General features: G+C 34.1%; 49 protein-coding genes (2 of these 49 only partly in view). 24 read left to right on the top strand and 25 right to left on the bottom strand.

Translation table 11 applies throughout. The annotated features are described in order from the left end of the window. The 8 genes from ASD98_RS15565 to ASD98_RS15530 all read left to right on the top strand — a co-directional run. Positions 1-302 carry the end of a RagB/SusD family nutrient uptake outer membrane protein gene (locus ASD98_RS15565; RefSeq protein ID WP_056205993.1) on the top strand. It extends 1,153 nt beyond the left edge of the window, so the window shows 302 of its 1,455 coding nt (coding positions 1,154-1,455); the start codon falls outside the window, past its left edge; its stop codon occupies positions 300-302. A gap of 18 nt (positions 303-320) precedes the next feature. After that, positions 321-1,220 (top strand): LamG domain-containing protein, encoded by a 900-nt coding sequence (locus ASD98_RS15560; RefSeq protein WP_056205992.1) that lies wholly within the window; start codon positions 321-323, stop codon positions 1,218-1,220. 71 nt (positions 1,221-1,291) lie between these two features. Then, positions 1,292-2,680, top strand: coding sequence for a glucoamylase family protein (locus ASD98_RS15555; RefSeq protein ID WP_056205991.1), 1,389 nt, complete (start codon positions 1,292-1,294; stop codon positions 2,678-2,680). 13 nt (positions 2,681-2,693) lie between these two features. After that, on the top strand, positions 2,694-3,407 hold the full coding sequence (locus ASD98_RS15550) for a prolyl oligopeptidase family serine peptidase (RefSeq protein ID WP_056205990.1): 714 nt from the start codon (positions 2,694-2,696) through the stop codon (positions 3,405-3,407). 10 nt (positions 3,408-3,417) lie between these two features. Then, positions 3,418-5,718: a beta-glucosidase BglX gene (gene bglX, locus ASD98_RS15545; RefSeq protein ID WP_056205989.1), complete on the top strand. Its 2,301-nt coding sequence runs from the start codon at positions 3,418-3,420 to the stop codon at positions 5,716-5,718. A gap of 210 nt (positions 5,719-5,928) precedes the next feature. After that, complete coding sequence (locus ASD98_RS15540) at positions 5,929-6,594, top strand: glycerophosphodiester phosphodiesterase family protein (RefSeq protein WP_255357691.1); 666 nt, start codon at positions 5,929-5,931, stop codon at positions 6,592-6,594. Positions 6,595-6,650: 56 nt separating this feature from the next. After that, positions 6,651-8,561, top strand: coding sequence for a discoidin domain-containing protein (locus ASD98_RS15535; protein ID WP_056205988.1), 1,911 nt, complete (start codon positions 6,651-6,653; stop codon positions 8,559-8,561). Positions 8,562-8,734: 173 nt separating this feature from the next. Continuing rightward, positions 8,735-10,129 (top strand): M20/M25/M40 family metallo-hydrolase, encoded by a 1,395-nt coding sequence (locus ASD98_RS15530; RefSeq protein ID WP_056205987.1) that lies wholly within the window; start codon positions 8,735-8,737, stop codon positions 10,127-10,129. 75 nt (positions 10,130-10,204) lie between these two features. Here the strand turns inward: ASD98_RS15530 and ASD98_RS15525 are convergent, their stop codons facing one another. The 17 genes from ASD98_RS15525 to ASD98_RS15440 form a co-directional block, all read right to left on the bottom strand. Continuing rightward, a complete protein-coding gene (locus tag ASD98_RS15525) occupies positions 10,205-10,510 on the bottom strand; it encodes a hypothetical protein (protein WP_056205986.1) in 306 nt (101 codons plus the stop codon). 5 nt (positions 10,511-10,515) lie between these two features. Continuing rightward, entirely contained in the window at positions 10,516-10,968 is a 453-nt protein-coding gene (locus tag ASD98_RS15520) for a hypothetical protein (protein ID WP_056205985.1), read from the bottom strand. A gap of 88 nt (positions 10,969-11,056) precedes the next feature. Beyond that, positions 11,057-11,737: a YiiX family permuted papain-like enzyme gene (locus ASD98_RS15515; RefSeq protein WP_056205984.1), complete on the bottom strand. Its 681-nt coding sequence runs from the start codon at positions 11,735-11,737 to the stop codon at positions 11,057-11,059. Positions 11,738-11,845: 108 nt separating this feature from the next. Continuing rightward, complete coding sequence (locus ASD98_RS15510; protein ID WP_056205983.1) at positions 11,846-12,751, bottom strand: hypothetical protein; 906 nt, start codon at positions 12,749-12,751, stop codon at positions 11,846-11,848. A gap of 20 nt (positions 12,752-12,771) precedes the next feature. Then, positions 12,772-13,590, bottom strand: coding sequence for a 3-deoxy-8-phosphooctulonate synthase (gene kdsA / locus ASD98_RS15505; RefSeq protein WP_053473490.1), 819 nt, complete (start codon positions 13,588-13,590; stop codon positions 12,772-12,774). 155 nt (positions 13,591-13,745) lie between these two features. Next, positions 13,746-14,534: an arylamine N-acetyltransferase gene (locus tag ASD98_RS15500; protein ID WP_082577871.1), complete on the bottom strand. Its 789-nt coding sequence runs from the start codon at positions 14,532-14,534 to the stop codon at positions 13,746-13,748. 364 nt (positions 14,535-14,898) lie between these two features. Beyond that, a complete protein-coding gene (locus tag ASD98_RS15490) occupies positions 14,899-15,351 on the bottom strand; it encodes a hypothetical protein (protein ID WP_056205981.1) in 453 nt (150 codons plus the stop codon). Positions 15,352-15,463: 112 nt separating this feature from the next. Then, complete coding sequence (locus ASD98_RS15485; RefSeq protein ID WP_056205980.1) at positions 15,464-16,141, bottom strand: lysoplasmalogenase; 678 nt, start codon at positions 16,139-16,141, stop codon at positions 15,464-15,466. Then, positions 16,141-17,421 carry a sterol desaturase family protein gene (locus ASD98_RS15480; RefSeq protein ID WP_056205979.1) on the bottom strand — a complete coding sequence of 427 codons (1,281 nt, stop codon included), beginning with the start codon at positions 17,419-17,421 and terminating at the stop codon, positions 16,141-16,143. Before ASD98_RS15480 ends, ASD98_RS15485 begins: the two co-directional genes overlap by 1 nt. 65 nt (positions 17,422-17,486) lie before the next feature. After that, the gene (locus tag ASD98_RS15475) at positions 17,487-17,762 is read right to left on the bottom strand and encodes an ATP-dependent Clp protease adaptor ClpS (protein WP_029269514.1); all 276 of its coding nucleotides are present in this window, start codon (positions 17,760-17,762) and stop codon (positions 17,487-17,489) included. Positions 17,763-17,797: 35 nt separating this feature from the next. After that, positions 17,798-18,631 (bottom strand): 50S ribosomal protein L11 methyltransferase, encoded by an 834-nt coding sequence (gene prmA, locus ASD98_RS15470; protein WP_056205978.1) that lies wholly within the window; start codon positions 18,629-18,631, stop codon positions 17,798-17,800. Positions 18,632-18,784: 153 nt separating this feature from the next. Continuing rightward, a complete protein-coding gene (gene tpiA / locus ASD98_RS15465) occupies positions 18,785-19,537 on the bottom strand; it encodes a triose-phosphate isomerase (protein ID WP_056205977.1) in 753 nt (250 codons plus the stop codon). A 58-nt stretch (positions 19,538-19,595) separates the two neighbouring features. Beyond that, positions 19,596-20,096 (bottom strand): TlpA disulfide reductase family protein, encoded by a 501-nt coding sequence (locus tag ASD98_RS15460; protein ID WP_056205976.1) that lies wholly within the window; start codon positions 20,094-20,096, stop codon positions 19,596-19,598. A 303-nt stretch (positions 20,097-20,399) separates the two neighbouring features. Further along, positions 20,400-21,068, bottom strand: coding sequence for a hypothetical protein (locus tag ASD98_RS15455; RefSeq protein ID WP_056205975.1), 669 nt, complete (start codon positions 21,066-21,068; stop codon positions 20,400-20,402). A gap of 79 nt (positions 21,069-21,147) precedes the next feature. Next, positions 21,148-22,611 carry a hypothetical protein gene (locus ASD98_RS15450; protein ID WP_056205974.1) on the bottom strand — a complete coding sequence of 488 codons (1,464 nt, stop codon included), beginning with the start codon at positions 22,609-22,611 and terminating at the stop codon, positions 21,148-21,150. A 114-nt stretch (positions 22,612-22,725) separates the two neighbouring features. Continuing rightward, a complete protein-coding gene (locus tag ASD98_RS15445; protein ID WP_056205973.1) occupies positions 22,726-23,847 on the bottom strand; it encodes a BT_3928 family protein in 1,122 nt (373 codons plus the stop codon). Between the two features lie 85 nt (positions 23,848-23,932). After that, positions 23,933-24,475 (bottom strand): DUF1599 domain-containing protein, encoded by a 543-nt coding sequence (locus ASD98_RS15440; protein ID WP_056205972.1) that lies wholly within the window; start codon positions 24,473-24,475, stop codon positions 23,933-23,935. 222 nt (positions 24,476-24,697) lie between these two features. Between ASD98_RS15440 and folP the strand changes: the two genes are divergently transcribed. Genes folP through ASD98_RS15425 form a run of 3 tightly spaced genes read left to right on the top strand, consistent with a single transcriptional unit; the run spans position 24,698 to position 26,554 of the window. Then, positions 24,698-25,522 (top strand): dihydropteroate synthase, encoded by an 825-nt coding sequence (folP, locus tag ASD98_RS15435; protein ID WP_056205971.1) that lies wholly within the window; start codon positions 24,698-24,700, stop codon positions 25,520-25,522. Positions 25,523-25,541: 19 nt separating this feature from the next. Next, a complete protein-coding gene (locus ASD98_RS15430; RefSeq protein WP_056205970.1) occupies positions 25,542-25,895 on the top strand; it encodes an SMI1/KNR4 family protein in 354 nt (117 codons plus the stop codon). A 26-nt stretch (positions 25,896-25,921) separates the two neighbouring features. After that, positions 25,922-26,554, top strand: a complete 633-nt coding sequence (locus ASD98_RS15425) for a hypothetical protein (RefSeq protein ID WP_056205969.1) — start codon at positions 25,922-25,924, stop codon at positions 26,552-26,554. A gap of 41 nt (positions 26,555-26,595) precedes the next feature. Here ASD98_RS15425 and rlmH read toward each other — a convergent pair whose 3' ends face one another. The 7 genes from rlmH to ASD98_RS15390 all read right to left on the bottom strand — a co-directional run bounded on the left by rlmH (position 26,596) and on the right by ASD98_RS15390 (position 32,112). After that, a complete protein-coding gene (rlmH, locus tag ASD98_RS15420) occupies positions 26,596-27,069 on the bottom strand; it encodes a 23S rRNA (pseudouridine(1915)-N(3))-methyltransferase RlmH (RefSeq protein WP_056206542.1) in 474 nt (157 codons plus the stop codon). Between the two features lie 96 nt (positions 27,070-27,165). Further along, positions 27,166-27,468, bottom strand: a complete 303-nt coding sequence (locus tag ASD98_RS15415; protein WP_056205968.1) for an antibiotic biosynthesis monooxygenase — start codon at positions 27,466-27,468, stop codon at positions 27,166-27,168. 148 nt (positions 27,469-27,616) lie between these two features. Beyond that, on the bottom strand, positions 27,617-29,032 hold the full coding sequence (locus ASD98_RS15410; protein ID WP_056205967.1) for an adenosine deaminase: 1,416 nt from the start codon (positions 29,030-29,032) through the stop codon (positions 27,617-27,619). A gap of 231 nt (positions 29,033-29,263) precedes the next feature. Continuing rightward, on the bottom strand, positions 29,264-29,548 hold the full coding sequence (locus ASD98_RS15405; protein ID WP_056205966.1) for a GNAT family N-acetyltransferase: 285 nt from the start codon (positions 29,546-29,548) through the stop codon (positions 29,264-29,266). Between the two features lie 2 nt (positions 29,549-29,550). Further along, positions 29,551-29,946, bottom strand: a complete 396-nt coding sequence (locus ASD98_RS15400) for an OsmC family protein (protein ID WP_056205965.1) — start codon at positions 29,944-29,946, stop codon at positions 29,551-29,553. A 2-nt stretch (positions 29,947-29,948) separates the two neighbouring features. Continuing rightward, positions 29,949-30,830 (bottom strand): pirin family protein, encoded by an 882-nt coding sequence (locus ASD98_RS15395; RefSeq protein ID WP_056205964.1) that lies wholly within the window; start codon positions 30,828-30,830, stop codon positions 29,949-29,951. 181 nt (positions 30,831-31,011) lie between these two features. Beyond that, entirely contained in the window at positions 31,012-32,112 is a 1,101-nt protein-coding gene (locus ASD98_RS15390; RefSeq protein ID WP_056205963.1) for a DNA alkylation repair protein, read from the bottom strand. A 261-nt stretch (positions 32,113-32,373) separates the two neighbouring features. On the opposite strand from ASD98_RS15390, the gene nadC reads away from it, so the two are divergent. From nadC to priA, 5 genes are all read left to right on the top strand, one after another. Continuing rightward, complete coding sequence (nadC, locus tag ASD98_RS15385; protein WP_056205962.1) at positions 32,374-33,231, top strand: carboxylating nicotinate-nucleotide diphosphorylase; 858 nt, start codon at positions 32,374-32,376, stop codon at positions 33,229-33,231. A gap of 77 nt (positions 33,232-33,308) precedes the next feature. Continuing rightward, a complete protein-coding gene (locus ASD98_RS15380; protein WP_056205961.1) occupies positions 33,309-34,232 on the top strand; it encodes a YihY/virulence factor BrkB family protein in 924 nt (307 codons plus the stop codon). A 1-nt stretch (position 34,233) separates the two neighbouring features. Beyond that, a complete protein-coding gene (locus ASD98_RS15375) occupies positions 34,234-34,662 on the top strand; it encodes a DUF2147 domain-containing protein (protein WP_056205960.1) in 429 nt (142 codons plus the stop codon). A gap of 6 nt (positions 34,663-34,668) precedes the next feature. Beyond that, positions 34,669-35,415, top strand: coding sequence for a subclass B1 metallo-beta-lactamase (gene bla-B1-FLAV / locus ASD98_RS15370; RefSeq protein WP_056205959.1), 747 nt, complete (start codon positions 34,669-34,671; stop codon positions 35,413-35,415). 23 nt (positions 35,416-35,438) lie between these two features. Continuing rightward, entirely contained in the window at positions 35,439-37,886 is a 2,448-nt protein-coding gene (gene priA, locus ASD98_RS15365) for a primosomal protein N' (RefSeq protein WP_056205958.1), read from the top strand. Here priA and ASD98_RS15360 read toward each other — a convergent pair. Continuing rightward, positions 37,883-38,581 carry a LytTR family DNA-binding domain-containing protein gene (locus ASD98_RS15360; protein ID WP_053473460.1) on the bottom strand — a complete coding sequence of 233 codons (699 nt, stop codon included), beginning with the start codon at positions 38,579-38,581 and terminating at the stop codon, positions 37,883-37,885. The genes priA and ASD98_RS15360 overlap by 4 nt on opposite strands. Positions 38,582-38,758: 177 nt before the next feature. Between ASD98_RS15360 and rpsF the strand changes: the two genes are divergently transcribed. From rpsF to ASD98_RS15315, 8 genes are all read left to right on the top strand, one after another. After that, a complete protein-coding gene (gene rpsF / locus ASD98_RS15355) occupies positions 38,759-39,100 on the top strand; it encodes a 30S ribosomal protein S6 (RefSeq protein WP_007810575.1) in 342 nt (113 codons plus the stop codon). 5 nt (positions 39,101-39,105) lie between these two features. Next, positions 39,106-39,402, top strand: a complete 297-nt coding sequence (rpsR, locus tag ASD98_RS15350; RefSeq protein WP_002987043.1) for a 30S ribosomal protein S18 — start codon at positions 39,106-39,108, stop codon at positions 39,400-39,402. 66 nt (positions 39,403-39,468) lie between these two features. Next, positions 39,469-39,909, top strand: coding sequence for a 50S ribosomal protein L9 (gene rplI / locus ASD98_RS15345; protein WP_056205957.1), 441 nt, complete (start codon positions 39,469-39,471; stop codon positions 39,907-39,909). A 100-nt stretch (positions 39,910-40,009) separates the two neighbouring features. Next, entirely contained in the window at positions 40,010-43,180 is a 3,171-nt protein-coding gene (locus ASD98_RS15340; RefSeq protein WP_056205956.1) for a TonB-dependent receptor, read from the top strand. 97 nt (positions 43,181-43,277) lie between these two features. Next, positions 43,278-43,751, top strand: coding sequence for a DUF6495 family protein (locus ASD98_RS15335; RefSeq protein WP_056205955.1), 474 nt, complete (start codon positions 43,278-43,280; stop codon positions 43,749-43,751). Between the two features lie 1,245 nt (positions 43,752-44,996). After that, on the top strand, positions 44,997-51,884 hold the full coding sequence (locus ASD98_RS24425) for a hypothetical protein (RefSeq protein WP_242412123.1): 6,888 nt from the start codon (positions 44,997-44,999) through the stop codon (positions 51,882-51,884). Between the two features lie 621 nt (positions 51,885-52,505). Then, positions 52,506-57,137, top strand: coding sequence for a gliding motility-associated C-terminal domain-containing protein (locus tag ASD98_RS24420; protein WP_242412130.1), 4,632 nt, complete (start codon positions 52,506-52,508; stop codon positions 57,135-57,137). Between the two features lie 44 nt (positions 57,138-57,181). After that, positions 57,182-57,671 carry the 5' portion of a type IX secretion system membrane protein PorP/SprF gene (locus ASD98_RS15315; protein WP_056205951.1) on the top strand. 443 nt of this gene lie beyond the right edge of the window, so 490 of the gene's 933 nt are visible here — the first part of the coding sequence; its start codon is at positions 57,182-57,184; the stop codon falls past the right edge of the window.

The following is a 57,671-nucleotide window of genomic DNA, read 5'->3' as shown; positions in this document are numbered from 1 at the left end:
ATGAACTAGGACAAACTTCGGACGCTATTCCATTATTAAACCAAATTAGAAACAGAGCAGGTTTAGGAAATACCCCAGCAGTTTCTCAAGCAGATGTTAGAACTGCAATTTGGAAAGAAAGAAGAGTAGAAATGGCTTTTGAGCACGACAGATTTTTTGATTTAGTGCGTACAGGTCAGGCTAAAGCTGCTTTTGCAGTAGATGGAAAAACTTTTACGGAAGGTAAAAACGAATTATTTCCTATTCCGGCCTCATTCATCAGACAAGCAGATGGTTTATCAGCTCAAAATCCTGGTTATTAATTCTTAAAGATATTAAAAATGAAAAAAAATAAATCTATTTTCATGCTTTCTTTTGTTTTAGCTTCAGCATTGTTTGCTGGCTGCGAGGATAGTATTGATAAAGTAAATAGTCCAATTCCGTATGAGTCAATTGGAGGATATGAGAATTCAGATGATGTTGCAGCTGCTCACTTAGTATCTAAATTTAGTTTTGATGGCAATATATCCGATTCAAAAAATAGCATAACAGACGGATCAGCTACAAATGTAACTTATGAAACAGGTATAAAAGGAGAGGCTTATAAAGGATCTCCAAGTTCTTTTATTTCTTACAATACAGTTGCAAATTCAGTAGTAAATTTAAAAAGTGTAACAGTTTCAATGTGGATTAAAACAGATCCACACACAGGTGGTGCACAGTCATTGTTCATGCTTCCTAAAAAAACAGATTTTTGGGGAAATATTTTTACCCTTATTGAAGGAACAGGACCAGCAACAACAATGCTTTTGAAAAATCACATTCAAAAAGATGTTACACCAAGTATTCCTTGGTCGGGACAATTTATTGAGCATGGAGGAACTAATGTTTTAGCCAATATGTTTGGGGCATGGAAACATGTAGTTTGGACTTACAATGGAACAAGTTCTACATATAGTATTTATATCGATGGACAAAAGTTAGATATACCAGCTTCTATCTCAAAAAGATATGCAAGCGATCCTACAACAGGAGGAGGTCCTTACGGAGAATTAGCTAATTCTGAAGTTTCTAAATTTATTATTGGTGGTTATCAACAGCATTTGGGTGCTCCATGGGGAGGTGCTGATAGTTGGATGCTTCACTATACTGGTTTAATGGACGAATTCAGAATTTATGATGCAGCTCTTACTGACAATGAAGTCGTGGCTCTTTATAAATTAGAAAAAGATAAAAGATAAATTTTCTTCAAGATACACCTGAAGTAAATTCAGGTGTATTTTTTTAGTTATTAATATTACAATTTTATAAAATGAAAATCGGTTTATATATTATTTTGTTTCTGAGCGCTTTTAGCTCTTGTTCTTCTTCCTCACCAGATGAAGGTAAAAGTGGAGGAACCCCATTACCAACAAACCCGACAACGCCAACTAAACCTTTGACGGATACAGAGGCTATGGATCAGGTTCAAAAAGACGCAATCAAATATTTTTGGGATTATGCTGATCCGAATTCAAAATTAGCAAGAGAAAGATATCTTACGGAAGATCCAAATTTTGAGTCAAATATTATAACAACAGGTGGTTCAGGTTTTGGGTTAATGACTATTGTTGTAGGCGTAGAAAGAGGTTTTTTGCCAAGAGCCGAAGCTGTTTCTAGACTTACGACCGCACTAACCTTTCTTGAAAAAGCAGACCGTTTTCACGGTGCATGGCCACACTGGATGGATAATAATTCAGGGAAAGTAATTCCGTTTGGAACAAAAGATAACGGAGGAGATTTAGTAGAAACTTCTTTCGTTTGTCAGGCTTTAATTACCATCAGAGAATATTTTAAAAACGGAAGTACGACGGAAAAAGCATTGGCATCAAAAGCCGATGAGCTTTGGAAAGGTGTTGAATGGGATTGGTATACCCAGGGACAAGATGCCTTATACTGGCATTGGTCACCAAATTATGGTTGGGATATGAACTTTAAGTTAGAAGGATATAATGAATGTTTGATTACTTATGTAATGGCGGCTTCTTCACCAACACATCCAATTTCTGCTGAAGCTTATCATAAAGCCTGGGCAAGAAATGGTGCTATAATAGATGGCAGATCTCAATATGGTATTCCGGTAGTTTTAAGCTACAATGGAGCTTCAGGAAATGTTGGACCAATGTTCTGGTCACATTATTCTTATTTAGGTTTAGATCCAAATAACTTAAAAGATAAATATGCTGATTATTGGCAATTGACACAAAATCATGCTAAAATCATGGTTCAATATAGCATTGCTAATCCAAAAGGATTTAAAGATTATTCAGATAAATGTTGGGGACTTACAGCAAGCTACACTCGAAATCCAGATGGAACAACGGGTTACACAGCACATCAGCCTAACAACGATAATAGTGTTATTTCGCCAACAGCTGCATTATCTTCTTTCCCATATACACCAATAGAATCCATGAAGTTTTTACACTATTTATATGATGAAAATAAAGCAAAATATGTTGGAATTGCAGGCCCATACGATGCTTTTTCACCTCAATATAATTGGGTAACTGCCCGTTATTTAGCAATCGATCAGGGAACTATTGCTCCTATGATTGAAAACTATAGAAGTGGCTTATTGTGGAAATTATTTATGAATGCATCTGATACAAAACAAGGATTAAAAAAACTTGGATTTACATCAGGAAAATACGGTATTTAAGATATAATCTATTATGAAATATAAACTAGGTTTATTACTGTTGTTTATCAATGCATTGAGTTTTGCACAAAATGAAACCAAAGGAAAAATAAAAACAGTTATTGTAACGAATAATGAATTAGGCTACATATTACACAAACCAGCCAATATAAAAGAAAAAAAGCCATTAATAGTTTTTATTTCAGGTGATGGAGAAAAAGGGACAGATATTGAAAAAGTAAAAAATCACGGTCCTTTTAAATATCTAAAAACACATCAGTTAGATGCTTATGTTTTAGCACCACAATGTAAAGAAGATGAAAAATGGAGCATTGAATCTATTTACGAGCTGATTTTAAAAGTTCAAAAAGAGAACAAAATTGATGCTGACAGAATATATGTTACAGGGCTAAGTTCCGGAGGCTGGGCAGCATGGAATTTGGCACTTTCATATCCGGATAAATTCGCAGCAGTTGTACCAATATCCGGTTTTGTGGATCTAATAGAACTTGAAAGCGTTTGTAAAATAGCCAATATTCCAACCAGAATTTTTCATGGATTATTAGATGATGTGGTAAAGGTAGATTATGCAGTCAGCGTTTACAAAGAATTAAAAAAATGTAATGCAAAAGACGTTCAGTTAACTATTTTTGATGATGCTGGACATGACAGCTGGACAAGAGTTTACGACAATCCCGAAATTTATGACTGGATGTTGAAACAGAAAAAATCGAATACGAACAAATAAATATTATAGAATGAAAAACAAATTAGTCTTACTTTTTTTAGGATGTGCTGTTTTGGGTTACGCTCAAAAAAAGAGCACAAAAAGCACAGTGAAAATTAAACCTAAGTCAGAGTTTGTAGCAGAATTAATGTCAAAAATGACATTAGAAGAGAAATTAGGACAGTTAAATTTACCAACATCTGGAGATATTACAACAGGACAGGCAAACAGCTCAAATGTTGCAAAAAATATTGCAGAAGGAAAAGTGGGCGGTTTGTTCAATATAAAATCAGTTCAAAAAATTAAAGAAGTTCAAAAAATAGCTGTCGAACAAAGCCGTTTAAAAATTCCGTTACTTTTTGGTATGGATGTTATTCACGGTTACGAAACAACATTCCCAATTCCGTTAGGATTATCTTGTACTTGGGATATGGCTTTAATTGAAAGAAGTGCGCAGATTGCTGCAAAAGAAGCAAGTGCAGACGGAATCAACTGGACATTTTCTCCAATGGTAGATATTTCACGCGACCCACGCTGGGGAAGAGTTTCTGAAGGTTCAGGAGAAGATCCGTACTTAGGAAGCCAAATTGCAAAAGCAATGGTTAACGGATATCAGCAGCACGATCTTTCAAAAAACAACTCAATTTTAGCTTGTGTAAAACACTTTGCATTATATGGTGCGCCAGAAGCAGGCCGTGATTACAACACAGTTGATATGAGCCACATCAGAATGTTCAATGACTATTTTCCACCTTACAAAGCAGCAGTTGACGCTGGTGTAGGTTCGGTTATGGCATCTTTCAATGAAATTGACGGAATTCCTGCAACAGGAAACAAATGGTTAATGACAGATGTTTTAAGAAAACAATGGGGTTTTAAAGGTTTTGTGGTGACAGATTTTACAGGAATTCCTGAAATGATCGAACACGGAATGGGGAATCTTCAAGACGTTTCGGCTTTAGCATTAAACGCTGGTGTAGAAATGGATATGGTTGGAGAAGGTTTCTTAGGAACTTTGAAAAAATCATTAGACGAGAAAAGAGTTTCTATTGAAACAATTGATAATGCCGTTAGACTTATTTTAGAAGCAAAATATGATTTAGGATTATTTCAGGATCCATATAAATATTGTGACGAAAAAAGAGCTAAAACTGAAATTTTCACAACAGACAGCAGAAAAGAGGCGCGTCAAATTGCTTCACAATCATTGGTTTTATTAAAAAACCAAAATCAATTACTACCGCTTAAAAAATCAGGAACTATTGCTTTAATCGGGCCTTTGGCAGATGCTAAAGAAAATATGCCGGGGACATGGAGTGTAGCTACAAGAATGGAAAATGCCGTTTCATTATTGGCAGGAATTAAAGAAGTTGCGGGACCATCAACAAAAGTTTTATATGCTAAAGGAAGTAATTTAGATTACGACGAAGAATTTGAAACTAAAGCTACAATGTTTGGAAAAACATTACACCGTGATGCACGTTCAAAAGAAGAATTATTAGAAGAAGCTTTAAAAGTTGCTGAACAATCTGATGTAATCATTGCTGCAATTGGAGAATCTGCAGAAATGAGCGGAGAATCAAGCAGTCGTACTAATTTAGAAATTCCACAAGCGCAAAAAGATTTATTAAATGCTTTATTAAAAACTGGAAAACCAGTAGTTGTAGTTTTGTTTGACGGACGTCCGCTAGTAATTACTGACGAAGAAAAAACAGTCCCGGCAATTTTAAATGCTTGGTTTGCAGGTACAGAAGCGGGTTACGCAATTGCTGATGTTTTATTTGGAGATGTAAACCCTTCTGGAAAATTGACAACAACTTTCCCAAGAAGCGTAGGGCAGTTACCTATTTACTATGCACACAAAAATACAGGAAGACCACTTTCTAATACAGAAGGTAAATTCGAAAAATTCAGATCAAATTATATTGACGAAAGAAACGAACCATTATTCCCATTCGGATTTGGTTTAAGCTACACCACTTTTGATTATTCAAACTTGAAAATTTCTTCTGATAAAATGAACTTCAGCGGAAAATTAAAAGTAACAGTTGATGTAGCCAATACTGGAAATTTTGACGGAAAAGAAACAGTTCAATTATATATTAGAGATTTAGTTGGTTCAGTAACAAGACCAGTTAGAGAATTGAAAGGTTTTCAAAAAATAGCACTTAAAAAAGGTGAAAAACAAACAGTAAGTTTTGACATTACTGTTGAAGATTTAAAATTTTATAATTCTGATTTACAATTCGCAGCAGAATCTGGACAGTTTGATATTTTCGTTGGAGGAAATTCAACTGCCGACAAGAAAGTTAGTTTTGAGTTAACTAAATAGTTGGTTTATTGATTAGTAAGGGCCCTTCGTTTGGTTGACGGAGGGCTTTTTTATAAAAGAACATTTTTTATAAATTATAATTTTAAAATAATGAAGACTATTAAAGCACTCAGAATATCTTTTTTTTTAGCAGTAGCAATTATCTTTCAATCGTGCTGCGTAAAAGATAATGCAATAGTAGCACATCGTGGTGCATGAAAAAAAAACAATCTGCCGGAAAATTCTATTGCGTCTTTAAGACATGCAATTGACTTAAAATTACCGGGTTCAGAATTTGATGTGTGGAGAACTGCTGATGATTCGCTTGTAATCAATCACGATGCACATTATAACAAATTACTTATCGAAGAAACCAATTATGCTGATTTAGTAAAGTTTAAGCTTTCTAATGGAGAAAAACTTCCAACCTTGTACGAATACATTTCAGAGGGAAAGAAGAACAACAAGCACACTCTTTTGGTTTGTGAAATAAAACCTTCGGAAATAAGTAAAGAAAGAGGACAAAAAACGGCGTTAATGTCTGTTGAAACGATAAAAAAACTAAAAGCAGATAAAATTACCTGTTACATAAGCTTTGATTATGAAGTTCTAAAACAAATCAGGCAAGTTGACCAGAAAACTATTTTGCAGTATTTAGAAGGAAATAAATCTCCAAAAGAAATAAAAGCAGATAATATTTCTGGTGTTGATTATCATTATTCAGTCTTTAAAAAACATCCTGAATGGATTAAAGAAGCAAAAGACAATAAAATAAATTTAAATGCCTGGACAGTTAATGAAGCTGCTGATATGGATTGGATAATAGCAAATAAATTCAATTACATTACTACAAACGAGCCTGAACTTTTAAGCGAAAGATTAAAGGAGAAAAAATAGATTTTCATCATCATTTTACTAAGAGATTGAATTCTATAAACTTAAAAAGAATACAAATGAAAAAGATATTAATATTGCTTTTAGCTGCCTGTACAACAAGTATCTGGCCACAAAAAGCTAATATTCCCGGAAAAACAGATTGGTTTGACCCAAATAAACCAGCTACAACTTATTGTAACCCAATCAATATTGGATACAATTTTACAACTCACAATCATAACGGAATTCCTGAATCGCGCCGATCAAGTGCCGATCCGGTAATTATTACATATAAGGGTGAATACTATTTATTTGCGACAAATCAGGCAGGTTTCTTTTGGAGCAAAGATATGTCAGACTGGAATTTCGTTTATGGAAGTTTTCAAAGAAAGCCTGGCGATGATGACCAATGCGCGCCAGCTGCGTGGGTTGTAAACGATACATTATTTTATGTTGGTTCAACATGGAAAAGAGATCATCCAATATGGAAAACAGCTGACCCAAAATCAGGGAGATGGACACGTCACGTAGACAAAGCTATGCTGCCAACCTGGGATCCGGCCATTTTTCAGGATGATGATAAAAAAGTATATATGTATTACGGTTCAAGCGGAAAATTACCGCTTGTGGGTACAGAAGTTGACTATAAAACATGGCTTCCAAAAGGAAATCAGACAGATTATGCACAATTATACAAAGCGACGGAAGTAGAAGATATTCAGCGTCCGTATGGTCAAATAAAAGAAGTTGCTATTTTAGATCCTGCATCGCACGGTTGGGAACGTTTTGGTCCAAATAATGATATGGAACCAGCTCCTTGGGGAAATTTTATTGAAGGAGCCTGGATGACAAAACACAATGGAAAATATTATATGCAGTATGGTGCTCCGGCAACCGAATTTAAAGGTTATGCAAACGGTGTTCATGTTGGAGATAATCCGTTAGGACCATTTACGTATCAAAAACACAATCCAATGTCTTATAAACCGGGCGGATTTGTAATTGGTGCTGGACACGGAAATACCTTTGCAGATAACTACGGAAATTATTGGAATACTGGAACGTGTAAAATCTCAATTAAAGACCGCTTTGAGCGCCGTATCGATATGTTTCCGGCAGGTTTTGATAAAGATGATGTAATGTATTCAATAACCTCTTATGGAGATTTTCCGATCGTTCTTCCAACAGGTAATCGTGATCAGACAAAAGGAGCTTCATCAGGATGGATGCTGCTTTCGTATAAAAAACCTGTAACGGTTTCTTCTTCTGAAGAATGTCTGGAAGTTGAAACGCACAGGATGGATAACGGCGGGAAAAAAGTCTATGAGAAATTTTGTTATGGCCCGGAAAATTTAACCGATGAAAATATTCAAACGTATTGGTCTGCCAAAACCAGCGATCCAGAAGAATGGCTTCAAATGGATTTAGGCCGTCAAATGGAAATTAAGGCATTGCAGATCAATTACGCAGATCATAAAGCAACGCAGTATAATAAAGCAATGGATATTTATTATCAATATAAAATATTCATGTCAGATGATGCACAAAACTGGACTTTGGTTGTTGATAAATCTAAGAATGATAAAGATGCACCACATGATTATGTTGAATTAACAAAATCAATCAAAGCGCGTTATATTAAAATGGTTAATATTCACAATGCATCTGGATTGTTTGCCATTTCAGATTTCAGGGTTTTTGGAAATGGATTATCAGAAAAACCAAAAGCCGTTGCATCATTTAAAATTGACAGAAATAAACTGGATTCAAGAAACGCTATGATTTCTTGGAAAAAACAAAATGATGCCGTTGGCTACAATATTTATTACGGAATTGCTCCGGATAAATTATACAATAGCATTATGGTTTATGGAGATAACTCGTATGATTTTAGAGGTTTAGACAAAGGAATAAAGTATTATTTTACAATTGAAGCTTTTAATGAAAATGGAATTGGTATAAAAAATAAGATCATTGAAGTAAAATAACATTATTTTAAAGAAAATAAGAAAAACTCTAATTATGAACAAAAAAGGTTTGTAATTAGAGTTTTTTTTTGAGAGAAGACTATAAAAAAACACTGACTGTTCTGTAGATTTTTCGTTTCTTTGTAAGAAGAGAAGCCAAAAAAGCAACATAACCCCAAAATGTTATTAAAATTATGAAAAAAACGATTCTTTTAACTGCTCTAGTTTTAAATGGATTGACCACATCTTTTGCTCAGTCAAATGATGAAAAAAACATTAAATTATTTTACAAAAAAGCTTTAACCGAAGCTAAATGTTATTCTTGGTTAGAATATCTTTCAAATGATATCGGAAGCCGTTTATCTGGATCAAAAGGTGCTGCAGAAGCTGTAGACTATACAAAAAGACAATTAGAAGGTCTGGGTCTTGATAAAGTTTATCTGCAGGAAGTTACGGTTCCTCACTGGGTTCGCGGTGAAAAAGAAACTGCTTTTATTTTAGACGGAAAAGTAAAAACTGCTGTTCCAATCTGTGCTCTTGGAGGTTCAGTTGCAACTCCAAAAACAGGAATTACAGCTGAGGTAATAGAAGTGCAAAGCCTTGATGAATTGAAAGGACTTGGAGATAAAGTAAAAGGTAAAATTGTATTTTTTAACAGACCAATGAATCCTGAAAATATTGGAACATTTGAATCTTATTCAGGTGCTGGAGACCAAAGAAGAAGTGGTGCAAAAGAAGCTGCTAAACTTGGTGCAGTAGGTGCAATTGTAAGGTCTTTAAATTTACGTTTAGATGATTTTCCTCATGCAGGAGCTCAAAGCTATGGCGATTTACCAAAAGAACAATATATCCCTGCAGCTGCAATTAGTACAAATGGAGCTGAATTGTTGAGTAAATTACTAAAAGCAAATCCAGCCATAAAATTTTATTTCAAACAATCTTGCGAAACATTGCCAGATGCATTATCCTATAATGTTATTGGAGAATTAAAAGGAACTGTAACTCCGGAGAACATTATTGTTGTTGGGGGACACTTAGATTCTTGGGATTTAGCCGATGGTTCTCACGACGATGGAGCAGGAGTAGTACAAAGTATGGAAGTTGTTCGTATTTTGAAAAACTTAAATTATAAGCCAAAAAATACAATTCGTGTTGTTCTGTTTATGAATGAAGAAAACGGAGGAAAAGGCGGCGCTAAATATGAAGAAGTTGCAAAACAAAAGAACGAGAATCATATTTTTGCTTTAGAAAGTGATTCAGGCGGATTTACACCAAGAGGTTTTTCTATCGAAGCTGATGATGCAAATTTTAAAAAGATTCAAGGATTTAAAGATTTCTTTGAGCCTTATTTCGTTAACAGTTTCGTTAAAGGACATGCAGGTTCAGATATTGAGCATTTAACATCAAAAGCAACAATTGTAAAAGCAGGTTTAATGCCAGATTCACAGCGCTATTTTGATTATCACCACGCAGCAAACGATAAATTTGATGCAATCAATAAAAGAGAATTAGAACTTGGTGCTGCAACAATGACTTCATTAATCTATTTGATAGACCAAACAGGAATTGTTCTTCCATCTGCAAATTAAGATTTTTAAAATCAAAAATATTTAAAAGCTGCGAGTTTATACTCGCAGCTTTTTTATTTGATGAAATTCTAAAATTTAGTTTTTCATTACTAATAAATAGTAAAAAAATGTGATTGGAATATTAGAAAGCAGAATTAAAATTTTAACTGCAATATCTCTTCTTTGTTCGGGAAGATGAATAAATCGGTCTGTTAAGTGAAAGAACATTATCGCATTTACGATTATTGCTGAAAAAGCAAATGGCCAAGCTATCACAAGAATATTTGGGCTTTGATTGGAGACAATATAAAGTATAAATAGTATTGTAATGATAATGAAAGATCCAATTGCTAATTCAGTAGATTGTTTTTCTTCAAATGATTTATGGTTGATTGTTTTCATAAGTTTTAAATTTTAAATGTTTGTTGAATAGATGCTAGAGGCATCAAAAGCATTTTTGAAAAATCCAGATAATAGAATGAATGTGCTTGTTTTCCTCTTAGAAATTGTTGGGTGAAGTATTTTATTTTCTTGGGATAAAATAATGTACCTGATAAAATAACCATAAACAAATACAAGCTTCTTTTTCCATTGCCAAGAAGATAATACTGCATTCCGATTTCTTCATAAACAGAAATTCCGGTATTCGTTAAAACATGAATAATATCATGATCTTCCAGTTTTTCCTGAATATCAAAATGATGTTTGTAGAGAAAATTTCCTAAGCCATAACCCAAACTATCTTTAGGGAAATTCATTAATTCGGTTTTATTGATTGCCCATGGTTCACTCTTCTTAAAATACTTTTGATAAGGTTTTTTTGTACATTCATATAATCTTTCAATTAAATAATCTCTCATGTTTTGTTTAGTTAAAAGTTCTTTGAATTTCAAAGTAAATGATTAAATAAAAAAGCTAATTGTTTTTAGAATTAGCTTTTATAGAATTTTAATAATTATCAATTATAGTTTTAAGCAAATTAGAATCATCCAGATCAGAAGGAGCAACGACTTTTTCTTCTAACGGAATTTCATTCCCATATCGCTCTTTTAATATCTTTTGAACTCTTGGATCTTCTAAATTAAAACTCTTCAATTCTCTTAGTTTTGAAAGTTCGATTCCGGCAGCATTTTTATAAATCTTCCAAACCAATTCAGAACAATAAATCCTTGTATCCGTCCATTCAAAATACGCGTCATATTCTTTTCCATCAAACTGTTGGCTGTAATCTTTCATTTTTTGAAGAACAGTCGGTGTCAAAACTTTATCAGCATTTTTTAATCGCTTTACCACATATTTATTGCCTTTTCCGTGCTGGATCCATTCATCAAAAGGCGTAAGTTTAACTGGCTGAACAGCCTCAAAAACAAACCAATTTCCGTTTATATCATAAATAATTCCACAGTGTGAAAATTTAGAATTGGTTGCAATTCGCACTGCTTCGCATTGAGGAGATTGTGAAGTTTGAAATATAATATCACCATCCTGAATTTTACTCAATTCAGTTTTCGTTTCCGTCTTTGTTTTTGAAAACGGATTATTTGGGAAAACTTTCATAGCCACAAATAACGCCAAGCCAAAACTTAGTGCGAATGTGATGATAAAGAAAATATATTTTTGTTTTTTCATGATGTGTTCAAATAGCAAATAAAGTACTTTGAGATACAAAGTAAATAATAAAAAAAATAGTTACCAAATAAATGATAACTATTTTTAAAATATATTTTCGAATAAGTATTAAATTCTAAAGATTCCTCCAACAGCAATAATTCTTTGAAAGTAATAAAAGTGCTGTGAGGCCTTATCATCGTTACTTACAGTAGTTTTAATATCGTGCATATCGATATAACCTCCTTTTAGTTCTCCCTGAAGGTAGAAATGTTTGAAGAAAGTAATATTTAGACCCGCTTTTGCAGAAATACCGTAACCAGAAACATGAAAATCATCATGACGTTCTTTTCCTAAAAGAGTAGTATTGGTTTTAGGATATAAAACACCAGCTCCTAATCCCTCAGTCAAGTTAATCTGTACTTTATCAATATTTGGAAGACTGAACAATTTCGAAATATCATCAAATCTTGAAACCTCTGTATTAATGTAATTTAAACCATCTGTATGTTCGTACATTAAAAAAGCAGGTCCATTTGGATTAGTAACCCCCATGTCATAACCACCTTCTATAGCACCATTTAAAGACATATCTACAGGTGTATTTTCATAATGACCATTGTAGATAGAAGCAGGATCATTTGCAGGTAAATTAATATCGCCATTAACTTTAGCCGTTTGATTCTGAGTCATTACATATTTCATATGATCAACACCAATTGTAACACTATAGTGATCACTAAAGAAATAACCCAATCTCAAATTCGTTTGAGGAATTGTCATATTAGCAGGGTTGATATAATCAACGTGCCATCCTTTTGGTTTATCATGAGCAGACATATCTTCTACTCTAAACTTATAATCTTTTCCAGTAAAAGTTACATCAGATTTTGAGTAACTTTCTCTGTTACCACCCCACATCACAAAGAATTTTCCTTTGTTGTGAGCAGTATATTTTTGTACAGGTATTTCTTCTTGAGCAAATGTGTTTAGTGAAACACAAGCCAATAGGAAAAATAAAATATTTGTTTTCAAAGAACTTAAGTATTATAAATTTAAAATGAGTTAACTGTTTTTCTGATAGCAACAAGCTTATTCATTAAACCTTCAAAATAGTCTAAATGAAGCATGTTAGCACCATCACTTTTTGCGTTTGCAGGGTCAAAATGTGTTTCGATAAAAATTCCGTCAACACCAACTGCAATACCAGCTTTAGCAACAGTTTCGATCATATCAGGTCTTCCGCCCGTAACTCCGGCAGTTTGGTTTGGCTGTTGTAAAGAATGCGTAACATCCAATACCGTTGTAGCATATTGCTGCATAGTAGGAATTCCTCTAAAGTCAACAATCATGTCCTGATAGCCAAACATAGTACCACGATCTGTAACAACAACATTTTCGTTATTACAGTCTAATACTTTTTGTACAGCATGTTTCATACTTTCAGGACTCATAAATTGTCCTTTTTTCAAGTTTACCACTTTTCCCGTATTTGCAGCCGCCACAACTAAATCAGTTTGGCGAACTAAAAATGCAGGAATTTGTAAAACATCAACGTATTGTGCTGCCATGTCAGCATCTTCGTTAGTATGAATATCTGTAACTGTTGGAATGTGAAAAGTTTCAGAAACTTTTCTTAAAATTTTTAAAGCTTTTTCGTCCCCAATCCCAGAAAAACTGTCAATTCTGGAACGGTTTGCTTTTTTAAATGATCCTTTAAAAACATAAGGAATCTTAAGATTGTCGGTAATACCAACTAATTTTTCAGCAATTCTAAGAGCCATTTCCTCTCCTTCAATAGCGCAAGGTCCCGCCAATAAAAAGAAATTCCCGCTATCAGTATGCTTAATTTGTGGAATATGTTGTAAGTTCATAAAATTATTTTTTTGCAATGCAAAGGTAGTTATGATTTATCAATAGCAGATGAAGATTTAAGATTATTTTAAGAGCAATAATTGTTAAATATGTAATACTTTTCTGTATGCAATCGGTTTCTTTGTTTTTAGTAAGAGTTTCTACACAAGACTTGTTACACAGTCAAATTAAATTCTGTTTTCAAAATAGTATCCAATTGATCATCTTCAAAAGGAATAATTTCCGTAACCCCGTTTGTTACTAATTTTATAGCATTTTTAAATAGTATTTTTTTACCCAAAGGATTCTGTAAAACAACAATTAAATTTTGTGTAAAAAAAGAATCCGGATGCGAGTAATTATAATGATTGGCAGGTTTAAAATCGATCCATCTTTGAGGAGCCAGATCAAACGAATATAAATTAGACCATTCTTTTCCAATCAGCATTTGCAGTAAATATTCATCATCTTCCGTTTTTACCAAAGTAAAAGTGTCAAAATCCTGCTGAATTTCAGTTCCAATTTGATTTAGTTTCAAAGGCTCTCTAATACTATTACCCCCAAACCCTAAATCAATCAGATATTCTTCATTTTCAATTGCAGCAATTATTGCCAGATGGGTTTTAGCATTTGGAATAGGATTAACCAATGGACGCACCGCAATATAATAATGAGGAAGACCAATTTCCTGAAGTAATAAAGAAAAGATTCCGTTAACTTGATAGCAGTATCCGCCGCGATTTTTAGTTACGATTTGGTTTACTATATCATCGCCAATAAGTGAGATCGTTTTACCGGCCTGTACATCAATATTTTCAAATGGTACACTAAATATCTGGTTTTGCATCAATTTTTTTATGCCCGCTAAATCTAGTTTGATTTCTTCTGAAAAATTGATTCTGTTTAAATATTGCTGTAAATCGAAACTTGAAGCTTCAATTTTATGATTTTTTGATTGTTCCATTTGATTAAAATTTATTTGTTTCGATAAGAAACAAGAGCGTTAGAAGCATATAGAAATGCTTACTTGTAAAGTTACAAATTCAGTAGGTTTTGAATTTGCTTTTTTGATTTTTTTCTTGTGAATAGCATGAGCGAATTCTTTGAAATCTATTATCCCGATTCTACCTTGTGGTTTTATTTCAATTCTATTTTCTTTTAGAATTCTATAATTAAAATCTAATTGCAAATGTATTTTTGAATAAGAAATAATACAATTGATAAGTTTGAAAATAAAAAGCTAATTTAAATTTATGAATGAAGATCATAAATTTAAATTAGCTTTTCTATCTATTTTACTAATAAATAAATAATTATGGTAATTAAATTTACTCCTTCTTCAAACTCAATCCCATCGGAACCATCAAAATCCCTTTTTCATAAATATTCAAATACAACATTATAGGCTTTTTTTGCCCTTCCCAAGTCAATTCGTAAACATTTAAAAATCCGGCTCCCATACTGCTTCTTTTAGTTGGAAAAGGGCAGCAGGTTTCTAAACGTTTATAAGTGATTTTTTCACCGTTTGGTCCGGCTAAAGCATTTAAAAAACGAACTTCATTTGTCGCTTCATCCTGTGTATTTCTAAAAAATATATTTACAGGATAATCAGGATCATAACCGTATTTTTTGTCTTTGCTGAATTGTGTAATAACAAACGTATTATTCTTATTTAAAATTAAATCAGGAGCATTATCATCTACATTTTTCAAAGTAGATTTTGTACTGATACAAGAAGTTACTGAAATTAATAGAACAATAAAAAGACTAATTTTTTTCATGGTTGAGGTTTATTTTGGTCACACAAATGTAAAAGGTTTATTATAGATTATTCAAAAGAAAATAAAAAAACTGTCCGTGATAATTCGTTTAATCTGTATTAGCAGTGTGCTGTTATGCTTCCTTCTTTGAATTCAGTTTTAATATACCTTTTACAATCAGATATTGTGCCACAAGATAAGTCAGCATAATAATAAACGAACTTTTCTGGATTGGAAAATAAAACTTGTTGATTGCCAAAATACTATCTGAAACAACAAAGAATAATGCACCAAAAAAAACATATTGATTTGCAGGTTTTTTCCAGATTAAAAGCCCCTTGTAAGCAAGTAAAAGCATAATAGAAATTACGCTGGCGTAGACAATTACCGGAATTTTTAAATCACCTAAAGCAGGTACTAAAATAGATAACATTCCAATTAAATAACAGGCAATAATAAGGCTTCCAAAAATAAAAATTACAGTATTTTTTTTCGTTTTTTCTTTAATCTGTCTGTTAAAAAGTGCGCAATAAATTATGTGAGAGATTAGAAAAGAGATCAATCCCAGAATAAAATAGATTTCGGCGATATCTGAAAAGAGTAAAATTACATCGCCAATCCAGGAAACTACCAATGCCGTTAAAAGGATATTTTGGGTTTGAAATTTTTTAGAAAAATACACTCCAACAATTAATAACGGAATTAGAGCCGGTTTTAAATAACAGTCTAAACTTTCATATCCCAGATATAAAAGCAGTAAATATATAAAGCTGAAAGCAATATAAATTTTAAAAAATACAGCGTTTTTCATTATGCGGTTTGTGATTTTATGGTTTGGTTTTGGTTGATTCTAAAATCGATGGTTACAAAGTAAATCGTGACTAAAAATGATAAACTTAAATACCCTAGAATTATATAATTGCTTAGAGAGAAAACTGAATTTAAACCAAACCAATCGCCATAAAATCCTATAATCATAATCGCAATTGACAATCGGAAACCTTCCCAAAAAATGGCAAACCTGCTTTTGTCCATTAATTCAGAATTGCTGTAAATGGTTACGAGAATAAAAAATCCGTAGACAAAAATATTTGGCAGACCAATTTTGGCAATATTATCAAACAGAAAACTCACAAACAAAAGCGTAATTAGAATTTGCATAACCGACCAATAAATCAGTTTTTGCGAATTCTGCGTTCCGTATTTATCAAAATTAAAAACATCTTCAATTTTATTTACAGGATATTTTTCTTCGAAATTTTCAGGCCTCCATCCAGTTGGTTTAAACCAGATGGTAAGTTTGTCTTTCCAGCTTTCGGCACGCCATGCATCTTTAATCAATAACATCAAATGCTGAAAATTTATTTTTATAGGGTTCCAGGTATTGGCTGGTCTTGTAATTCCGAAAACTGGCGGAACATCATCTAATTCTTCCTGAAAAGTACCAAAAAATTTATCCCAGAAAATAAATATCTGCGAATGGTTTTTATCTAAATATTCCGGATTAATAGCATGATGAACACGATGATGTGAAGGCGTTACTAAAATATGCTCTACAAATCCCATTTTTTTAATGTGTTTGGTATGATACCAAAATTGTAAAAACAAATGAAGTGGAAGTGTAATAGCAATTACAGAAGCAGGAACTCCTAATAACGCTGCGGGAATTAACAGAAAAGTGAACAAATTTACTAAACTTGCAATGGGCTGGCGAAGCGCACAGGCGAGATTAAACTCTTCACTGCTGTGATGAATTGCATGTTTGTTCCAAAGAAAATTAATTTGATGTGCCAGTCGATGGCTCCAATAACCATAAAAATCGATAACAAAAAAGGCAATAAAATAGGAGAGGACGTTGGCTTCCAGATGAAAAAAAGCAATTTTAGAAACCATCCATTCATAGGAAAGAAAAGTGATACTAAGTCCTAAAACATCTTTTACAGAATTAGTAATTCCAGAGCTAATACTGGAAACGCTGTCAATTAATGGAGCAGTATCGTTCTTTTTGTAAATGCCGTATATTTTTTCAATTACAATTAAAACTAGAAAAATCGGCATTGCGATAATTAATATTTTTCCATATTCTTCCATAAAAAAACATTCTATTTTATCCCAAATATAGAATAAAATAGAATGTTTTTTAAATTATTGGTAAATTAAACAATTTCGGCGCTAAGTCCAGCTTCCAAAAGTTGTGTACATTGAGGTTTTAATTTATCCATTGGCCCTGTTTTTACAGTGCATTTTCCGTTGTAATGTACAATTAAGGAACATTGTTCTGCTTGTTCCGGTGTGTGGTTACACACGCGCATTAAGGTATCAATTACGTGGTCAAAAGTGTTTACGTCGTCGTTGTACACGATGATTTCGTTATTGAATCCGGTCGCTTCTTTTTCGCGAACTCTCTCTCTTACTTTTTCTTTAGTACTCATTTCTTTTTAGTTTTTTGTACTGCTGTAATTACTAACTAATTTACGTATTTTAATGAAAACCAGTTGTTTCTTTGAAATTTTTTAACATAGGTCAATCCTTTTTCAGTGCAGGAAGCATCGATAAACGGAATGTCTTCTTCATAAAAACCGCTAAATAATATAATTCCGTTTTTGTTTAAGCAATCTACATAACTCTGCATATCGTTTAATAAAATATTTCTGTTGATATTGGCGATAATCAAATCGTAACTTTTACCGGCCAATAAAGCAGCATCGCCTTCGTAAACGCTAATCTGTTTGCAATTATTGCGTTCGGCATTTTCGATAGAATTTAAATAACACCAATTGTCAATATCAATTGCATCGATTGGTTCTGCGCCTTTCATTTCTGCCAAAATAGCTAAAATTGCAGTTCCGCAGCCCATATCTAAAGTTTTAAGGCCTTTAACATCGATTTCTAATAAATGTTGAATCATCATGTGAGTTGTTTCATGATGTCCGGTTCCAAAACTCATTTTTGGTTCGATTACGATATCAAATTCAGCATCAGTTTTTGGGTGAAAAGGAGCACGAACATGGCATTTTCCGTCAACATCAATCGGCTCAAAATTCTTTTCCCATTCTTCATTCCAGTTTACCTGATCGATTTCTTCAATTGTATATTCAATTTTAAACTCTTCTGATTGTAAAATATAAATATCATCCAGAATATTCTCATCCCATAAATCTTTCTTCACAAAAGCCGAAATTCCGTTTTCTGTTTCTGTAAAACTTTCAAACGCCTTTTCGCCCAATTCAGCAACTAAAATTTCTGATCCAAGTTCTTTTGGCTCAATTGTAAAATGATATCCTAAATAAATATTCGACATAAATAATTTTTTTGCAAAGGTAAGAATCCAAAGCAGAAGTTATCTAAAAATCTAAGTGAACATTATTAATTTAAGAATTATTTAAAATGAAAAAAGCGTTTGCTGATGCAAACGCTTTTTATATAGTCAGATTTCAAAATCTAAAATCTAAAATTAGATAGCAGTTACAATTGCTAAAAAGTCATCTGCTTTTAAAGCAGCACCTCCAATTAAACCACCGTCTACGTCTGGTTTAGAGAAAATTTCTTTAGCGTTGTCTGGTTTTACAGAACCACCATATAAAATAGAAACTTCATCTGCAATTTCGGCTCCAAAAGCTTTACGGATAGTTTCTCTGATAAATTCATGCATTTCCTGTGCTTGTTCTGGTGAAGCAGTTTCTCCAGTTCCAATTGCCCAAACCGGCTCATAAGCTAAAACAACTTTTGCCCAAGATTCTTTTGCAATATGGAAGATTCCGTCACGCAATTGATTTTCAACAATATTGAAATGATTTCCTGATTGACGGTCTTTTAATTCTTCCCCAAAACAGAAAATTACAGTTAAGTCATGTTTCAAAGCTGTATCTACTTTGTTTGCGATTAATGCATCTGTTTCATGGAAAATAGCACGACGCTCAGAGTGACCAAGAATTACTGTGTTTACACCAATACTTGTTAACATATCAGCAGAAATTTCTCCTGTAAAAGCACCACCTTCAGCTTGGTGAACGTTTTGAGCAGAAACACCAATAGTTGTGTTTTTTACTTTTGCAACAGCAGCTTGTAAATTTACAAATGTTGGAGCAACGATTACTTGTGCAGTAGTTTGTGCTGGTATTTTAGTGATTAATTCGCTTAACAATTCTTCAGTCTGTGCTGCGTTTTTATGCATTTTCCAGTTTCCTGCAACAATCTTTTTTCTCATTTTGGTAGTTTTTGTTATTTTTTTAATTTTTTGTTTATTGTTGTAATTTGTGTGCTATTTAAGCTTGTTTTAAATTTTTTAAAGCTTCATTGATCTTGTCAAAATCAGTTTCAATAGCGCGGTAAAGCACTATTTTCCCAGTTTTATCTACAATGATGTATCTCGGGATCCAGTCTAAATCGATCGCTTTTCCAAAAACACCTTTCATTCCGTCGTTCATCATAAAATGATCGCCTTTTAATTCGTGTTTTTCAATTCCGATTTTCCATTTTTCAGCTGTTTTATCCGCAGAAAGGAATAAATAAGAAACATCAGGATTATTAGCTTGTAGTTCTTTAACTTTTGGCATAGCTTTTACGCAGTCGCCGCACCATGAAGCCCAAACTTCAATGACTAAAGTTTTTCCTTTGTATTTTTTTAAAATGTTTTTGAAAGAAGTCTGACCTCCTTCAAGAGTTAATAATTTTTCAGACAAAGCTTCTTTAGAAAAACTTGTTTTCTGAGCTTGTGTACATGAGAAAGTTATAAATGCGATAATGAGTAGTGCCGTTTGTTTCATGTGATAAATGATTTTTAACAAAGTTAAACAAACAATTGGAAAGCCAAATACAGATTAACAAAATTTGAAGAGTCGTTTATTTTGTAACAAAAAGTTAATTTTAGGTTAGAAAAACAGGAATGAAATCGTAATAGTTAAGGGTAAAATCGTGTGTTTTTTTAGATATTTTTTTTTGAAGTAGAAAAAATAAATGTTTTTTTGATTTTGTAAATAGTTTTCAAGACAAAAAAACGTCAGATTTCAATAAAAAAGCCTTCAATAAAATTTAATTATTAAAGGTTTTTGTATGTTTTCTTTCGGATTTTAATTTAGCTCATAATTTCCATTCGCCCATTTTTTCGATGGAACAATCCATTCCTCTAATGCTTTGTATAAAAAGCCATGTTTTAAATTAGTGTTCAATTCAATTTGTTTGAAATGATTTATTTTGAGTTTTGAAGTTTCTTTTCTTCTGATTGCTGAAACGCCGTAAATATCTGATTTTTCATAAATAGTTAAAATGTTTCCACAGAAATTAATATCCGGAATTTCTTCAATATCTACATCTCTAAAACATCCAATAAAAACAAAATTCACATCAGGATTCGCTAAATAGGTTGAAACATATTGTGCAATATAACCGCCTTTTGAAGTTCCAATTACGGTTATTTTGTTTGGCGAAACTCCTTTTTTCAGAAGTGTTTTGATTTGTTTTACAACTTTTTCTGCGTAATCAGAAGCATTTGTGTTTTTCTTTCTTTTTTCACTAAAAACAATAAAATTATCTTTTCTAAATGATTCTAAAATTTCATTGTATTCGGCTTTGCCATATTCAGGATGTGCGGTATTCAAATCGTTTTCTTCGACAAATTTATTGTGGAAAAAAAAGATATATCGCTGGTCTTTGTTTATTGTTTTTCCCTGACTAAATCCGGTGTTATATAATAGAAAAGCTAATAAAAATGCAAAGGATAATTTTTGAAATTGTTTCATAGAATCAGGTTGTTTTTTAGAAATAGTTTTTAATAAATGTAAACAAGAAATATTCTGAGTTATTGTTTTGTTTAATTCATTATTCTACAATTAACGGCTGCGGAGCATCATTATAAAAACTTAAAACTTCCTGCGCCTCTTTTTTAGAAAGGTATTTTAAATTGGAATTTTCAATAGCTTCTTCAGAATTCATCATGGATCGGGATAAAATCAGTTTAAAAACTTCATTCTTTTCATCCAGATTCTTTTTGTTTTTGCTGAGGTAACCTTTGTAAGCTTCAGCCATCTGCATCCAAATTTCGATTTCATTTTCTGGATGTAAATCTCTTTTAAAATCAGTTATAGTCTGTTCTAAACTGCTTTTGTCAACTTCAGCAAAAGCCTCATGAATATCTTTTATTTTTTCAAGTTGTTCCGAAGTTAAATCCGAAACAACTTGACTCAATTTAATATTGTCAGGATTGATTTTTCCAATTTTTTCTGCTTTATTTTGGCAGGAAATAAATAGAAAAAGCAATAGGAGATAAGCGTAATTTTTCCTTCCTATAAGATGATTGTACAGCATTACAATAAAAGGAAAGGTTACAAATGCCATCCAGATTATAAATTGTTTAGGAACAATTTGATAATAATAGTTTAAAAAGAAAATTGAGCCTATAAAAAGGATGCAAATTAAGGAATGAATCGCCGGAACCTGCTCATCTGAATATCTATAAATATGATCATCCTTGAGTTTTCTTATACTGCTGAAATACTTTGAATTGAAAAATTTTCCGGGGCGCGGCAAGAAACGAAACAACATAATAAAGTTTTGAATGATATAAATGCTTGAAATACCTAAAAGGAAATATTGCACACCGAGATAAAGTATTTGTAATAAGTTGGCTGTATTTTCAACTGGTGCAGGCTGATCAATTATATGAAGATTATCTAAAGCAAAAAGCAGCATAATTATAGAACTCCAAACACTCAGGATAAGTTTATGCGTGTTAGATAAATGAGTATTGGTAAAGGCATGGAAAATAGAATATAAAGAAAATAATAAACCAATTACAAGAAATGTCTGCATGAAGAAACTATTGGTGGTAATAAATCCGTAATCGATAACCCAATAAATAACAGCTATAGATTGAAGTAAAGTTATACCTTCGGTTAATTTAGGAATTATTCTATACTTGTAAAATACGAGCGAAAAAATAAAATACAATACAAGGAAAATGGGAGGCCAAATACGAATACTGGTATTAAGCTTGAAAACAAGACCATGTCCGCCGTTTAAACTTGGATCGTCTATTAAAGTTAAAAATGCAAAAGCAAAAATAAAGGATACGATCCCTATAATCACTACAATAAGCCACCTGTTTGTAATTCTTTTACTTTCAAAAATTACTCCCGCAATCAATGCAACTCCATTTATTGGGATTAAATGACTGCCAGAATTTGCTGTATAATATGTATCATAAATAACGTAAATAAGGAGCCCCAATACAAATAAGAAAAGAAAAGGGTTTGAAAAAAACAGCCTTAATAATTTTGAAATCATAGTTATAAATAGGTTTTATTTAAGATTTGGTTTGTTTGTTTTGCTGCTAAAAAAAACGCCAATATATCTAAAAAAAAATAGAATATTGGCGCCTTTAAGAGTTGTCAAATGTTGTTAAATACCATAAGCAACATCAGATAATTTTAAATCATCAACATCGTTGTAATGTACTTTTTGAACTACAGTTCCGTTATGTAAAACCACGATACTTGGATTTGCTCTTTCTACTGTTTTTAAAGCAGTTGCATCACAGAAATAAAAATCAATATCTAAATTGTATTGTTTTTTTGCTTTTGCAATTTCCTCAGCTCCAGAAGCTGTCATTCCAATTACTTTATAGCCTTTTGCTTTAGCATCTGCAGCAACTTTTGCTAGTTTTTTCATTCCGTCAGGATTTGATAAAGCCAGATCATACGTTACAAAAATTAAGAGTTTAGGTTCTTTTAATAATTCTGCTTTGTAATCAGAATCGTCTTTTGTCATCGTAAAATCGTGAATTGGCGGTACATAACCTTCTGTAATCACTTTATCTTTTCTGTCCACAAAAGTGGCTCCCTCCGGAATATTCATTAAATCTTTCTCTGTAAACTCTTTATCAACGCCCTTTACTTTATAAATAAATACCATTTCAACTACTGATTTTGGAGCACCTTCAGGAATTTCCATTCCTTTTTCGATGTTAGTTCCAACTTTGTAAGGACGGAAATCTTTTATCGGATTATGATTTAAAACCCAAACTGCCATAAATGCACACAAAACAACGCTTACATAAACAGCAAAATTAGTTTGTGGAGTAGAAAATAATGGTTTTATTAATTTTTGATTGAAGAATAAAATCAGGATAAAGAATAATAAAACAACATCTTTTGTGAATGACTGCCAAGGCGTTAAGTGTAATGCATCGCCAAAACACCCACAATCTTTTACCACATCAAAATAAGCAGAGTAGAAGGTAAGGAAAGTAAAGAAAACAATTAAAAGCAATAAGGCCCAAATTGTCATTGTGGCCCTGTAACCAACTAATAACATAACACCTAAAACTACTTCTAAAATTACCAGAAAAATGGCTAAACCTAAAGCGAAAGGCTCTAAAAAAGGCATATTAAAAACAGGCTCGCTAAAATATTCGGCTAATTTATAAGAGAAACCAACGGGATCGTTTAATTTAATCAATCCGGAAATGATAAATAAGACACCGACAAATATTCGGGAAAATTGAGTAATGATGTTTTTCATGGGGAAAGTATTAAAATTAAATCTCAATAAAGAAATTCCAAATTCCAATTTTATACTTGGATTTTGGAATTTAAAAATTGGAATTTTATTTGTTTATAGGATTTAGGATTAAAGCAAAAACAGAATAATTAATCATATCCTGATAATTAGCGTCAATACCTTCAGAAACCAAAGTCAGACCTTTATTATCTTCGATTTGCTTTACGCGTAATAATTTTTGCAGAATTAAATCAGTCAAAGAGCTTACACGCATATCACGCCACGCTTCGCCGTAATCATGATTCTTAGCCTCCATTAATTCTTTGGTTAACTTTACTTTAGCATCATATAATTCAGTTGCTTTTTCAACATCCAAATCAGGCTGATCAACAACGCCTAATTCTAACTGAATTAAAGCCATGATAGAATAATTGATGATTCCGATAAATTCTCCTTTTTCATCTTCATCAACTTTACGTACATCGTTTTCCTGTAAACTTCTGATTCGTTGTGCTTTTATGAAAATTTGATCAGTCAGCGATGGAAGTCTTAAAATTCTCCACGCACTGCCGTAATCTTTCATTTTATTGATAAATAAGGTGCGGCAAACCGTAATTACATTATCAAATTCAAGGGAAGTATTCTTCATTTATTGCTGTATATTTGCTAAAATTTCTCCAAAAATAAGGATAATTTTTTAAGAGTTTCAAGTTTAAGGTTTTCTTTGTTTCAAGTTTTTTCTAAACAAAGTGTTAACGGGATAACTTGAAACTAAGAAATAATAAAAAGTTTCAGGTTTCAGGTTTCAAGTTCTCGAACTGACGCAATCTGCATCAACTTGAAACTTGAAACCAATAAAACTTGAAACCAAATGTTGATTAACTGCAAAGGCGAGCTTATAGATTTATCGATTCCTAAAGTTATGGGAATTTTGAATGTTACGCCCAATTCTTTCTTTGACGGAGGAAGATATAAAAACGAAGACGAAATCATTTCTCAGGTAGCAAAAATGCTGTCTGAAGGTGCTTCATTTATTGATATTGGTGCATATTCAAGTAAACCAAGCGCCGAATTTGTTTCGGAACAAGAGGAAATCGACCGAATTGTTCCTGCCATAGAATTGATTTTAAAGCATTTTCCGAAAGCTTTATTGTCAATTGATACTTTTAGAGCAGAAGTTGCAAAAGCGAGCATAGAAAGTGGCGCAGCGATTATAAATGATATTGCAGCGGGAGAGCTAGACGATAAAATGTTTGATGTTATTGCAAAATACAACGTCCCGTACATTATGATGCACATGCGCGGTAATCCGCAGACCATGCAGAGTATGACAGAATATGAAGATATTGTAAAAGAGATACTTTTTTATTTTTCTGAAAAAATGAAACGGGCAAGGGCTTTAGGAATCAACGATTTGATTCTCGATCCAGGTTTCGGTTTCGCCAAAACAACCGATCAGAATTATGAAGTCATGCAAAAAATGGAATTTTTTAATCTTTTAGAATTACCTGTTTTAGCTGGAGTTTCAAGAAAATCGATGATTTATAAAACGCTTAATATTACTCCGCAGGAAGCTTTAAACGGAACAACTTTTTTAAATACAATTGCGTTGACAAAAGGAGCTAAAATTCTTCGTGTTCATGATGTAAGAGAGGCGATGGAATGTGTTACGCTATTTAATAAAATGAGTTTTTAATATTTATTTTTAGTTTATAATGGAAAAACTTGATAAAATTGAAAAAGAAAGTAATTTTATTTTTCCTTTAATTTATAAAAATTTCTATAAGAAATGTGAAATTTCAACTCCTAAAGGGTTTGTGGGAACTGATTTATTTAATGAATATAAGGAATTAAATATTTGGGCACTGGAATTAATTAATGAAGATGAAACAGATAATTTCTTAACTGATACAGATTTTGTTTTCATGATGCATCAAGGTTATATGTTCTGGTATTTTAATGCTAATGGAGAAGAAGATCCATATGTTTGGTTTTACGAGGAAGGAATGAAGTTTCCTAAAAATATAGGATCATTAAATTATTTCCTCGCTAACTATCCTAAAAAATGAATTCAATTTATCAGATTTAATATAATATGAAATACTATACACTAATTATTGCTCTTCTACTTTTCTCCTGCGGAAAAAAACAAGATGTTTTACTTCCCAAATCAAACATAACAATTGTAAAAGACGTACAAGATCTTTCGCCAATTTATATCTTTTTTGAAACCGAAGGAAAAGATACAATTGCAGATGTAAACCGTAAAAGCGCGATAATTTCAACCAACTGGATTTTCAATATCGACAAACGTCTGCCTCTAAAAGTAGTAATTCCGGAAGTAATGAAATTACAGAAAAAAAAGAGAGATGACAGCGCACATAAAAATGAAAATGCCGAAAATTATTATTCTTATGCAGATTCAATTGGAAAGAATTTAGCTTTTGTGCCTTTTACAAAAGTGTATTATAAAACGGAAAAACCAAGTAAAGAAAATCTTGTTGTTTACTTTAGAAAAGGAAAAAAACAGGTTTTCATGGCAAATAAGGAAATAAAAATTTCAGAAATACTACAACGTTTCTATACTATAAAATTTGAAAGAGTGCCAGATTTGGTGTTTTTCTTCGATAAGAACATGAGTTATGAAGAATACATACAATATAAAATTCTGCTGCAAAAAAATGTAACTTACAATCTAGATAAACTTCCAGTAGAATTCATTAACTAAAACTTGAAACAATTAAAACCCGAAACAAAAGAAACAAAACTCTATTGATGATGATAAGGTTCATTCCTTAAAATCGTAAATCCGCGATACAATTGTTCGATAAAAAATAAACGAACCATTTGATGCGAAAACGTCATCAGCGAAAGCGAAACTTTTCCCTGCGCTTTGCTGTAAACGGTATCAGAGAATCCATAAGGGCCGCCAATTACGAAAACCAAAGTTTTGATTCCGGAATTCATTTTCTTTTGCAATTCTTCAGAAAAATCAACACTTGAGAAGTTTTTTCCGTTTTCATCCAATAAAATCAGTTGATCTGTTGACGAAAGTTTTGACAAAATCAATTCGCCTTCTTTTTCCTTTTGCTGGCTTTCAGATAAGTTTTTTACGTTTTTGATATCGGGAATAATCTCCAAATCAAATTTGATGTAAAATGATAAACGTTTGGTATAATCGTCAATCAAAGTCTGAAGAGATTTGTTATCTGTTTTGCCAATGGCGATAAGTTTGATATTCATTGGGTAAAGTTTTTTTGCCACGAATTACACGAATTGTCACGAATTTTTTAAAATTATTTCAGTGTAAATCCGTTGAATCTGTAAAATCTGCGGGCTCTATTTTTTATTCTCAAAAACGGTTTCGAAATGTTCTACAACAGGAAACGGTTCGTAATAATGATGCAGAATCTTTTTCCATTCCAGATAAGCTTCAGAAGTTCTAAAGCCTATTGTGTGATCTTCAAGTGTATTCCAATCGACTAATAAAAGATATTTATTTTCAACTTCTAAACATTTCTCTAAACGATGTCCTAAATAACCTTCAATTGACGAAATATATTGGCTTGCTTTTGCAAAATCAGCTTCAAATTGAGATGCTAATTCTGGTTTTACAAAAAGAAATACGGCTTCTAGAATCATAGTTATAAATATTTTTTCACGCAGTCCCGATAGTTATCGGGAGCAGATTTAAGCAGATTTATTTTTGATATTTTAAAATAAAAAATCTGCGTTCATCAGCTTAAATCTGTTTAAAATCTGCGTGCAATTTCGCAAAGATAGAACAACTTTAGTTTTTAGAAAATTTCGCTTCAAAAGCTTTAAATCGATTATCAAGATCTTTAATCAATTGTTTTTTAACCGATTCATCCTGAATAAAACTATAATTGATGCTGTTGTAAACGTATTTCTTTATTGTTTCGTAATTAACATCAGGATATCTTTTTGCCAATAAAACATATTGTTCTGTCATATTGCTTCTTAAAATTCCTGCATCGTCTGTACTAATTACAATTGGTACATTAAATTCTTTGTAAAGTGTAAACGGATGTCTGTTTTCTTTTACTTTTAAAATGAATTCATTGCTCACTAAATTGATCTCAATTGGAATATTGTTTTTAGACATATATTTCAATAAATCATAAGAGTTTGCTTCGTAAGCGATATCAACTCCGTGACCAATTCTATTTGCACCGGCAATATAAATAGCATCATTAATATGCCAAGTTAAATCTTCCGGCTGCACTAAACCTAAAGTCAATTCGCCCGCATGAAGCGTATATTTTACATCTGGAAATTTAGAATGGCAGTATTTGAACATTTCCATATGTAACCAATAATCTTTCATGGAATTTTCGCCATGCTCTGGAGAAACGATGTTTACACCTGCAGTAAGTTTACTTTCACTTGAAGAAATAAAAGCGATAATCAGGTTTTTGAATAAATCTACAGGCTCCATAAAACGCAGCACAAAGTTTTGATAACGCATTGTAAAACGTTCATCATCCATTTTCAAGTCTTTGTGAAGTTTTGCTATGAAATTATTGTTGAAATCATCAGCATATTTTTTTGCGTCTTTTTTCTGAATCGATTTATACAATTCATCTAAAAGTTTTGTAACCGCTTTTTCGTCTTTTTGATTTGCGGTCTGACGAAGCTTTGTATTGAAATCAGCTAAATCTGAAACATTCATATTGCAGCGTATCGTTGATAATTGTGTTTCGATATAAGAAACATTTTCTGCAATGGCACGTTTTTTTAATTCGAGCATTCCTTCTCCATAATGCCCTTGAATAGTTGTTTCAAATTTTTGAAAAGAGTCAAAAAACTGATCGTCAGAAGGGACAGAACCGTTATAATCTTTAACCGACCAGGTTTGCATTATTTGCTGCTCGTATTGCGCCAGTTTTCCTTCGTTTCGAAGAGAAGAGAAAGTCTGCCAGTTTCCTTTTGCAGGTTTGGTTTTCGAAACTTCCATCGTTTCTAAATTCAAATAAAAATCTTCTGCAATAGCTCTTTCTAAAAGCGGTTCTGCATAAACTGATCCTGAAAAATGGTGGTGTAAATCGCCTCCTTTTGGCATTTGTTGAAAGAAAGCTGTTAAGAGAGCTTCATTATTTCTGATTTTTTCTAAATAACTTTCAGCTGTTTGAGAAAAGCCGATTTGTGCTATAAAAATACAGAAAAGCGTAATTATCCTTGTCATACTCTAAGTTTAAATTACATGCAAATATACAAGTTTCTGCGGAGATTTTAAAATTCAATTTTTCGATGTGGGATTTAACCGCAAAGAACGCAAGGTTTTTATCTGCCAGACTTAATACAAGCGCAAAGTTCGCAAAGCCTTACCTAAAAAAACCTTGCGAACTTTGCGTAATTCTTTGTGTGCTTTGCGGTAAAAAAAAAACTTAGCAGCTTAGCTCAGAAACTTAGAACCTTATGAAAAAAGCACATCACGAATTTCCTCAACCTTATCAAAAACGCTTTTTGCAAAAGGACAAAGCGGAATAATTTTTAGATTATTAGCTCTTGCATATTCTACAGCAGCCATCACTAATTTTTTGCCGACACCTTTTCCGTTAAAGTCTGGACTTACTTCGGTATGGTCGATTATAAATTTGCTGTCTCCAGCCCATGTGTAAGTCATTTTTCCGGCTTCTTTACCATCTTCTACAGCTTCAAAATATCCTCTTCTTGTATCGTTAATTTGTTGAATTTCCATGATTATATTAATGTGGTTTTGATTTCTATTGAGTGTGTAAGTGTTTTGTGAATTGGGCAGCTGTTAGCAATAGTTTCTAATCGTTGTCTTTGTGTATCGTCGACTTCGCCAATTACTTCGATTTTTCTTGTGAATACTGATACACTTCGCTCAGAATCTCTTTCAAAATCAATTTTGACATTAATTTCTGAAACGTCCCATTGTTTACGATTGATATACATTCGCAAAGTAATTACGGTGCAGGAAGCCAATGATGCTGCCAAAAGTTCAGTCGGATTTAATCCTAAATTTTTTCCGCCTAATTCCTGTGGTTCGTCAGAAATTAGAATGTTTCCGCTGGCCGATTTTATTTCCGTTCGATACAAACGTGTATCAATTTGTGCTGCTATAGTATCCATATTTATTTGATTCTTGGTTCTGGTAATGGAACAAATTCTGTTTCGCCCGGAACTTTTGGGAAAGTTTGATTTGTCCAGTCTTTTTTTGCTTTTTCGATAAGGTTTTTATCCGAAGAAACGAAATTCCAAAAGATAAAATGTTCTTCAGGAAACGGTTGCCCTCCAAAGATATAAACCGTAGAATTTTCGGCAATTTCAAACTCACAAAGCGTACTGTCGGTTGTAATTAAAATTTGTTTCGGATCGTAAACGTGTTCTCCGCTTTTAATACTTCCTTCTAAAATATACAAGCCGCTTTCGCCGAATAAATCCTTTCCAATATTGATTTTTTTAGCTTCGGTACTTTTGATTTCAATAAAATAAAGCGGACTGTAAACAGGAACTGGAGATTTTTTACCAAAAGCTTCACCGGCAATTAATTTGTATGAAACGCCGTCTTCTTCCCAAGCTGGAATATCATCTGCTTCGACATGAGCAAAATTCGGATCCATCTGCTCTAATTCTTTAGGAAGTGCGACCCAAATCTGCAATCCGTGAAGCATTTTGTCTGAATGTCTTAAATATTCGGGCGTTCTTTCAGAATGTACAATTCCTTTTCCGGCTGTCATCCAGTTTACGGCGCCTGGTTTTATTTCTAATTCTGTTCCTAAACTATCGCGGTGCATGATGCTCCCTTCAAACAAAAAAGTTAAAGTTGAAAGTCCGATATGCGGATGCGGCGGGACATCCATATTTTCATGATCACTTAAATGTGCAGGCCCCATATGATCGATAAATACAAATGGTCCAACAGCCCTTTTTTCACGGAAAGGCAATAAACGGCCTACCATAAAGTTGCCAATATTGGCAGCACGTTCTTCGATAATTAAACTGATATTTGACATGGTTATATTTGATTTGAAAACAAAATTACAGCAGTCGTGCTTGTCTGTAACTTAATTTAGATTAAGAAAACTTGTTTTTGTTTTTTTTGAATTATAAATGTAAGGAATAAAAATTGAACACGAATTTCACAGATTAACACGAATTAATTTGTGCTAATTTGTGAAATTCGTGTTTTAAAATCTAATCGATCAATTCAAAATCTAAAACTTCACTTTCAGTTCCATTAATGATAATTGACAATTGATGTGCTCCCGTATGAAAAACTCTCGTTGTAATCAATTTAAAAGATTGATTTCTTTCAATTTTGGTTAATTGATTAGGCTGATAAATCTTTTCACTGATTTTAAAGACTTTTTTTGCCAAATGCCCTTTTGCTTTTTTGTAATGAACTGCATATTCTAAACGAATTATTTTTGGTTCTTCGTTTTTATTATTTAAGTGAAACTGAAATTGTAAATAATCACCAATTTTTACAACAGGCGTTTTAATTTCAAATGAAGAAAGTTCAATATTGGTGCTTTCTAAACCATAATGACCTAAAATTTCCGGATGACCTTGTTTCAATAAAGTTCTGCAGCCGTGTTTTATAATTCCATCGGTTTCTTTGCTGTGTCCTTTCCATTTATTGGCGATTTCTAATACAATCTGCGGATTATCTTTTGCAATATCATTTAAATTATTAGCAACACTTCTGCGGACATATTCAGAAGGGTCGTTTTTTAGATTTTCTAAAATTGGAAGGATAGAAGAGGGATCTTTTTTCAAAAACGGAATTGCCATTGCCCACGGTAATCTCGGGCGGGAACCTTCGCTGGCTAATCTTCTAACGTGATGATTTTCATGCAAAGACCATTTTGTCATCTCGTCAATCATTTGCTCTTTATATTTTAAAATGAAAGGACGAACAGCAAATTCGCAGCTTATAAACTGCGTTATAGAAACAAAGGCATTCGCCGAAGTTTTAAAGTCGTCTAAACCGTAAATCTCGATATAATCGGCAAAGAATATGAAAGCCAGATTGCCATCTGTAAAATTATTTTTCTTTAGATTTTCAATGATTTTATCAATTAGAGAAACGGCTTCAGGAAAATTTTGAGGCATAAATTGGTGAAACACAACTGTGGTATGTTTCATTCTTTCTTTCCATTCTTTTTGAGCAAAATCTCCTTCGTAAATTGCCTCAATAAATTTTTGTTTGTTGAATTCCGGATGCACTTCGGCAACAGCCTGACTAAATTTTTCGTAAAAAGAAAGCGAATAAATATCTTTAATTAATCCCATAAATTTTGCTTGATTGAACCTCAAAGATATTTAATGTTTTTGAATTGTTGAGGGGGATGTTGATTGAAAAGACATGGACTTTAGATATTCTTGATAAAGATTTATGCCACAGATTAAAAGATTAGCACAGATTTTTTGAAATCATTTTAATCTTAATAATCTGTGGCTCATAAAAAATAGTTAATAAGAAACTTTTAGCAGAAAGGAAACTTTTAAATCCATAAAATAAGTTCTAATTTAGCATATTATAAAAATAGAAAAATGATAAGCGAAGCTCAATTTCAAGCAGAATTGCAACTTTTGATAAGTAATGCCATTAGAGAAGATGTTGGTCCGGGCGATTACAGTTCACTTGCCTGTATTCCGGATACTGCACATGGTCAGGCAAAATTATTGGTAAAAGATCAGGGAATAATTGCCGGTGTTGAAGCTGCCAAAATGATATTTGAACATGTTGATCCAAAACTAAAAGTAAAAATTTTTATTGAAGACGGAACGCATGTAGAATACGGCGAAGTTGTCTTTGAAGTTTCAGGAAGTTCTCAGTCTATTTTAAAGGCCGAAAGAGTGGTTTTGAATACCATGCAGCGTATGTCTGCCATTGCGACAAAAACAAGCCATTTAATGAAACTTTTAGAAGGAACAAACGCTAAAATATTAGATACACGCAAAACAACGCCAAATTTTAGAGTTGCTGAAAAATGGGCTGTAAAAATAGGCGGAGGCGAAAATCACCGTTTTGCGCTTTATGATATGATTATGCTAAAAGACAATCATATTGATTTTGCGGGCGGGATTACACGCGCTATTTCAAAAACTAAAGAATATCTAAAAGAGAATAATCTGGATTTGAAAATCATTGTAGAGGCTCGCAATTTAGATGAAATTAGAGAAATTTTGTTGAGTGACGGCGTTCACAGAATCCTGATTGATAACTTTAATTATGAAGATACAAAAACGGCAGTAAATTTGATTGGTACAAAATGCCAGACAGAATCTTCGGGGAATATTAGCGAAAAAACAGTTCGTGAATATGCTTTATGCGGAGTAAATTATATTTCATCAGGTGCTTTAACGCATTCTGTTTATAACATGGATTTGAGTTTAAAAGCTTTTTAATTGAGTTAGAAGTTGTAAGTTATGAATTATGAGTTTGTAATCTAAAATCTGAACTCTAAAATCTAAAACCAAAATATATGTCAAAAGAGATAGAAGATCGGATTGAGAAATTGCCCGTAATACGCAATGTGGCCCGACTTTTTAAAAGAATAAAACTCCCTTGGTTAGAGGGATTTTCTTTGTATGATTTACTCGAAATGTACACTTTAGGAATTCTTGAAGGTGCTTTTTCGTATCATGCAAGTGCGGTTTCTTTTAGCTTTTTTATGGCTTTATTTCCTTTTGCCTTATTTATTTTAAACTTAATTCCGTTTATTCCTATAGATAATTTTCAAAATGATTTTCTTCAATTTGTGCAGCAAGGCGTTCCTCCAAATACCTATGATGCCATTAGTAAAATTATCAGCGATATTTTAAACAATAGTCATTCGGGCTTATTATCTTCAGGGTTTTTGCTTTCTATTTTTTTGATGGCCAATGGTATTAACGGAATTCTAAGCGGTTTTGAATCGTCTAAGCATGTATTTGACAAACGCGGGTTTTTTAGTCAGTATCTTGTAGCATTGGCAATTTCACTTGTAATGACAATTATATTGTTTGTAACAGTGGCGACAATTGTGGTTTTTGAGGTTTTTATTCAAAAAACAATCCTCCAGGATGTATTGAGTGATCGTATTCCGCTGATTATTTTAGGACGATATTTATTCGTTGTTTTGATGATTTTGATAACATCTTCAATATTATTGCGTTATGGTACAAAACAGTACAATAAAGTGCCTTTTATAAGCATCGGTTCTGTTTTTACAACGATACTAATTGTTATATCTTCGTTCTTTTTTGGGATTTGGGTTATAAAATTTTCAAAATATAACGAACTTTATGGTTCTATTGGAACATTATTAATTCTAATGTTTTATATTTGGATAAACTGTATGATTCTGCTTTTAGGGTTCGAATTGAACGCTTCTATCAGAAAATTAAAACAAAAAAAAAATAAATAATATGAAAAATTGGATGTTAACGATTGGTGTGTTTTTCTTTGCATTGAGTATTCAGGCTCAAAGTGTTGTAGGAAAATGGAAGACCATTGATGATGAAACGGGAGAAGCTAAATCTGTAGTTGAGATTTACGAAAAATCAGGAAAAATTTACGGGAAGATTACAGAAATACTTCGCGAGAATCATAAAAAAGACGTTTGTGTGAAGTGTGAAGGTGCAGAAAAAAACAAACCAATTTTAGGAATGATCATTATTAACGGTCTTAAAAAAGACGGTTCAGAATATAACGGAGGAACAATTTTAGATCCAACAAGCGGTAAAAAATACAAATGTTATATCTCATTAGAATCTGCAGATAAATTAAAACTTCGCGGCTATGTAGGAATTTCTATTATGGGAAGAACACAATACTGGACACGCGTAAAAAACTAAAATTAAATGCAAAAATTAGCTTCGATAGTTTTATTCTTGGTCATAACCTTAAGTAGTTTTGGACAAAAGAAAAATTCGCCATTACCAATAAGTCATCTTACAGGTGACTTTTATGTTTATAAAACATTTCATGATTACAATGGAACATTGATTTCTGCCAATGCCATGTATTTGGTTACAGATAAAGGGGTTGTTTTATTTGATGCACCTTGGGATGAAACTCAGTTTCAACCTTTATTAGATAGTATAAAAGCAAAACATAATAAAGAAGTTATTATGCTTTTTGCAACACATTCTCACGATGATCGTGCAGGAGGATTTGATTTCTATAGAAAAAAAGGAATCAAAACGTATTCAATTAAGTTAACGGATGATATTCTTAAAAAAGAAAAGAAACCCAGAGCAGAATTTATAATTCCAAATGATAAAACTTTTACAGTTGGACAGCATACTTTTGAGGTTTATTATCCGGGAAAAGGTCATGCATCTGATAATATTGTAGTTTGGTTTGATAAAGAAAAAGTGCTTTACGGAGCTTGTTTTATAAAAAGTGCCGATGCTGCAGATCTTGGTTATTTAGCAGATTCTGACGTAAAAGAATGGAAAAAATCGATAGGTAAAGTGAAGGCAAAATTTAAAAATCCGATATATATTATTCCGGGACATGAAGACTGGACTAATACAGAATCTTTAAATCATACTTTGAAATTGGTTAATGAGTATTTGGCTCAAAAATCTTCTGGAAAAAAGTAACTTTGCACTCATATATTTAGTACATGTTTTTTATCGAAGTTATTTTACCGCTTTCCTTAGCAAAAACCTTTACATATCGTGTTTCTGAGGCCGAATTCCATTTTATAAAAAAAGGAATGCGTGTGGCGGTGCCTTTTGGTAAAAGTAAAATATATACAGCGCTTGTATCAGATATACATGAAAATGCGCCCACATTATATGATGCGAAAGAAATTCATCAAATTTTAGATGAAAAACCAATTGCAACCGAAACGCAGATTAAACACTGGCTTTGGGTTGCCAATTATTATATGTGCGGTATTGGCGATGTGTATCGCGGAGCATTCCCAACCGGATTATTATTAGAAAGTGAAACTATTGTCTCGCATAAACCAGAAGTCGTTGTCAATGATTCTGAACTTTCTGATGATGAATTTTTGGTTTACGAAGCACTACAGCATCAAAGTTCGCTAAAAGTTCAGGAAATTGCTTCGATCTTAAATAAAAAAAATATCCTGCCAATTCTTCAAAAATTAATAGCAAGGGATATTATAGTTTTAGAAGAAGAAATAAAAGAAAGCTACAAACCAAAACTGGTTCGCTATGTAAAATTACATTCAAAATATGAAACAGATCAAGGTTTGAGTGATTTGCTGGATATTTTGAGAAGTGATAAACAAAAAGAAATTGTTCTGGCTTATTTTCAAATAAGTGCTTCGGAAAAGAAACCAATAACGGAAAAAAAACTGGTTGAAGTTTCCGGCTCAAGTTCAGCAGTTGTAAAAACTTTGGTTAAGAATGAAATCTTCGAAGAATATTATTTACAGCAAGACCGTGTTCTATTTAACGGAGAAAAAACAGATAAAGAATTACAATTAAGTGAAGCACAGGAAAATGCTTTTTTAGCAATAAAAGATAGTTTTTCTGAAAAAGAAGTTTGTTTGCTTCACGGCGTTACTTCAAGCGGAAAAACAGAAATTTATATTAAATTAATCGAAGAATATCTGCAGACGGGAAGACAGGTTTTGTATCTTCTTCCGGAAATTGCACTTACAACGCAGTTAGTTTCTCGTTTACGATTACATTTTGGAGATAAAGTAGCTGTTTTTCATTCTAAATACAGTAATAATGAAAGAGTTGAGGTTTGGAAACAAACACTCGAAAATTCAGAGAAAGCACAAATTGTAATAGGAGCGAGGTCTGCCTTGTTTTTACCTTTTAATGATCTTGGTTTGTTAATAGTTGATGAAGAACATGAACAGACTTTTAAACAGACAGACCCTGCGCCGAGATATCACGCCAGAGATGCGGCAATTGTTTTGGCTAATTTTCATAATGCCAAAGTGCTTTTAGGTTCTGCAACGCCAAGTATTGAAACCTATTTTAATACACAGAGTGAAAAATACAGTTTAGTTACGCTTACAGAACGTTATAAAAATGTTCGAATGCCTGAAGTTGTTTTGGTAGATTTAAAAGACAAGCATTTCAGAAAAAGAATGACGGGGCATTTTAGCGATGTTTTAATAGAAGAAATTGCTGAAGCTTTGTCTTTGGGCGAACAAGTAATTTTGTTTCAAAATAGAAGAGGATATTCTCCTATAATAGAATGTATCACCTGTGGGCACGTACCGCATTGTCAGCAATGCGATGTGAGTTTGACTTTTCATAAATTTAAAAACCAATTGCGCTGCCATTATTGTGGATATGCAATTGCTAAACCAACGCATTGTCATAGTTGTTCCAGTATTGATTTAACGACCAAAGGTTTTGGAACAGAACAAATAGAGCAGGAGTTGTTGTCGCTTTTTCCGAAAGCCAAAACAGCAAGAATGGATCAGGATACAACTCGTGGAAAATTCGGTTTTGAAAAGATTATCGATACCTTTAAAAATAGAGAAATTGATATTTTGGTAGGGACACAAATGCTGGCCAAAGGTTTGGATTTTGATAATGTGAGTCTGGTTGGAATAATGAATGCAGATAATATGCTGCATCATCCTGATTTTAGAGCTTTTGAGCGTAGTTTTCAAATGATGACACAAGTGGCAGGAAGAGCCGGAAGATCAGAAAAACAAGGTAAAGTAGTTATTCAGACTTATAATCCGAGTCACAATACAATTCAGCAGGTTACAAACCATAATTATATAGGTATGTATAAGGAGCAATTGTATGACAGACAGATTTATAGATATCCGCCGTATTTCAGGATTATTAAACTAACGATAAAGCATCGTGATTTTGATAAATTGAAAGAAGGATCAATGTGGCTGTATCAGGTTTTAAGTCAAAACTTGAACATGCCTGTTTTAGGTCCTGAAGAACCGGTAATAAGCAGAATACGAAATGAATATATAAGGACGATATTAATTAAAATTCCGCAAAACCTGCATTTAGGAAACACAAAAAAAACTATTCAGAAAATGTTGAATAGTTTTGAAGCGGTTGCGCAATATAGAGCGATAAAAGTTACTGTAAATGTCGATTTCTATTAATTAGAAGTTGATAGTGCTTTTACTAAATCTTCTTTCTTGTTTCGGCTAAGCGGAATTTTGGTAATCCCAATTTCAGCAAATTTACTATTAAAGCGTTCTACCTTATCAATATTAATGATATACGATTTGTGTACACGAATGAATTTGTCTTTTGATAAATCGTTTTCAAAAGATTTCATTGTAGAAAGTACCAGATTGCTGTCATCTTCGGTTACCACTCTTACATAATCTCCAAAGGCTTCAATCCATTTGATTTTAGCTGTAAATATTTTAAGCTTTTTAAGGTTGCTTTTAATGAAAATATGTTCGCCTTCTTCTTCTTTGACTTCTTTTTTAAGCAAATGCATATCAATTGCCCTTTTTACAGAAGCGTTAAAACGATCTACAGCGATTGGTTTTTGCAGATAATCAGTGGCATCATAATCAAAAGCTTTTAAAGCATATTCAGCTTTAGAAGTGATAAATATAATTTGTGGTTTAGATTTTAAACCATCAAGAAAATCAAAGCCATTAATGACAGGCATTTCTATATCAAGAAAAATTAAGTCGATATTATTTAATGAGATACAACTTTTTGCTTCTATTGCATTAGAAAAATCCCCGATTAAGTGCAAACCTGGGTGATTATTAACTAATTTTGCAATAATTGTCCTTTGTATAGAACTATCATCCACAACAACACAGTTTAGTTTCATAACATTTAAATTTAGAATAAATTCAGGATAGCAGTAGTAAATGTATAGTTTTTTTGGAAAAAAAACTAAAATAGACGTATATTTTTTGCAGTATGACGAATAATAGAAAAAATGTGTTGTATATTTAAAAATAATGGTTACTTTTGCACCCAATTTTAACAAATAAATTTTTTATTTATGAATCATTATGAAACTGTTTTCATTTTAAATCCCGTTTTATCTGAGGTTCAGGTGAAGGAAACAGTAACGAAATTTGAAGAATTTCTTACTAGTAGAGGAGCTGAAATGGTATCAAAAGAGGATTGGGGTCTTAAAAAAATGGCTTACGAAATCCAAAACAAAAAAAGTGGTTTTTATCACTTATTTGAGTTCAAAGTAGCTGGAGAAGTTCTAATTGCTTTTGAAACTGAATTTAGACGTGACGAAAGAGTTATGCGTTTCTTAACTGTAAGTTTAGACAAGCATGCTATTTCATGGGCGGAGAGAAGAAGAGCAAAATTAAAATCTACTAAAGCTTAATCATTATGTCTACAATAGAGCAATCTGCAAAAGGAAAAAAAGACGGAGATATCAGATATTTAACGCCTTTAAACATTGAAACTAACAAAACTAAAAAGTATTGCCGTTTCAAAAAATCAGGAATCAAATACATCGATTATAAAGATGCTGATTTCTTGTTGAAATTCGTAAATGAGCAAGGGAAAATTCTTCCTCGTCGTTTAACTGGAACTTCATTAAAATACCAAAGAAAAGTTTCTGTAGCTGTAAAAAGAGCTCGTCACTTAGCTTTAATGCCATACGTGGCCGATTTATTAAAATAATTAAAAACTCTAGTCGCTGGTTTCTGTTTAAACAGAACCTAACTTCTAAAATATAAGGACAACAACATGGAACTTATTTTAAAACAAGACGTACAAAACCTAGGATTTAAAGATGATGTAGTATCTGTAAAACCTGGTTACGGTCGTAACTTTTTAATTCCTCAAGGTTTTGCTTCATTAGCAACTCCTTCTGCTAAAAAAGTTTTAGCTGAAAATCTAAAACAAAGAGCACATAAAGAAGCTAAAGTTGTTGCTGATGCTAAAGCATTAGCTGAAACTTTAAAAGCTCTTGAAATTAAACTTACTGCAAAAGCTGGTGGAGAGAAACTTTTTGGTTCTATCACAAACATCGACATTGCTGAAGCTTTAGAGAAATCTGGTAACGCTATTGATAGAAAATTCATCACTAGTGGTATCGTAAAACGTACAGGAAAATATACAGCTAGCATCCGTTTACATAGAGATGTTATCGTTGAATTACCATACGAGATTATCGCTGAAAAATAACATTTTGTTAACTTCTTGTTAATAAAATATAAAAATCACTCTTAGGAGTGATTTTTTTTTGCCTAATTTTGAGTGAATTAACTCACTCAAAACCAGGAAAATGAAAAAACTATTTGCATTAATGTTATGTGTGTTGGGACTCACCGTAACCACAGGACAGACCACAACGTCGAGTATTAAGGGTATTGTAAAAAGTTCAGGAAATGAACTATTGCCTGGAGCTGGTATCTTAGCAGTTCATACTCCAACTGGAACTAAATATTCTGCTGTTTCCAATGAAAATGGAAGATTTAATATTTTGAATATGAGAATTGGCGGGCCTTACAAGATTTTAGTAACGTTTGTTGGGTATCAAACTCAGGAATATAATGACATATATCTGGATTTAGGAAAACCATTTAATATAGATGTACTTCTTGCTGATGAAAGTCAGACTCTTGAAGAAGTTAAAGTTACCTCGAAAGATAAAGTTTTTAAAAGTGGAAAAACTGGTGCCGAGACAACAATTGGAAGAAGAGAGCTAACAGCGCTTCCAACAATTTCAAGATCAGCAGAGGATTTTACCCGTCTTGAGCCAACCGCGAGCGGAGGATCTTTTGGTGGTAGAAATGATCAATATAACAATTACTCCTTAAACGGAGCAGTTTTTAATAATCCTTTCGGGCTTGATGCTGCAACTCCCGGAGGACAAACGGGTGCTCAGCCCATTTCGTTAGATGCAATTGAACAGATTCAGGTTGCTACAGCTCCTTATGATGTAACTTTATCCGGTTTTACAGGAGCTTCTGTAAATGCAGTTACGAAATCGGGAACGAATGAAATTCATGGAACTGCTTATGCTTTTTACAGAAATCAGGATTTAACGGGAAGTAAAATTAAAGGAGAAAAAATATTTGTGCCTTCATTAGAGCAGACTCAGGCAGGATTTAGTTTGGGTGCGCCAATCATTAAAGATAAATTATTCATTTTTGGGAATTTTGAAATCGATAAACGAAGTGATCTTGGTTCTAATTTTGTGGCTAATAATAATGATGGTGTTACCGGAATTAATGAATCAAGGGTTTTGGAATCTGATTTAATCGCAGTTTCCGATGCCTTGGGGAAGTTAGGTTATAATACGGGTGCTTATCAGGGATTTAAGCATGAATCAAATTCAAGCAAAGGAATTATAAAATTAGATTGGAATATTACAGATGATCATAAATTAGCTGTAATTTATAATTTTCTTGATGCTTCAAAAGATAAGCCGGCTCATCCAACAGCATTAGGTTTTAGAGGGCCAAATGCTTCCATACTGCAATTCCAAAATTCAGGATATCAAATTAATAATAAATTGAGTTCCTTTTTAGTGGAGCTGAATTCTAAATTTAGCGAATCTGTATCGAACAAGCTGCAGGCAGGTTATACTCATTTTGATGATTACAGAGAGCCGTTTTCTGTTCCGGCACCTGTAATAAATATTCAGGATGGAGCAGGATCAAATTATATTATTGCTGGTCATGAACCATTTTCAATAAATAATACTTTAGATCAAAAAGTAATTCAAATTACTGATAATCTAACGTATGCTGTTAGTAATCATGCTTTTACTTTTGGAACTTCTTTTGAAAAATTTGAATTTAAAAATTCTTTCAATTTAGCGGGTTATGATAATTTTGGAAATCCAAATGGATACGCTGGAACATTCTTTACGCCCTATTTTACAGTACAAGATTTCTTAAATGATGCTGCGCAGCCCTATGCAACAAGTATTATTGCGCAAAATCTTCAGTATGCACAAGATACATATAATGCTAAAAGCCAATTTGCTGTAGGCAGCGACGGTGGCTGGAAACTGGCAGAACTAAATGTTGGGCAGTGGGCGCTTTATGCTCAGGATGATATTAGTATAAGCAATGATTTTAAATTGTCTTTTGGTTTAAGAATTGATAAACCGTTGTATTTTAATACTGCTGATTTGATTCAAAAATATATCGATACTGATAATGGAGGAGCAGGAAGGGATAACAATATTGATTATTATAATCCTCAAACAGGAGAGGCAGTAAAGTTGATTTCGACAGATTTACCTAGTGACAGGATTTTATGGTCGCCTCGTATAGGTTTTAACTGGGATGTAAAAGGGAATGCAACTTCACAGCTTAGAGGAGGATCTGGAATTTTTACAGGAAGAATTCCGTTTGTTTGGTTAGGGAATCAGGTAAGTGGTGCAGATGACAGCTTTTTACAAATTATGGATCCGGATTATAAATGGCCGCAAGTATGGAGAACGAGTTTAGGATACGATCATAGATTTGAAAGTAATTATATCGTAACGCTTGATTTGTCGCTTAATAGAGATATTAATGCGGTACATGTACAAAACTGGGGATTAAAACCTCCAACAGGAGTATTGGCAGGTGTAGATAACAGGGCTATTTATGTTGCTGCAGATCATGGTGCAAATAATGCCTATGTAATGACGAATTCTAATAAAGGAAGTGCTTTTAATGCTTCTGTGAAAGTGCAGAAAACATTTGTAAACGGATTGTATGCAAGTATTGCTTATAATTATATGAAATCAAAGGATGTTAACTCTATTGAAGCAGAAATTACCGGAGATGCTTTTTCTTTTAATCCTGCTTTAGGAAATGTAAATAATGATGTGCTTTCGAATTCTAAATATGGTGATAATAACCGTTTTATTGGTGTAGCTTCAAAAAAATGGAAATACGGAAAGGATAAATGGGCGACTACAGTTTCTGCATTTTTTGAATATGCTCAGGGCGGACGTTTTAATTATACATATGGAGGAGATATTAACGGAGACGGTTCTACGGTAAATGATTTGATTTATATTCCAACAACTGCAGAAATTGGCCAAATGACTTTTAGTGGTGCTGGTCAGGGGGAGGCTTTTGATAAATTTATTTCGCAGGATAAATATATGAAAGATCGTAGAGGGCAGTATGCTGAGCGTTATGGTGCTATATCGCCTTGGAGAGGACGATGTGATATTAAATTATTGCAGGATTATAATTTTAAATATTCATCAGCATCTGAAAAAACAAACACTATTCAATTTAGTATTGATATCTTAAATTTCGGAAATTTATTAAATTCTGATTGGGGTGTTGTTCAGGTGCCAACCAGTGTTCAGCCTATTGGGGTGACTGTTGTGGGGAATACACCAACTTATACGTTTAATAATACCCAGACAAAAACGTTTAGTTATGATGCTAGTTTAACATCGAGATGGCAAGCTCAATTTGGTGTTAGGTATATTTTTTAGTAATGACAAAAAAGTTATAAATTTGCCCTCGCATTTGCGAGGGCTTTTTTTTGTTATTAAAAGTTCTTTTTAAAGCGTTTAAACAATAAAAAAATAGATGAAGTACACAAGATTAACAAAAGAGCAGTTTGATGAATTACATGCAGAATTTGCAAGTTTTTTAGCAACTCAGGCAATAGATAAAGCAGAGTGGGATTCTCTTAAAATAAATAAACCAGAAGTTGCAGAACAGGAACTGGATGTTTTTTCGGATTTAATCTGGGAAGGTGTTTTAGGCAGGGCGGAATTTTTAGAGCATTTTTCAAAGAATCATATCTTTTTATTTCAATGTTTTGATACTTATGTTCAATCTATAGTTTTGAAGTCTTTAGTTTCGGAAACTGATTTTTTAACTAAAGAAGGGCTGCAGTGGCTTAGTGATAATATGTTTACTGAGAATATCGAAATGAAAGTTGGAAAAAAGGTCTTTACTGAGGATAGAAATTCTTCTGTTTTTGAATTGATCAAACAGGGCGCTTTTTTAAGTGAAGGACAATTATTTACTCAAATTAATACAATTTTAGAATCTTAGGTTGTAATAAGTTCATTTTTAAAATATTATAAAAGGATAAGCGATTGTGTTAATTGTTTATCCTTTTTTTAATTTTTTAACTATTGTTTAAAGTTTTGTGTTTTTGGATACCCGTATTTTTACTCGGTTTTGTAACAATAATTAAAATTTTAAGATTTTATTTAATTTCAGTAAGATTTTGATTATGATATACTTAAAATTGTTAAATATCAATCGATTTCGTAATTTATTTTGTAATTTTAAACTTACAAATATTAATTTTAACACAAAAACAAAAATATTTTTAACCCTTGAAAAATGGGACGTTTTTATATTAAAAATGCCGTATTTTCTTATATTAAGAAAGATTGGCTGATTTTTAATTTTCACTACGCATTAAAAAAATAGGAATTTTATACTTGTTTTTTTGTTTTGTTTTTTTTAATTTTAGAATACAAAAGTTAAACAAAATATTTTTGAGGTTTTTTCAATAAAAATCAAGAGAAAATTTATCTGTTGGACTTTTAAGATCAAAGAATATATTATGTAATAATTATAATCGAATCGGCTTTGTAATAATAACTTCTAACCGCCCTGCTTATGGAACTGACATTTACTTTCTTTATTATTGAGTTTGCATTAGGTCTTCCTATCATTTTAGCTTTACATTTTATTATTCTGAAGAAAAATAAACTTCTTCCTGCTTTTGATTATCTTTCTTTTGTTACAGGCTTTTTTCAAAAGTTTTTAATATTCAATTCTAAATATTTAAAGTGTTGTCTGCATTGTGTAGACGATCACGTTGTCCGTTAAATTTTATTTTAATGGACAAACCTTTAATGTCTAATTGATTCAATTTAGATTTTGATTTGAGATAGGTCAAAATCATAGAAAGAGTAATCAACTTTCTATTTGAAATTAGTTAAATATTATTGAATTAAAATTCTCCCCCCTACACTTTAAATTTTCTTTTATGAAAATTAATTTTAAAACAAATCACTTCATTTGGAAGATTGATGTAGATCAATATTTCCCAAAAGTTTCGAGATTTTTTTTATTTGAAGAAAATAAAAAGGACTCAATTGTATACTTCGGTATACTAGACACAACGTAATTTTTTTATTGAAAATTTAAACTATAGTCTTTATGTGCTAAGGATTTGTTTTAGAGTTTAACTAATTGATTTTTAATATTTTTTTTAATTGCCTAAGCATACGTGCTTATGGCAGCAGGTATTTTATTGTCCATTTTCTAATCTTCCAAATTATGAAAAAAAAATTTACTTTTTGTAGTCTCAACTTTCAGAAGAGATTATTCGGACTATTATTTTTATTCTTATTATGCACGACTTCATTTGCGCAGACTATTTGCAGACCAACGTCTCAAACAAATAGTCAGGGCGGATTATTGTGCGTGGGATTAAATGTTGATAGTCCGGCCAACGCTTATGACAGCGCTGGCTTAACGACTTTTGCAACCCTGACCAATGCTGTTGGAGTAGGCTGTTTCGTCGAAGAAACATTGACCTTGAACCAGACGGCAAGAGCAGGAGATCAAATTGCAATTTATTTTGGTACAGGAAATGGTTTGCTGGATGTTGGATTATTATCTAATGCATCTCTTCAAACCAAACTATCTGGCGTAAATGTAGGTTCAAGTGTGGCTTTAAATAGTCCGCTGCTGAACTTAAATTTGCTTAATGGAAACACCATAGCAGTTGCAAAGTACACCTTAACAGGTGATGCAAATCAAGTCCAAATTCAGGTTGGAGGACTTTTAAGTCTTTTAGTCAGCTTACGAATTTATGATGTTCGATTGGAATTTGCACAGCCTACAGTTGCTGGCGGTTTAACGCAAACGGTTTGTGCCGGAGCTACACCAACGCTTACAGCAACTCCAGCTGCAGGAACTACACTTGCATGGTATAGTTCAGCAGCGTCGACAACGCCATTAATAACAGGAAACAGTTTTACAACTCCTGCATTAAATGCTAATACGACTTATTATATTGGTATTTCCCGTGCAGCTGGATGCGAAGGCAATGTTCGAGTACCAGTTGTTCTTAATGTTTCTAATCCAGTCGCACCAGCGGTTAATAACGCTGGAACTGCTATTTGTTCAACGGGACCAACACAGCAGACTACTTTAACACTTTTAAACCCAATTCCGGGAACAACATACTCCTGGTATTCTGTTGCAAACGGAGGAGTAGCATTGGCAACCGGAACAACATATTCACCTACAGTACCTTTGGGTACTACAACTTTTTATGTAGAAGGTGCAATAGGAAGTTGTATAAGTCCTACACGAACTGCAGTGAATGTAGTTTCTACAGCAGTTCCGGCGACGCCAACTGTTTTAACACAAAGTGTTACGATTCAGTCAGGTCAAAATGCAACCTTAAACGCAACAACTTCTGAAGTTGGGGCGCAATTAAATTGGTATGATGTGCCTACAGGCGGAACACCAGTTGCAACAAATACACCAACTTTTACAACGCCTATTTTAACTGCAACAAAAACATATTATGTTGAAGCCCAAAGTCCAAACGGAAGTTGTGTTAGTGCAGTAAGAGTTCCAATAACGGTTACTGTTCAGCCTGCAGCTTTAGGCGGTTGTCTTGAAGCGAGCAGCCAGCAGACTACTCAAAATGGTTTATGTTTATTATGTAGTTCCACAAATCCAAATAATTCGGTAGATGGAAATCCTGCAACAGCAGCGAGACTTACCGTTCCAATTGGTTTAATTAATGGATGGGTTCAACAGACATTACAATTTACTAATCCGGGTAAAACGGGTGACATCGTTGATGTTGAATTAGAATTACCAGGCGGATTAGCTGATCTTTCATTACTAGGAGCAGTTAGTCTGGCAACGTATAATGGAGCAACTTATAATAATGACAGAGTTTCAATTACCAATCCGTTAATTACTCTACAATTATTAAGCGGCGATCGTTTTAGAGCCAGCGTAGTTGCCGGAGCAAATTTTGATCGTGTAGAAATTCGACTAGGAGGGCTGGCAACAGTGCTAACAAGTTTAGATATTTATCAGGCAACTTATAGATATAAAGCTCCAGTTATATCAGGAAATACAACTGTTTGTAATGGACAAACGACAACATTAACCGCTGCTCTTGCAGTTGGCGAAACTGTTAATTGGTATAGCGCAGCGACTGGGGGAGCTTCACTAGCTTCTACAGCCGCATTTACAACTCCGGCTTTAACAACAGCAACAACTTATTATGTTGAAATAACAAGAAATGGCTGTGTTAACAGTGAAAGAAATCCGGTTCAGGTTTTAGTAGATAATCCTGTATTGCCTGTAGTTAATGCTTCTCCATCAACAATATGCAGCGGACAATCAACAACATTGACAGTTCAGACTCCGGTGGCAGGTACTACTTATAACTGGTATGATGCTGCATCAGGAGGGAATTTGGTATTTACAGGAACTTCATTTACTACACCGGCTTTAACAGCAAATACAAATTATTATGTTGAAGCGGTTATTGGAAATTGTTCAACGCCTACGCGTACGGCTGTAAATCTTATAATTAATCCGCTGCCAGCAGTGCCAACTTTTGCATCAACAGATGTTATTATACAATCAGGTCAAACGATAGCATTATCAGTTTCTAATCCTGTTGCAGGCGTTTCTTATAATTGGTACGATGCTCCAACAGGTGGTTTACCGATAGCTTCTAATACAACATCATATACTCCAAGTCCTGTTTTAACAGCTAACAAAACATATTATGTTGAAGCCGTTGATGCAACAACTAATTGTATAAACCCTACAAGAGGAGTTGTAAATGTAATTGTAATAAATAATGTGAGTACATGTTTACAAGCAGGAACTCAGGTAACAAGCACAGATCCGGGGTTATTATGTGTTCTTTGTAATGCAACAAATCCGAATAATTCTGTAGATGGCGATATAGATACCTATGCTCAGCTTACCATAACTGCTGGCGTATTAGGAAGTTATATCCAACAGCATCTGACTTTTGCTACACCAGGTCAAGCGGGTGATATTATTGATGTAGAATTAGAAGTTCCTGGTGGGCTTCTTGACATAAGTGCTTTATCTTATATTACTCTTGGAACTTTTAATGGAGCCACAGATAATAATGACAGAGTAGCAATAAATAATAATTTATTGAACGTTCAATTATTATCAGGAAATAGATTTAAAGCTAGTTTTACTGCAACTGCACCTTTTGACCAAGTTGAAGTTCGATTTGGAGGAGGAGTTTCACTATTAACTAACTTATATATTTATGGAGCTTCTTACAGATTTCCAAATGCTGTAATAACAGGAGCCTCAGCGCCAATTTGTTCAGGACAGACGGCTTCTTTAACAGCTTCTTCGACAGGTACGGAAACCTTTACATGGTATGACGCTCCAACAGGTGGAAATATTGCAGCGGTTAATCCAACTCTTCCGTTAACTTCTACTACAACATATTATTTAGAAGGAACTCGTGGAGGAGCTTGTATTAATAGTTTACGTCAGGCTGTTACAGTTACAGTTTTACCAATTCCTACAGATGCAGATGTTACAGTTGCAACTCCAGTTGAGACTACTTGCGCCGGAGGTGCAGTATTAACTCCAACATCATCAACAATTACAGGAGCTGAGTTTAAATATTATACAGATCAAAATAAAACTCAGGAAATTATAACAGGAACTGTAGTTGCAAGTCAGCCCGGAGTAACATTTACGAAAGATGCTATAACAGGAGAACTGACTATAGCAGGCTTAAATGCTGCAGGAACACCTTATAATTATTTTGTTTCAATTTTAAATGGCGGAACTTGTGAAAATGTAAACGGAACATTAAAACAAGTAACTGTTAACTTCCCTTCAACTACTGTTTTAACTGTAAACTCAACATTGACAGGCTGTGGAAGTGCTAATTTAAGAAATGCGATAACTAATTTTGATTCAACAGGAAATACAACTTATACTTTCTATGATCCATCAAATAATGTAATTACTGCAGATGCTGCAGCTAATATTACACTAAGTGGTGTTTATTCAATTTTGGCTCAGGAAAATGGAGTTACTTGTCCTTCAGTACAGCAATCTGTAACAGTGACCATAAATGCATTGCCAAGTTTGGTTGTAACAAACCCTTCAGAGTCAGTAAATATAGGTTCAAATGTTACCTTAACTGCGACATCGACAGGAACAATTTCATGGTTTGATCCGCAAGGAAATGCTTTAACAGGGCCAACATTCACTACCGGAGTTTTAAATACACCGGGAGTTTACACTTATACAGTTGTAGCCAGCGACGGAATTTGTTCTGCAACAGCAACAAAAGTTATTAATGTAATTGATCTTAGCAGCTGTCAATCTTTAACAGAAAGAGTTTATGCTACTGCACAAACATCAGGATCAATAATTACAGGTACTGTTACTGACGGAGCAAATGCAGTTGATGCTGATCCACAGACATTCTCTACAATTACAACAGGTTTAGGCCTTTTAGGAGTTGGCACAACCTGGCAAAATTTAACATGGCCGTCGCCAATTGTAAAAGGAACACCAGTAACTATTAAACTGGGTTCTGAATTAAGTTTATTAGCAGTTGGTCAAAATTTATCAGTAATTGGAACAATTGGAGGAGTTGATATTGGAACAATGCAGTCTGTATCAGGTTCTTTATTGAATTTAATTTCCGGAGATAATACGTATGAGTTTACTTTTGTTCCATCAGACGCTTCGGGTCCGCAGGATTATGACGGAATCCGTATTCAGTCAGCTTCATTATTAAGTGTGGCTCAAAATACAAAAGTATTCGATGCACATTATAACAGATCAGTTGCAAGCGCAGCTTGTACACCTGGAGATATCCGCGATATTTTTTATGGCGCAACTGATTTAGGAGTTGGAGCTGTTACAACTGCAGTAGGAGTGAATGATGCATGGAACATTGCAGACAATGACATTACAACTTTTGCAACAATGTATAGCGGATTAGGAGTTTTGGCTGCTGCCGATTTAACAGTTGAATTTAAAACACCATCTGTTGTAAGTGATTCGCTAAGAATTGTCATCTCAAAACCGGGAGCCCTTCTAGATGTTAATTTATTGACTGGATTTAGTATTCAGCGTTATCTGGGAAGTGTTGCCGTGGGAGCGCCAATTCAAAATACGAGTACGCTATTGAGCTTAAGATTATTACCAGGAAATTCAATGGCAATGGTTTTAGCTTCTTCTCCAACAGAAGTTTATGATAGAGTAAGAATTCGTTTAGGAGGAGTTGCAGGAGTATTAGATTTCTTAAGAGTTCATACAGTCGAAAGAGTTGCAAACACAACCATAATAGGAGCCGATCCGGAAAATAAAATAACGGTCTGCCCTGGAACAGATATAACGCTTCAAATACCCGAAGAAGCCTGTTCAACTTATATCTGGTATGATGCACCAACAGGTGGAACTGCAATTGCAACAGGAATTACTTATACAGTACCAGCAAGTTTACCAGCGGGAATCTATAAATACTATGTTCAGCCAGTACGTTATGGCTGTGAAACTTTTGCAAGAGGAGAAGTAACAGTTGAAATTAAAGCTTCAACTCCTGTAAATGCTTTAACAAATATTACTTTAAATGGCGGAACAACAACTTCAATTTGTTCTCCATCAGGAACTGTAACTTTAGCAACAAGTTTAAGCGGAACACCAGTTGTAACAAATCCTATTTATTACTGGTATAGCTTTAACGGAACTACAGCTCAGTTGATTTCTGGAGAAACAACTGCACAGTTAATCGTTAACGGATTAGCTCCGGGAACATATACCTATTATGTAGGAGTTAGCGGAGATCAATTTTGTGAAACTGCAGTTGCAGACAGAAAACAAATTACATTTACAATTCTGCCTCCTTCAACTGTAAATGATATTTTAGTTGATGATTTAACAGTTTGTCACAGCGTGCCAGCATCATTAACTCCAACTGCACCAACATTAACAAACCCGGTATTTACCTGGTATTTAGATGCAGCCAGAACACAGCCAATAACAAATGGTTCTGTTATAGCAGGAGTTACTTATACAATTAATGCAACTGGTGTTTTAACAGCTGTAGGATTAACAAAAGCAATGAGCCCAATTACTTATCACGTGGCTGTTGCCAGCGATAATACTTGTGAAAATCTTGCAGGAACATTACAAGATGCCGTAATTATCATAAGTGATCCAAATACACCAACAACTACAGATGCAACACAAGATTTCTGTTTAGTTGATGCACCAACAATTGCAAGTATTCAGGTAAATGAATCAAATGTAGTTTGGTATAATGTTTCAACAGGCGGAACAGCGATTCCATCTACAATAGCATTAACAACAGGAACTTATTATGGAGCAGCAACAGACGCTATTACAGGTTGTGAAAGCAGCGTAAGATTAGCAGTTGCAGTTAGCGTAACAGATCCGGGAACTCCAACAACTACAGATGCCACACAAGATTTCTGTTTAGTTGATGCGCCAACCGTTGCCGACATTCAGGTGAACACGCCAGCTGTAGGCACCATAGTTTGGTACACAGCTGCGACAGGCGGAACAGCGATTCCTACTACAACAGCATTGGTAACAGGAAACTACTACGCTTCAATTTTAAATCCAACAACAAACTGCGAAAGCAATGTTAGATTAGCAATTGCAGTAAGTGTTACAGATCCGGGAACTCCAACAACTACAGATGCAACACAAGATTTCTGTTTAGTTGATGCACCAACTGTTGCCGACATACAGATAAACACGCCAGCGGTGGGAACAATAGTTTGGTACAGTACAGCTACAGGCGGAACAGCAATTCCAACAACAACAGCTTTAGTAACAGGAACATATTACGCTTCAATTTTAAGTGCTACAACAAACTGCGAAAGCAACGTTAGATTAGCAATTGCAGTAAGTGTAACAGATCCGGGAACACCAACCACAACAGATGCCACGCAAGATTTCTGTTTAGTTGATGCGCCAACCGTTGCTAACATTCAGGTAAATACACCAGCAGTAGGCACAATAGTTTGGTACACAGCTGCGACAGGCGGAACAGCGATTCCAACTACAACAGCATTGGTAACAGGAACGTACTACGCTTCAATTCTAAATTCAACAACAAATTGCGAAAGCAATTGACTTCCTTGTCACCAAATAGTTATCCGNTTGGTAACAGGAACGTACTACGCTTCAATTCTAAATTCAACAACAAATTGCGAAAGCAATGTTAGATTGGCAGTTGCAGTAAGCGTAACAGATCCGGGATCGCCAACTACTACAGATGCCACTCAGGATTTCTGTTTAATTGATGCACCAACCGTTGCCGACATTCAGGTAAATACACCAGCAGTAGGCACAATAGTTTGGTACACAGCTGCGACAGGCGGAACAGCGATTCCAACTACAACAGCATTGGTAACAGGANACATTCAGGTAAATACACCAGCAGTAGGCACAATAGTTTGGTACACAGCTGCGACAGGCGGAACAGCGATTCCAACTACAACAGCATTGGTAACAGGAACGTACTACGCTTCAATTCTAAATTCAACAACAAATTGCGAAAGCAATGTTAGATTGGCAGTTGCAGTAAGCGTAACAGATCCGGGAACGCCAACTACTACAGATGCCACTCAGGATTTTTGTTTAATTGATGCACCAACAGTTGCCGACATTCAGGTAAATACACCAGCAGTAGGCACAATAGTTTGGTACACAGCTGCGACAGGCGGAACAGCGATTCCAGCTACAACAGCTTTAGTGACTGGAACATACTACGCTTCAATTCTAAATCCAACAACTAATTGCGAAAGCAATGTTAGATTAGCAATTGCAGTAAGTGTAACCGATCCGGGAACACCAACTACTACAGATGCCACTCAGGATTTCTGTTTAATTGATGCACCAACAGTTGCCGACATTCAGGTAAATACACCAGCTGTAGGCACAATAGTTTGGTACACAGCTGCGACAGGCGGAACAGCGATTCCAACTACAACAGCTTTAGTAACAGGAAATTATTATGCTTCAATTCTAAATCCAACAACAAACTGCGAAAGCAATGTTAGATTAGCGATTGCCGTAAGCGTAACCGATCCTGGAACGCCAACGACAACAGATGCTACACAAGACTTCTGTTTAGTTGATGCGCCAACCGTTGCCAACATTCAGGTAAACACACCAGCTGTAGGCACAATAGTTTGGTATACAGCTGCGACAGGCGGAACAGCAATTCCAGCTACAACAGCTTTAGCAACAGGAAACTACTACGCTTCAATTCTAAATCCAACAACTAATTGCGAAAGCAATGTTAGATTGGCAGTTGCAGTAAGCGTAACAGATCCGGGAACACCAACTACTACAGATGCAACACAAGACTTCTGTTTAGTTGATGCGCCAACCGTTGCTAACATTCAGGTAAACACACCAGCTGTTGGAACAATAGTTTGGTACACAGCTGCTACAGGCGGAACAGCAATTCCAGCTACAACAGCTTTAGCAACAGGAACATATTATGCTTCAATTTTAAATCCAACAACCAACTGCGAAAGCAACGTTAGATTAGCAATTGCAGTAAGTGTAACAGATCCGGGAACACCAACTACAACAGATGCAACACAAGATTTCTGTTTGGTTGATGCACCAACTGTTGCTAATATTCAGGTAAACACGCCAGCCGTAGGAACCATAGTTTGGTATGCAGCTGCGACAGGTGGAACCCCAATCGCTTCTACGACAGCTTTGACTACAGGTACTTATTATGCATCAATTTTTAACGGAACAACAAATTGTGAGAGTGCGGTAAGATTAGCTGTTGCAGTAAGCGTAACCGATCCGGGAACACCAACAACTACAGATGCAACACAAGATTTTTGTTTAGTTGATGCGCCAACCGTTGCCAACATTCAGGTAAACACACCAGCTGTAGGCACAATAGTTTGGTATACAGCTGCGACAGGCGGAACAGCGGTTCCAGCAACAACAGCTTTAGTAACAGGAACATACTACGCTTCAATTCTAAATCCAACTACAAATTGCGAAAGCAACGTTAGATTAGCCATTGCAGTAAGCGTAACCGATCCTGGAACACCAACCACTACAGATGCAACACAAGATTTCTGTTTAGTTGATGCGCCGACAGTGGCCGACATTCAGATAAACACACCAGCGGTAGGAACTATAGTTTGGTATACAGCTGCGACAGGCGGAACAGCAGTTCCAGCAACAACAGCTTTAGCAACAGGAACATATTACGCTTCGATTCTAAATCCAACAACTAATTGTGAAAGCAACGTTAGATTAGCAGTTGCAGTAAGTGTAACAGATCCGGGAACACCAACAACTACAGATGCCACACAAGACTTCTGTTTAGTTAATGCGCCAACTGTTGCCGACATTCAGGTAAATACACCAGCGATAGGAACAATAGTTTGGTATACAGCTGCTACAGGCGGAATAGCAATCGCTTCTACGACAGCTTTGACGACAGGTACTTATTATGCATCAATTTTTAACGGAACAACAAATTGTGAAAGTGCGGTAAGATTAGCTGTTGCAGTAAGCGTGACTGATCCGGGAACACCAACCACTACAGATACTACGCAAGATTTCTGTTTAATTGATGCACCAACCGTTGCCGACATTCAGGTAAACACACCAGCGGTGGGCACCATAGTTTGGTACACAGCTGCGACTGGCGGAACAGTGATTCCAACTACAACAGCTTTAATAACAGGAACATATTACGCTTCAATTCTAAATCCAACAACAAATTGTGAAAGCAATGTTAGATTAGCTGTTGCGGTAAGCGTGACTGATCCTGGAACACCAACAACTACAGATGCTACGCAAGATTTCTGTTTAGTTGATGCGCCAACCGTTGCCGACATTCAGGTGAACACACCAGCGGTAGGAACCCTAGTTTGGTATACAGCTGCTACAGGCGGAACAGCAGTTCCATCTACAACAGTATTAGTAACAGGAACATACTACGCTTCAATTTTAAATGCTACAACAAACTGCGAAAGTAATGTTAGATTAGCAGTTGCAGTAAGTGTAACCGATCCTGGAACACCAACAACTACAGATGCAGCACAAGATTTTTGTTTAGTTGATGCACCGACAGTTGCTGACATTCAGGTAAATACACCAGCAGCAGGAACAATTGTTTGGTACACAGCTGCTACAGGCGGAACAGCAATTCCTTCAACAACAGCTTTAGTAACAGGAAACTACTACGCTTCAATTCTAAATCCAACAACCAACTGCGAAAGCAATGTTAGATTAGCAATTGCAGTAAGCGTGACTGATCCGGGAACACCAACCACTACAGATACTACACAAGACTTCTGTTTAGTTAATATACCAACTTTTGCAAGTATTCAGGTAAATGAATCAAACATTATTTGGTACAGTACAGCAACAGGTGGAGCAGCGATTCCAGCCACAACTGCTTTGACAAATGGAACTTATTATGCTGCTATTTTAGATCCGGCAACAAATTGTCAAAGTGCTGTAAGATTAGCAATTGCAGTTACTGTAACAGATCCTGTTACACCAACTACTACAGATGCTACACAGACTTTCTGTTCTGGAAATACACCAACAGTTGCTAACATTCAGGTAAATGAAACAAATGTAGTTTGGTATACAACTGCTACAGGCGGAACAGTAGTTCCAGCGACTACAGCTTTGGCAACAGGTAATTATTATGGAGCAATTCAGGATCCGATAACAGGATGTGAAAGCAGCGTGAGATTATTAGTTGCAGTTACAGTTGGAAATACAATTAATCCAACAACAACAAATGCAACTCAGAGCTTCTGTTCAACAGCTTCTCCAACAATTGCAAGCATTCAGGTAAATGAAAGCAATGTAACTTGGTTTAGCACAGCAACAGGTGGAACAGCAATTCCGGCAACTACAGCATTGACATCAGGTATCTACTATGGTAATATTGTAGATCCGGCAACAGGTTGTGAAAGCTCAACTCGTTTACAAGTTACAGTAACAGTAACAGATCCGAGTCCAACGCCAACTACAACAGATGCTACACAGGATTTCTGTTCAATAAATGCACCAACAGTTGCCAATATTCAGGTAAATGAAGCAAATGTGATTTGGTATACTTCTGCTACAGGCGGAACAGTACTTCCAGCCACAACAGCTTTAGCAACAGGAAATTATTATGGAGTTGTAGCAAGTGCTATAAATTGTGAAAATCCAGCGAGATTGGCAGTTGCAGTAAATGTAAATACTCCGGGTATAATTACAACGCCAAATACAACACAAACGTTCTGTTTATCTAAACTGCCAACGTTAGCAAATATCTTGGTTAATGAACCAAACGTTGTTTTCTATGCTGCAGCTACAGGCGGAACACCACTGCCAGCAGGTACATTGCTAACAGCGGGCACCTATTATGCCGCCGCTCTTAGCAATACAACAAACGGATGTGAAAGCGCTGCAAGATTGGGTATTACAATTGCCTTTGAAAATGATGCTTTAGTACAGCTTACAACTACAGATGACACACCGTGTGTTTTCCAAGGAGTAACCTATTCAATTGCAAATGGAAAATCAAATTATGTTTGGTCAGTTACAAACGGAACAATCACTTCTGGCGGAGGAACTGCAGATGGATCTGCAACAATCTCGTGGTCAGACATTGGACCAGGAAGAGTTGAGGTTACTTACACAAATAATTGTGATGAAACTACAACTAAATTCCTAAACGTAACAGTGGCAACATGTTCTGATATAACAATTACGAATGTGGTCGATAATCCAACGCCAAATTTTGGTGACAATGTAACATTTACAATAACAGTAAACAATGTTGGCGAAGGAGGTTTCATCAATACACTTGTTAGTGATTTATTACCAACAGGATATAATTTAGTTAGCTCTAATGCATCAACAGGAACATTTAATCCGGCGACAGGACTTTGGATAATTCCAACACTGCCTGCAGGACAAAGTGTAACGTTAACAATAGTTGCAGAAGTACTTTCAAGCGGAAACTACTTAAATGTTGCTACTATCGAAAACTCAACTCCTTTAGATGTCGATGCAACAAACAATTCAGCTTCAGCCTCGGTTGAGCCAATTTGTTTAACAGTTTACAATGAGTTTACACCAAATAATGATGGAGCAAACGATTTGTTTAGAATTGATTGTATCGAAACACATCCTAACAATGAGTTAAAAGTTTTTAATAGATATGGTGCATTAGTGTACAGCAAAGCGCACTATGAAAACGATTGGGACGGAACTGCAAATGTATCCGGAGTAGTTAATAGAGGAGATATGCTGCCAACAGGTACTTATTTTTATGTGATTACCATTGGAGATGGAACGGTTAAAAAAGGATGGTTATCAATAATGAGATAACATTCTATTAATCATCTAATTAATTAAACTAAATAAGTATCGTTATGAAACTATATATAAAACCATTAGAAACGTATTTAATTTTAATATGTTCTCTTATTACAGTTTGTGTCAGTGCACAACAAGATCCTCAATATACGCAGTATATGTATAATACAATGGCGGTAAATCCGGCTTATGCCGGATCTACCGGCACTCTCGAAGCCACGCTTTTACATCGTTCACAATGGGTAGGAATTTCAGGGGCACCAGAAACACAGTCGTTTTCCATTCACGGACCGCTTTCAAATGAAAAAATCGGTTTGGGATTGAGTGTAGTTAACGACAAAATTGGCCCTTCAAGTGAATTATACCTTGACGGAAACTTTTCTTATTCATTACCTCTGGGGTACGAAAAAAGATTAGCATTTGGTATCAAAGCAGGTATGAGAATGCTAAATATAGATTGGTCTAAAGGAAGATACTATAATGACAATGATGTTCTTCTAAACCAAAATATAGACAATCAAATGAAATTGGCAGTAGGAGCCGGAA

The organism is Flavobacterium sp. Root186 (assembly GCF_001428525.1).
Taxonomy (GTDB): Bacteria; Bacteroidota; Bacteroidia; order Flavobacteriales; family Flavobacteriaceae; genus Flavobacterium.
The sequence above is the reverse complement of the archived record's forward strand: the minus strand, read 5'-3'. Positions and strand labels throughout refer to the sequence as shown.

Coding starts and splice junctions, on each gene's coding strand:
- ASD98_RS15560 (WP_056205992.1), top strand. CDS start 321: ATGAAAAAAAATAAATCTATTTTCATGCTTTCTTTTGTTTTAGCTTCA.
- ASD98_RS15555 (WP_056205991.1), top strand. CDS start 1,292: ATGAAAATCGGTTTATATATTATTTTGTTTCTGAGCGCTTTTAGCTCT.
- ASD98_RS15550 (WP_056205990.1), top strand. CDS start 2,694: ATGAAATATAAACTAGGTTTATTACTGTTGTTTATCAATGCATTGAGT.
- bglX (WP_056205989.1), top strand. CDS start 3,418: ATGAAAAACAAATTAGTCTTACTTTTTTTAGGATGTGCTGTTTTGGGT.
- ASD98_RS15535 (WP_056205988.1), top strand. CDS start 6,651: ATGAAAAAGATATTAATATTGCTTTTAGCTGCCTGTACAACAAGTATC.
- ASD98_RS15530 (WP_056205987.1), top strand. CDS start 8,735: ATGAAAAAAACGATTCTTTTAACTGCTCTAGTTTTAAATGGATTGACC.
- ASD98_RS15525 (WP_056205986.1), bottom strand. CDS start 10,510: ATGAAAACAATCAACCATAAATCATTTGAAGAAAAACAATCTACTGAA.
- ASD98_RS15520 (WP_056205985.1), bottom strand. CDS start 10,968: ATGAGAGATTATTTAATTGAAAGATTATATGAATGTACAAAAAAACCT.
- ASD98_RS15515 (WP_056205984.1), bottom strand. CDS start 11,737: ATGAAAAAACAAAAATATATTTTCTTTATCATCACATTCGCACTAAGT.
- kdsA (WP_053473490.1), bottom strand. CDS start 13,590: ATGAACTTACAACATATTCCACAAATTAAGCATACTGATAGCGGGAAT.
- ASD98_RS15500 (WP_082577871.1), bottom strand. CDS start 14,534: ATGGAACAATCAAAAAATCATAAAATTGAAGCTTCAAGTTTCGATTTA.
- ASD98_RS15490 (WP_056205981.1), bottom strand. CDS start 15,351: ATGAAAAAAATTAGTCTTTTTATTGTTCTATTAATTTCAGTAACTTCT.
- ASD98_RS15485 (WP_056205980.1), bottom strand. CDS start 16,141: ATGAAAAACGCTGTATTTTTTAAAATTTATATTGCTTTCAGCTTTATA.
- ASD98_RS15480 (WP_056205979.1), bottom strand. CDS start 17,421: ATGGAAGAATATGGAAAAATATTAATTATCGCAATGCCGATTTTTCTA.
- ASD98_RS15475 (WP_029269514.1), bottom strand. CDS start 17,762: ATGAGTACTAAAGAAAAAGTAAGAGAGAGAGTTCGCGAAAAAGAAGCG.
- prmA (WP_056205978.1), bottom strand. CDS start 18,631: ATGTCGAATATTTATTTAGGATATCATTTTACAATTGAGCCAAAAGAA.
- tpiA (WP_056205977.1), bottom strand. CDS start 19,537: ATGAGAAAAAAGATTGTTGCAGGAAACTGGAAAATGCATAAAAACGCA.
- ASD98_RS15460 (WP_056205976.1), bottom strand. CDS start 20,096: ATGAAACAAACGGCACTACTCATTATCGCATTTATAACTTTCTCATGT.
- ASD98_RS15455 (WP_056205975.1), bottom strand. CDS start 21,068: ATGAAACAATTTCAAAAATTATCCTTTGCATTTTTATTAGCTTTTCTA.
- ASD98_RS15450 (WP_056205974.1), bottom strand. CDS start 22,611: ATGATTTCAAAATTATTAAGGCTGTTTTTTTCAAACCCTTTTCTTTTC.
- ASD98_RS15445 (WP_056205973.1), bottom strand. CDS start 23,847: ATGAAAAACATCATTACTCAATTTTCCCGAATATTTGTCGGTGTCTTA.
- ASD98_RS15440 (WP_056205972.1), bottom strand. CDS start 24,475: ATGAAGAATACTTCCCTTGAATTTGATAATGTAATTACGGTTTGCCGC.
- folP (WP_056205971.1), top strand. CDS start 24,698: ATGTTGATTAACTGCAAAGGCGAGCTTATAGATTTATCGATTCCTAAA.
- ASD98_RS15430 (WP_056205970.1), top strand. CDS start 25,542: ATGGAAAAACTTGATAAAATTGAAAAAGAAAGTAATTTTATTTTTCCT.
- ASD98_RS15425 (WP_056205969.1), top strand. CDS start 25,922: ATGAAATACTATACACTAATTATTGCTCTTCTACTTTTCTCCTGCGGA.
- rlmH (WP_056206542.1), bottom strand. CDS start 27,069: ATGAATATCAAACTTATCGCCATTGGCAAAACAGATAACAAATCTCTT.
- ASD98_RS15415 (WP_056205968.1), bottom strand. CDS start 27,468: ATGATTCTAGAAGCCGTATTTCTTTTTGTAAAACCAGAATTAGCATCT.
- ASD98_RS15410 (WP_056205967.1), bottom strand. CDS start 29,032: ATGACAAGGATAATTACGCTTTTCTGTATTTTTATAGCACAAATCGGC.
- ASD98_RS15405 (WP_056205966.1), bottom strand. CDS start 29,548: ATGGAAATTCAACAAATTAACGATACAAGAAGAGGATATTTTGAAGCT.
- ASD98_RS15400 (WP_056205965.1), bottom strand. CDS start 29,946: ATGGATACTATAGCAGCACAAATTGATACACGTTTGTATCGAACGGAA.
- ASD98_RS15395 (WP_056205964.1), bottom strand. CDS start 30,830: ATGTCAAATATCAGTTTAATTATCGAAGAACGTGCTGCCAATATTGGC.
- ASD98_RS15390 (WP_056205963.1), bottom strand. CDS start 32,112: ATGGGATTAATTAAAGATATTTATTCGCTTTCTTTTTACGAAAAATTT.
- nadC (WP_056205962.1), top strand. CDS start 32,374: ATGATAAGCGAAGCTCAATTTCAAGCAGAATTGCAACTTTTGATAAGT.
- ASD98_RS15380 (WP_056205961.1), top strand. CDS start 33,309: ATGTCAAAAGAGATAGAAGATCGGATTGAGAAATTGCCCGTAATACGC.
- ASD98_RS15375 (WP_056205960.1), top strand. CDS start 34,234: ATGAAAAATTGGATGTTAACGATTGGTGTGTTTTTCTTTGCATTGAGT.
- bla-B1-FLAV (WP_056205959.1), top strand. CDS start 34,669: ATGCAAAAATTAGCTTCGATAGTTTTATTCTTGGTCATAACCTTAAGT.
- priA (WP_056205958.1), top strand. CDS start 35,439: ATGTTTTTTATCGAAGTTATTTTACCGCTTTCCTTAGCAAAAACCTTT.
- ASD98_RS15360 (WP_053473460.1), bottom strand. CDS start 38,581: ATGAAACTAAACTGTGTTGTTGTGGATGATAGTTCTATACAAAGGACA.
- rpsF (WP_007810575.1), top strand. CDS start 38,759: ATGAATCATTATGAAACTGTTTTCATTTTAAATCCCGTTTTATCTGAG.
- rpsR (WP_002987043.1), top strand. CDS start 39,106: ATGTCTACAATAGAGCAATCTGCAAAAGGAAAAAAAGACGGAGATATC.
- rplI (WP_056205957.1), top strand. CDS start 39,469: ATGGAACTTATTTTAAAACAAGACGTACAAAACCTAGGATTTAAAGAT.
- ASD98_RS15340 (WP_056205956.1), top strand. CDS start 40,010: ATGAAAAAACTATTTGCATTAATGTTATGTGTGTTGGGACTCACCGTA.
- ASD98_RS15335 (WP_056205955.1), top strand. CDS start 43,278: ATGAAGTACACAAGATTAACAAAAGAGCAGTTTGATGAATTACATGCA.
- ASD98_RS24425 (WP_242412123.1), top strand. CDS start 44,997: ATGAAAAAAAAATTTACTTTTTGTAGTCTCAACTTTCAGAAGAGATTA.